General features: G+C 52.7%; 38 protein-coding genes and 3 pseudogenes. 19 read left to right on the forward strand and 22 right to left on the reverse strand.

Annotated elements, in window-relative coordinates; genetic code table 11:
- The 9 genes and pseudogenes from ATJ93_RS22060 to ATJ93_RS22110 form a co-directional block, all read right to left on the reverse strand.
- Positions 1–300 (reverse strand): TFIIB-type zinc ribbon-containing protein (locus tag ATJ93_RS22060; protein WP_394338805.1); only part of this gene is annotated, 300 nt, incomplete at its 3' end.
- Between the two features lie 640 nt (positions 301–940).
- Entirely contained in the window at positions 941–1,444 is a 504-nt protein-coding gene (locus tag ATJ93_RS24235; protein ID WP_245977805.1) for a winged helix-turn-helix domain-containing protein, read from the reverse strand.
- Positions 1,445–1,632: 188 nt separating this feature from the next.
- Positions 1,633–2,196: a hypothetical protein gene (locus ATJ93_RS22075; protein ID WP_120246825.1), complete on the reverse strand. Its 564-nt coding sequence runs from the start codon at positions 2,194–2,196 to the stop codon at positions 1,633–1,635.
- A gap of 255 nt (positions 2,197–2,451) precedes the next feature.
- Entirely contained in the window at positions 2,452–2,745 is a 294-nt protein-coding gene (locus ATJ93_RS22080; RefSeq protein ID WP_120246826.1) for a type II toxin-antitoxin system RelE family toxin, read from the reverse strand.
- The gene (locus ATJ93_RS22085; protein ID WP_120246854.1) at positions 2,735–2,932 is read right to left on the reverse strand and encodes a hypothetical protein; all 198 of its coding nucleotides are present in this window, start codon (positions 2,930–2,932) and stop codon (positions 2,735–2,737) included. Before ATJ93_RS22085 ends, ATJ93_RS22080 begins: the two co-directional genes overlap by 11 nt.
- 222 nt (positions 2,933–3,154) lie before the next feature.
- Positions 3,155–3,487 (reverse strand): annotated as a pseudogene (locus tag ATJ93_RS24240) (hypothetical protein); the annotation flags it as partial.
- Positions 3,488–4,537: 1,050 nt separating this feature from the next.
- Positions 4,538–5,071, reverse strand: coding sequence for a GIY-YIG nuclease family protein (locus ATJ93_RS22100; RefSeq protein ID WP_211334124.1), 534 nt, complete (start codon positions 5,069–5,071; stop codon positions 4,538–4,540).
- A 91-nt stretch (positions 5,072–5,162) separates the two neighbouring features.
- Entirely contained in the window at positions 5,163–5,507 is a 345-nt protein-coding gene (locus tag ATJ93_RS22105) for a hypothetical protein (RefSeq protein WP_147376677.1), read from the reverse strand.
- Between the two features lie 170 nt (positions 5,508–5,677).
- The gene (locus ATJ93_RS22110; protein ID WP_120246828.1) at positions 5,678–5,950 is read right to left on the reverse strand and encodes an ArsR family transcriptional regulator; all 273 of its coding nucleotides are present in this window, start codon (positions 5,948–5,950) and stop codon (positions 5,678–5,680) included.
- Positions 5,951–6,551: 601 nt separating this feature from the next.
- On the opposite strand from ATJ93_RS22110, the gene ATJ93_RS22115 reads away from it, so the two are divergent.
- The 4 genes from ATJ93_RS22115 to ATJ93_RS22125 all read left to right on the forward strand — a co-directional run bounded on the left by ATJ93_RS22115 (position 6,552) and on the right by ATJ93_RS22125 (position 9,857).
- On the forward strand, positions 6,552–7,172 hold the full coding sequence (locus ATJ93_RS22115; protein ID WP_120246829.1) for a hypothetical protein: 621 nt from the start codon (positions 6,552–6,554) through the stop codon (positions 7,170–7,172).
- A gap of 286 nt (positions 7,173–7,458) precedes the next feature.
- Positions 7,459–9,033: a hypothetical protein gene (locus tag ATJ93_RS23310; protein WP_147376678.1), complete on the forward strand. Its 1,575-nt coding sequence runs from the start codon at positions 7,459–7,461 to the stop codon at positions 9,031–9,033.
- A 314-nt stretch (positions 9,034–9,347) separates the two neighbouring features.
- Positions 9,348–9,497 carry a hypothetical protein gene (locus ATJ93_RS23860; protein WP_170155633.1) on the forward strand — a complete coding sequence of 50 codons (150 nt, stop codon included), beginning with the start codon at positions 9,348–9,350 and terminating at the stop codon, positions 9,495–9,497.
- A gap of 93 nt (positions 9,498–9,590) precedes the next feature.
- Entirely contained in the window at positions 9,591–9,857 is a 267-nt protein-coding gene (locus ATJ93_RS22125) for a hypothetical protein (protein ID WP_120246830.1), read from the forward strand.
- A gap of 88 nt (positions 9,858–9,945) precedes the next feature.
- Here the strand turns inward: ATJ93_RS22125 and ATJ93_RS22130 are convergent, their stop codons facing one another.
- Positions 9,946–10,359, reverse strand: coding sequence for a hypothetical protein (locus ATJ93_RS22130; RefSeq protein ID WP_245977807.1), 414 nt, complete (start codon positions 10,357–10,359; stop codon positions 9,946–9,948).
- Positions 10,360–10,852: 493 nt separating this feature from the next.
- On the opposite strand from ATJ93_RS22130, the gene ATJ93_RS22135 reads away from it, so the two are divergent.
- Positions 10,853–11,239: a DUF1428 domain-containing protein gene (locus ATJ93_RS22135; protein WP_120246856.1), complete on the forward strand. Its 387-nt coding sequence runs from the start codon at positions 10,853–10,855 to the stop codon at positions 11,237–11,239.
- Positions 11,240–11,371: 132 nt separating this feature from the next.
- On the opposite strand, the gene ATJ93_RS22140 is transcribed toward ATJ93_RS22135, so the two are convergent.
- Both ATJ93_RS22140 and ATJ93_RS22145 read right to left on the reverse strand, forming a co-directional pair.
- Positions 11,372–11,680, reverse strand: a complete 309-nt coding sequence (locus ATJ93_RS22140; protein WP_120246832.1) for a hypothetical protein — start codon at positions 11,678–11,680, stop codon at positions 11,372–11,374.
- Between the two features lie 579 nt (positions 11,681–12,259).
- A pseudogene (locus ATJ93_RS22145) lies at positions 12,260–12,569 on the reverse strand (IS6 family transposase); the annotation flags it as partial.
- Positions 12,570–12,718: 149 nt separating this feature from the next.
- On the opposite strand from ATJ93_RS22145, the gene ATJ93_RS22150 reads away from it, so the two are divergent.
- Complete coding sequence (locus tag ATJ93_RS22150; RefSeq protein WP_120246833.1) at positions 12,719–13,465, forward strand: ParB/RepB/Spo0J family partition protein; 747 nt, start codon at positions 12,719–12,721, stop codon at positions 13,463–13,465.
- Between the two features lie 312 nt (positions 13,466–13,777).
- Here ATJ93_RS22150 and ATJ93_RS22155 read toward each other — a convergent pair whose 3' ends face one another.
- From ATJ93_RS22155 to ATJ93_RS22175, 4 genes are all read right to left on the reverse strand, one after another.
- Entirely contained in the window at positions 13,778–14,167 is a 390-nt protein-coding gene (locus ATJ93_RS22155) for a hypothetical protein (RefSeq protein WP_120246834.1), read from the reverse strand.
- A 1,153-nt stretch (positions 14,168–15,320) separates the two neighbouring features.
- A complete protein-coding gene (locus ATJ93_RS22165) occupies positions 15,321–17,030 on the reverse strand; it encodes a sensor histidine kinase (protein ID WP_120246857.1) in 1,710 nt (569 codons plus the stop codon).
- Positions 17,031–17,116: 86 nt separating this feature from the next.
- Positions 17,117–18,364, reverse strand: coding sequence for an McrC family protein (locus ATJ93_RS22170; RefSeq protein ID WP_170155634.1), 1,248 nt, complete (start codon positions 18,362–18,364; stop codon positions 17,117–17,119).
- Positions 18,357–21,038, reverse strand: coding sequence for an MrcB family domain-containing protein (locus ATJ93_RS22175; protein ID WP_120246836.1), 2,682 nt, complete (start codon positions 21,036–21,038; stop codon positions 18,357–18,359). The genes ATJ93_RS22170 and ATJ93_RS22175 overlap by 8 nt, the downstream gene beginning before the upstream one ends.
- A 447-nt stretch (positions 21,039–21,485) precedes the next feature.
- On the opposite strand from ATJ93_RS22175, the gene ATJ93_RS22180 reads away from it, so the two are divergent.
- On the forward strand, positions 21,486–23,132 hold the full coding sequence (locus ATJ93_RS22180) for a hypothetical protein (RefSeq protein ID WP_120246837.1): 1,647 nt from the start codon (positions 21,486–21,488) through the stop codon (positions 23,130–23,132).
- 23 nt (positions 23,133–23,155) lie between these two features.
- Here ATJ93_RS22180 and ATJ93_RS22185 read toward each other — a convergent pair whose 3' ends face one another.
- Positions 23,156–23,974 (reverse strand): potassium channel family protein, encoded by an 819-nt coding sequence (locus ATJ93_RS22185; RefSeq protein WP_120246838.1) that lies wholly within the window; start codon positions 23,972–23,974, stop codon positions 23,156–23,158.
- 329 nt (positions 23,975–24,303) lie between these two features.
- Between ATJ93_RS22185 and ATJ93_RS22190 the strand changes: the two genes are divergently transcribed.
- Genes ATJ93_RS22190 through ATJ93_RS22205 form a run of 4 tightly spaced genes read left to right on the forward strand, consistent with a single transcriptional unit; the run spans position 24,304 to position 33,243 of the window.
- Positions 24,304–25,146: a BrxA family protein gene (locus ATJ93_RS22190; RefSeq protein ID WP_120246839.1), complete on the forward strand. Its 843-nt coding sequence runs from the start codon at positions 24,304–24,306 to the stop codon at positions 25,144–25,146.
- Positions 25,143–28,826 carry a hypothetical protein gene (locus ATJ93_RS22195; protein WP_120246840.1) on the forward strand — a complete coding sequence of 1,228 codons (3,684 nt, stop codon included), beginning with the start codon at positions 25,143–25,145 and terminating at the stop codon, positions 28,824–28,826. Before ATJ93_RS22190 ends, ATJ93_RS22195 begins: the two co-directional genes overlap by 4 nt.
- On the forward strand, positions 28,823–29,404 hold the full coding sequence (locus ATJ93_RS22200; RefSeq protein WP_120246841.1) for a BREX protein BrxB domain-containing protein: 582 nt from the start codon (positions 28,823–28,825) through the stop codon (positions 29,402–29,404). The genes ATJ93_RS22195 and ATJ93_RS22200 overlap by 4 nt, the downstream gene beginning before the upstream one ends.
- A complete protein-coding gene (locus ATJ93_RS22205; protein ID WP_120246842.1) occupies positions 29,401–33,243 on the forward strand; it encodes a hypothetical protein in 3,843 nt (1,280 codons plus the stop codon). The genes ATJ93_RS22200 and ATJ93_RS22205 overlap by 4 nt, the downstream gene beginning before the upstream one ends.
- Positions 33,244–33,430: 187 nt before the next feature.
- Here ATJ93_RS22205 and ATJ93_RS22210 read toward each other — a convergent pair whose 3' ends face one another.
- Complete coding sequence (locus ATJ93_RS22210; protein WP_120246843.1) at positions 33,431–33,976, reverse strand: TATA-box-binding protein; 546 nt, start codon at positions 33,974–33,976, stop codon at positions 33,431–33,433.
- A gap of 131 nt (positions 33,977–34,107) precedes the next feature.
- On the opposite strand from ATJ93_RS22210, the gene pglX reads away from it, so the two are divergent.
- Positions 34,108–38,451 carry a BREX-5 system adenine-specific DNA-methyltransferase PglX gene (pglX, locus tag ATJ93_RS22215; protein ID WP_120246844.1) on the forward strand — a complete coding sequence of 1,448 codons (4,344 nt, stop codon included), beginning with the start codon at positions 34,108–34,110 and terminating at the stop codon, positions 38,449–38,451.
- Between the two features lie 9 nt (positions 38,452–38,460).
- Here the strand turns inward: pglX and ATJ93_RS23320 are convergent, their stop codons facing one another.
- Both ATJ93_RS23320 and ATJ93_RS22225 read right to left on the reverse strand, forming a co-directional pair.
- Positions 38,461–39,687 (reverse strand): helix-hairpin-helix domain-containing protein, encoded by a 1,227-nt coding sequence (locus ATJ93_RS23320; protein ID WP_147376680.1) that lies wholly within the window; start codon positions 39,685–39,687, stop codon positions 38,461–38,463.
- Between the two features lie 64 nt (positions 39,688–39,751).
- Entirely contained in the window at positions 39,752–42,223 is a 2,472-nt protein-coding gene (locus ATJ93_RS22225; RefSeq protein ID WP_120246846.1) for a hypothetical protein, read from the reverse strand.
- A gap of 155 nt (positions 42,224–42,378) precedes the next feature.
- Between ATJ93_RS22225 and pglZ the strand changes: the two genes are divergently transcribed.
- The 3 genes from pglZ (at position 42,379) to ATJ93_RS23325 (ending at position 49,081) form a co-directional block, all read left to right on the forward strand.
- The gene (gene pglZ, locus ATJ93_RS22230) at positions 42,379–44,571 is read left to right on the forward strand and encodes a BREX-5 system phosphatase PglZ (RefSeq protein WP_120246847.1); all 2,193 of its coding nucleotides are present in this window, start codon (positions 42,379–42,381) and stop codon (positions 44,569–44,571) included.
- Between the two features lie 242 nt (positions 44,572–44,813).
- A complete protein-coding gene (locus ATJ93_RS22235) occupies positions 44,814–47,732 on the forward strand; it encodes a helicase-related protein (protein ID WP_120246848.1) in 2,919 nt (972 codons plus the stop codon).
- A 536-nt stretch (positions 47,733–48,268) separates the two neighbouring features.
- A complete protein-coding gene (locus tag ATJ93_RS23325; RefSeq protein WP_147376681.1) occupies positions 48,269–49,081 on the forward strand; it encodes a hypothetical protein in 813 nt (270 codons plus the stop codon).
- Between the two features lie 216 nt (positions 49,082–49,297).
- Here ATJ93_RS23325 and ATJ93_RS22240 read toward each other — a convergent pair whose 3' ends face one another.
- On the reverse strand, positions 49,298–50,608 hold the full coding sequence (locus tag ATJ93_RS22240; protein WP_170155635.1) for a PD-(D/E)XK nuclease family protein: 1,311 nt from the start codon (positions 50,606–50,608) through the stop codon (positions 49,298–49,300).
- Positions 50,609–50,905: 297 nt separating this feature from the next.
- Here ATJ93_RS22240 and ATJ93_RS22245 point away from each other — a divergent pair, with 297 nt between their 5' ends.
- Positions 50,906–51,184, forward strand: a complete 279-nt coding sequence (locus ATJ93_RS22245; protein WP_120246850.1) for an ATP-binding protein — start codon at positions 50,906–50,908, stop codon at positions 51,182–51,184.
- Positions 51,185–51,423: 239 nt separating this feature from the next.
- Entirely contained in the window at positions 51,424–51,708 is a 285-nt protein-coding gene (locus ATJ93_RS23330) for a hypothetical protein (RefSeq protein ID WP_147376682.1), read from the forward strand.
- Positions 51,709–51,765: 57 nt separating this feature from the next.
- Here ATJ93_RS23330 and ATJ93_RS22250 read toward each other — a convergent pair whose 3' ends face one another.
- On the reverse strand, positions 51,766–52,254 hold the full coding sequence (locus ATJ93_RS22250; protein WP_147376683.1) for a hypothetical protein: 489 nt from the start codon (positions 52,252–52,254) through the stop codon (positions 51,766–51,768).
- A gap of 74 nt (positions 52,255–52,328) precedes the next feature.
- On the opposite strand from ATJ93_RS22250, the gene ATJ93_RS23335 reads away from it, so the two are divergent.
- Both ATJ93_RS23335 and ATJ93_RS22260 read left to right on the forward strand, forming a co-directional pair.
- Positions 52,329–52,724: a hypothetical protein gene (locus ATJ93_RS23335; protein ID WP_147376684.1), complete on the forward strand. Its 396-nt coding sequence runs from the start codon at positions 52,329–52,331 to the stop codon at positions 52,722–52,724.
- A gap of 43 nt (positions 52,725–52,767) precedes the next feature.
- Positions 52,768–53,051: pseudogene (locus ATJ93_RS22260) on the forward strand (IS6 family transposase); the annotation flags it as partial.

Raw genomic sequence — 53,051 nt, forward strand, 5'->3', positions numbered from 1 at the left:
GAGTGTGTTCCCCTGTCCATCTCTGTCTCTGCCGATCTCGGTCGACAGTCCGCGATCGTGTCGCCCTGCAGTGAGTGGGGCACCCGTTCGACGCTGGCTCGAGTCTTCATCCGAGGCGAACCATCCGGGGCCATGGTCGAGCTGGTTTTCGTCGACGATCAAGCCACACTCTCGACAGTGTGTTTCGCGGTTCGCTGTGATCAGTGTGCCACTGCACTCGGGACACGACAGTGTCGATTGCAACTGTTGCGATGCATCTCGAGTGGAGCAACTGCTGACGGTCTGATCTGTAGCCATCATTTCTCCGACGAGGCATCTGACTGGTCGCCCCGTCACCCCACCTCGGGGTAACAAACCGCCTCAAGGGTACTACTGATGTGACTGTTTGCGGAACCCACTTGAAGGCAAAACTCGGGCTGTAGCTGGTTCGTCTATCCAATAACGGAAGCAGATGAATCGAATCCAAGGGGGGTATTATCATTCCACTCGACAGCGTGGACGGCATTGGGGAACTCTCCTAATCGTTGTTCGATAACATCGAGTGGATGTGAGTCGATGAACCGGGCTGGCTGATGATCAATAGCTGAGGATCCCTTATTTACCTGTAAATGAACTTGTCCGAGATCGGTGTGCATATCGTCTTGGTGCCAGCCAACTAGTAGACTTCGTTCGGGCTCGATCCAGTTGAACCAGTAGTGCTCATATGGGTCACTTGTCTGGATCTGGAATCCGATTTCGATTCGAGCCGTCGTTGTAGGGTATGTCTCGTCGTCGAGGAATTGACGTGGGTCCACCTCTCCGACAACGCGATATGAACCTGCCTCGCGTGGCTCGGCCCGCCGCCGTCGAACGTTGTCGAGTTCGGCAGTGAGTCGATTTTGGATACGGTCATGCAGGCGCTTGTTCTGCAAGTTAGCCCGGTTAGCGAGAAAAACGACCATTAGGCGAATGTCGAGTGAGAGCTATTTTCGGGTGAGGAAAGGCCAACAACGTCATCGTATAACTGGAGAGCGTGCTTTACGAGCCTGAGTTCCGTGTTGATTGCTTCCCAGGTTTCGACGACGTTGCGACGCTCACGAAGCTCCGCAGCCGATAGATCTTCCCCAGCGAGTTGTTCCCGAAACTCTGTGAGTGAACTGACGTCGTATTCTGCAGCCAACTCCTCTTGTTCCGTCTTCAACTCTGTAAGCTGGCTCTCGAGCTCGTCGCGCGAATACTCATTGATCAGGTCAGTTACTTCGTCGAAGAGCATTCGAACAGGGTTCAAGTCGTACGCTTTCGTCCCATCAATCGTCGTTTCTCTGACCCAGTCGTCACTCTGCAGTCGCTGGAGTTCATCATCCGCTGTCGTGCGAGAGACATCTGCTCGGTCGGCAATCTCTTGGACTGGTGCTGGTTTGTCAAGTAACTCTACGACATGGCGGACGCGTTCACGTCCGCTCATGCTGTCTGTCCACGATCGCTGATCTGAGTCACCCATTCGTACTCGCTCTTGGATCTGCAATCTCAAATAATTTGGCTCGAGTCAATTATTCAAACCGCGATTTCCGGAGAATCGTATCCTACGATGGATCAATTAGTTGTGGTGGCGTAGTATCGTAGCTGAGTGCACCGTCAAAATCTTCGAGAGTCTCATCGTTGGAAGGTCCCATCTGGACTGGGAACGAGTCCAGTCCGAATTTCGAGGTCAACACGGCGCAGATGCTTACAGCCGCCGTCTGGCTGGCGCTGTTCGAAATCAGGGCAGGTACACGTCTCTTCCTCGATGTCGATCTTGTACGTGCTCTCGCTTTCGCTAATGACCTTGTAGATCGGCCCCGGCTGAGCGAAGTGGACGTCGATATCTTCGGTGAGTGCACGGCGGGTTCGTGGCTCGTCAATCGAGTAGCCGCCGGCCTCGAGTGGGGTTTGGGGCTGCGGTTCCTCACAGGCGATCGTGAACTCGTCACGATGGTTGCGCTCGTGGCCGCAGTTCTTGCAGCGCCAGTAACGGGTCCGATACTCGTAGCTGTCTGTAAGATCGATGTCGTAGGGTGATGGTGCTTTGCCGGGGAGCCACTCGTCGATCGCGACGAGTTCGTGTCCGTTTAGACGGGCGGTATCACCTGGGTAGTGCTGGGAACGGTCGTTTGTAAATTCGTCGTCAGTCGAACGCTCTCGATGCGTCTCACTCTGAATCGGTCGGTCAGTACTCATCGATGATCTCGAGGCGGACGAACTCGCGCCTCACGCCTCCTGGCGCCCAAAAACCCTCATTCGGGGTCGGCAGAGAATTAGAATTCAGATGTATTCTCGAGCGATCAGAGCGTAACGGGTACCTCCTGCAGTTATCATCCTCTCCGAGCTGTTGAAGGAGAACGGAGTACTCGTCCAAGAGGAATGTCGCATACCATCCCGCCGAAGAGGCTACTTGGCGTGCATGGAACGTAGATGAAGCGCCGAATACGGATATTAGAACCCGTATCTTTTGTGAGCGTCGTCGATGTCCATGATATCGACTATACGGACTTCCTGTTCGTCATCTAGGACATCGTAAAAAGCGGTATGGGTCCGACCGATGTGAAGGCGATAGATTTCCTCACCGTCAACCACAATCTTCTCTTTATCGCCAGACCCGGACCCAGGCCGGGGATACGGGTCGTCCTCTAACTTCTGTAAATTTTCTTTTACAATACGAGTACTCTTCTCGCTAAGTGCAGCGACGTACTCGCGGGCTTCGTCCGCGAGCAGAACATCATAGCTCATCAAGCGACGTCAGCTCCTCGCTGTCGGCTTCGCGGACCTCGCGCGTTCGTTCGGCAAGCTGCTGCCGCTGACGCTCTTGGATCAACTCTGCGAGAAGCTCGTCGTAGGTCTCGCCTGCGTCTTTGAGTTCGTTCAGTTCGTGCCATCGTTCTTCCGTAACTGGGATTCGTTTGTTTGCGTTCGACATGGCGTTGAGGTGCTTCTTGTGTCGGAGGTTCATCCCCGGTTTAGCAGACGTGAACCCATTATCCGGTGAGCCTGTTATCCGGGGAGAGGGACGGGCTCCTTTTCTGACGTCCGGTGCCACCCGCTCGCCATTATTCAGAGCGCGTGTGCAATATTTACAACGCTTACAACGTAAATGCTTCGCCTAGTCGAGGTAGCTCACGTCGCCTCATACTGACGGCCACGTTCGTGGCTCATCGATCGAGTAGCCGCCGGCCTCGAGGGGAGTTGCTGGTTGTGGTTCCTCACAATGGGTCGTGAACTCGTCGCGATGGTTACGCTCGTGGCCGCACTTCCTGCAGCGCCAGTACCGGGTCCGATACTCGTAGCTATCCGTGAGATCGATGTCGTAGGGTGACGGCGCTTTGCCAGGGAGCCACTCGTCGATCGCGACGAGTTCGTGTCCGTTCAGGCGGGCGGTATCACCTGGGTAGTGCTGGGAACGGTCGTTTGTGAATTCGTCGTCAGTCGAACGCCCTCGATGCGTCTCACTCTGAATCGGTCGGTCAGTACTCATCGATGATCTCGAGGCGGCCGGAGTCGCGCCTCACGCCTCTTGGCGCACAAAAAACGATTCGCGGAGTCTACAGGCGGGGTAGGCCGAGCGCCTCGAGGCGTGACCCCAAGACGGTTCACTCTTGAGGACCTAGAAGAAGACTTGCCGGCGGAACTCTGCTGTCACGTGTTACCGATCGGCGATAGCCACCATCACTCGTACTGTCTGCTGTCGCTCAGTTACGTCGACGTCAACGAGATGGTTTCTAAGAACGAGCGACGAAGTACGGACTCGAATACGAAATCGAAGCTCTGTTCCGGTACCTCGAGACACATGCCGAGAACGATGACGACTGTCTCTCCGAGTAAGACAAATTCTACAAGGTGGATCTTCCACAATGAGAATGACGGAGTAATCTAGCGACTTTTCTCCTACTTAATTAACCAGTAGACACGTGACTCTCGTCACACGAATTATAGATGCTGATCACAGACCGTTGACTATTTCGAGCTCTAACAAGATCATATATCCACGAGATCCGGGACTTTTCCAAACCTCGGGCAGTCTCGTCGTACAACTGGTCGGCAGCCGATCGAATCCACCACCGGAGCGATCGCGTACTCATGATCTCGACGAGCGACGAGTTGGTCGGTGCGTCGCGCACGCCGTCGACCGTCCGGATAGTCGTCACGAGATCGCGCGAGACGGGCGTCTCTCAGAACTTGGAACCTTCTCGTGCTAGACGCGGAGCATTGTCCCGGCGTCAGTATCGACGATGTCCTCCGGCGCAACGTCGAGGACTTCGTGTGAGCGGAGCCTGCATCGTGCTCCGAGCGCGAACGCGATCCGTTGTTTGGTGTCGTCGGCCGCTTCGAGCAACTGTCCTACTTCGTTCTGGCTGAGTCAGACCTTCATGTCGTCGCGGTTCTCGTGCTGTTGCAGATTCATGCGTCCGGATTGCCTGCATTCCGGACAAAAACCGCCAGCAATCTAGTTCTGTCGGTGGTCCTCGAGGGGGAAATCGGGCCGATTCTGTCCGACTCTGTCTGTGTTCTCGCACACACCAATAGGCTACCCAGGATAAGCAACAAAGTCGTTAGGAAACTTTTCCTGGAGCAGATCAGCAGTGATCTTTTCAGCTCGCTCTGCACGTCGATATGTACGGAACCATCCTACCTGGAGTAACCTTACTGGCGGGTATACAGCTGTGAAATATGCACCATCATCAGCTGGTGAGTTGAGGTGCTCGTCAAGCCGTCGGACCAGATTTGAAGTTACACCGACATAGAGTACACGGCGGTACTCATCGATTCCAGTATATTCAGCGAGACTGTTTGAGGAAACACCTTGGAGCAATGCTGTTCCTGGAGAGGTTGGGGTACTCGAGCATTCTAACACGTATACAGCATCTGTGCGGAAACTCCCGTCAGCGAATGGCAATGAAGTCATCACAAGGGTCGAAATCGATGTGTCATGCTTCAGAGGAAGAAATTGGTCAGTTCCCCAGTACGGATCACTCGGGACCTCGTCAACAATTTCCTCCCGGACTTGATCTAGAAAATATTCTTGAGTCCCTTTGGTAATTGTCGCCTCTATACTGGACATCCTCGGATAGTGCATTACCTCTAAATATAGTCTAATATCAGATACATATTATGTATTCTGACCGAGGGATCCACGACTACCTCTGACCGCACTATTCCACGTAGCCTTCGCGCATCTTTTTCTCGATACGCTCCTCCGAGTAGTCACAAGCGTAGTCGTGGACGTCATCCATCACATGCTCGAACTCCTCGTCGTCAGCGTAGGTCTCCTCCCGCTTGATAACCCATCCCTCACCGCGTTCTCGGGAAAGATACCGAACGTGATCATCGGTAATGATGATGAGGTCCTCAGTGAATTCTCCCTCTCCCTGAATCGGTGTCTGCCAAGTTGGCGAAATTGCTCTCTGTACGCCATTGGCAGCGTCAATAGCCTCAACAACAGAATGACTGAGCGGTTCATCTGGAATTGACGAGATGATATCGGATCTATCCGACATGTGATTCACATCGAACACCCAACCTATGAAGATTTCGTGTAGAAACCTAGAAAAGATCGCGGTGGACAAACATCGAAAGGGCCAGTCGTCGTCCTAGATGACACTGGACCCCGAAGCGGTAGTCTCGTCGCGCTTGACAGGAGAGTCTGACACCGGACAGTCAGTGTGGATCAGAGATGATCACTAACGATATCTCCTGTTTCTGTTAGTCCGTATATTCGATGATGAGGCTGATCTGGGGTTAAGCATTCTATTAGAGGGGGTTCTGTTGTTTTGAGATCTCTGAAATAGTTTGAAATAGTATCTCTTTGTATATCTAATTCCTCAGAAAGATCTGTAGCAGATGCTGGTTCTTCTTCCAGTAGTTCAATTATCTCAGATTTCCGGTCTGACCGGCGAACTCTTGATACTAGATCCCATGGCACATTAGAATCCACTGACATGAATTCGACTCCTTGCTGAAATCATAAAAATTCATCGAACCCCCGTTAAAGAGCAATAATAAGGCCAATTGGTAGCACCATAGGAACGCCAAGAGATTTCGCCATATCAGATAAACTTAGAAATCTTTAAGGGTGGAGGGTGTTGTAGATTGAATCGGTGAGACGCAGAGGTCCTGGCACTGGTTTTGCCAGGTCCTAATTAATCGGGTAATTAGAGGTTTTCATACCCCTCGAGGCCAATAGTTAGCCCCACAGTTAGCCCAATTGGAAGGGCAACTGAAGGCCGAACCATAAGATGGGATAGTAGGCCAATATTCTTGTTATAAAGAATATCTCCTTGATCCATTAGGCTGATTACTTGTCTACCGAACGTCAACTAATTGTTGATTGGTTTACTAGACTCTATTCTCTAAAATCTGGATGCAGCGCCATGCTCGACGAAATATCCTGATTCTAAATCGATTCCAAGTCACTGTTTCATAACAGATGGTCTGATTCACACCAAGGAAAATACTTATATGACGGCCGTGCATACCAGCCTACCGGATGCGCTGACGGACCTCTGCGTCTCACCAACCAGGGTCCTTGCATCCTGATCGCAATGTCCAGTCAGGACACAGAGAGACATGTGTACTCCCAGAAGCGGAGCACGAGAAGCGTCGCTGAGCAAGTAGAGATTGCCCATGCGATGTGGGTGAACGGAATCGGACCCGATCATGATGGTCTGAAAGCCAACGAGATCGAAGACGAACTCGAGCTGGACCTCGAGTACACCGCCAAGACGTCGCTCAAACACTTGGTGGACGTCAACATCGTCGAAGAGTTCACGCCATCTGGACCAAGCACACTGGTCATCGCGAGTTGGATGGACGGTGGGGACGGTGACGTCGTTAACGGTAACGTCACTGAGGCCGCCGAAGAGGGCTTGAGGGCCCTTGCAGATGAGGTTTCGACTGAGCCGTCGTCCGATGGAGAAGCCGCCGCGACAGACGGTGGAGGACTCTCGACTATCATCGCTGACGAGTTCGACCTCGTCATCGACAAGGTTGAGAACTTCCTCCGTACGACGGACCGGCCCGTCGACGTACTCAACCAGGCTGTTGAGGCTATCGAAGAGGCAGATGGCGTCGAGGTTGGTGAAGACTACGGTGAGATCGCCTTCATCAACATGCCTCATCGGTTCCGACTCACAGATCGAGCGGTCAGCCTCTACGAACAGTAGAGACTGTCCCCTCACCGCAGATTCATATTTATGGCTGAATAGTACGATCAGCGGTCTATACCACTAACAGTGCTGTCTTCGATTTCTATTTTTGAGTCTACAGAACATGAAAAACTGGGAAACAGGCATACGTACCAGCCGTATTCCAACTCAAAATGTCCTCGAGGACAGGCTTCGCGGACACATCTCGTCCGAATCTCATGCAATTCTTGAGCAGAAATACACTCCAGATTATATTGATCCCTGAACCTATAAGATACCTCAGCTGAAGAGGAGAATCTATAGAATGGACAAGAGAGGGGACTTACAACCAGGTGATCAAATTGACACCCTTTTAGATCACCAGACACAACGATTAGAGGATATTGCTAACAATGCTGTCGATATCATAAAAATAAACCTACTGATTCTTGGTGCATTTGCGCCGTTTCTTGGAACAGTATTCAGAAATGAGATATCGACTGAAGTTATATTCGAATCGCAGTTTCTACGATATGCGACTCTTTCGTGGGTGATATCAAGTATATTCTCTACCATTGTTTATCGGATTGCAAGAGGGAAATCTACCTCTCAATTCGATTTGCTTGAACAAGCGATTGTGAATGATTGGCGAGATCCTGATCTCCGAGATGAGATGCTAGATAATAGTGAAACATATGAAAAGAATGTAAATCGTTATACTGTTTTAATGGCAATGAGTGTCGGACTATCGTTAGCTACAGTCCTATTTTTTGCACTAACTATAGCAGACACAATTTTCGACCTATCTAGCACTTCTAAAAGGAACGCAGTTCTCGTGGTTCTTGGGTTCGGACTGATAACGGGCTTTGGAATTGAGATTATCCGCCTTCTTGGAAGAGGGCGATTTTGGCTCAGTTCAAAAGTTGACTGGCTTAGCTCAAAAATAGATTTTAACGTTAAGATAATAGGATTAAATACATTGGAGATAAAGGTAGGAAAAACAGAGATCACGGAGGTAGTAGAATTCTTCGTCGAGAAAGAGAATCTTTCTCCCATTCGTGCAAGACTTATAAAGTCTATACATGATCTTTTTGAATACGAACCATGGACATTTGATGACCTCTCATCAAAACTTCAGGACGAATATCCAGATATTGGTTTAACTAAAGAAATGATTGATCGACTTGTTGATGAGGGATACCTTCAGAAAATTGAATCTAGAGGACCAAGGACATATCTTGTTCATGAGAGAAGGGAGAAGATAGTAAATGACGAAGATATTGATAAAGTCGTTGGTGAGGAATTAGGTAGGGTAATTGGACATATGAAACAGGATAATGAAGTCAAAGAACTGATATCGCAATACCTTGGTACTAACCCAAGCAATGCAAAGGAAGTGTTGGTTTCTGGGACGACTCCAGAACGCATTGATAAGCTCAATACCATAATTGATTTGATTAGGAGGGAGTACCCACACAAGGAGCCGCCTGGAAAAGAATATGGGAAGATTCAATTTAGAAAATCGATGGAAAGGTACCAACTAACGCCAAAAGCATCACGGGCCTTTGCATTAGTCCTAGTTCAACAAGCGAAAGACGCACTTGCTGAAAAAGCACATATTCAGGCAACTGTTTTAGGATATAATGGATTAGAAGAGTTTATAAGGGCTCTAGTCCGTCACGAGACGCCCAGTAAAGAACTTGATATCCGAAGCCTTGGGCACCTGTTACAAACTAAAGAGATACAAGAAAAAATTAGTGATGATGATCTAGGACTGATCGGTCGATTTAGAGAAATTCGAAATAAAGCAGTACATGAGGATGCACGTCAAATTGACTCAAACGAAGTTCAGGAACTCCTATCTATAATAGAGAATATAATCTGGAAATATTCTAATTAACCGACTGATTTCATTCCATTCTACTCTTTGGATGAGTATCTGGATCTATGAGTGATATTTCCATGTCCCCTCGTCCGTTTTATTTACCTCAACTGGGTGATCATTCACGTTCCTGTTCTCATCGACCAATCCAAGCGCCCGAAGTTCGCTCTTCGGGAGCACGACACCGCCCGACGTACGATTAACTTGTGTCAACTGGTGGATTGGCATGACTACGTTGTTAACTAGTTCTGAATCTGATTAACATTGGTCTCACCAGTACAAGACTATGATATTCCAGACTGCTATCTGCTTTCTCGAGTCCGTTCTCAGGTATGGGCTCTCCTGACCCACCACATAATGATAAGAAAGACATCGACGAGGTGTATCACGACAGAAATCTACTCGCGATTAGATTCGCCACGATCGCGAACGTCACGTGGCCAGGATCAGCCGGCTACTACTGGGAGTCGACCGATGACTGAGCGGTTCGAGTTCGGATCGAAGGAGCAGCAGACGCCTTCCGCGAGGAGCACGAGCAGCACCTTTGCACCGACGACGACCGCCGGCTCAAGACCGTGGCGCTCTCGTCGGACGCTCCCAAGCGAGTCCTTGAGGAGGCGACTGTCCGAGCGGCGTCTGGTCGCGCCGACCAAGGCGCTCGAGGCGGCCAGGTCGAGCTGACCGAGCAGGAGAAAGAGCGGGTCGGCCCGTTCGAAGGCAGCAACAACTACCGGAAGGCGACGGCGGTCAAGGGCCTGATGACCGACACCGGCGTCGACGACTGGACCGCCTACTACGACCCCACTCTCAGCGTCGACGAACGCCGCGAGATCGCCAAGTGACTCCTCAAATAGTTGTTAGTGACTACCCGAGATTTCCTGCACCCTCTCTGTTCTTCCTCTGCAGGAACTCGATCGCCGATACAGCTGTTTACCTGGGACCGTGGCCGACGATGGTCACCGTATCAGCCCCTGACAATCCATGCTCGCCAGCCTCAGTTCGTTCCCATTCGAGTCGGCCTCCGGAAGTGTCTCCGTCGAATCCAGTCTCCGCTATTGGGAAGTGTAACACGAGATCGTCTCGCCCGTCACCGTTTACGTCTTCAACATGACCGTCATGTTTCGGACGTGCACCGCCACCTTCGCCAACAATATCAGGGGCACCAAACCGATACCTGACATCCTCACTTGTCGGATCGAACTCGTCTGTCTGCAGGACAGCAACTGGAATCACACCGTTGCTCTTCGGATTAATTGGATTCTTCTCACTTCCAGGCTTGATGTCGACTTCGAGGCTAGCAGGGAAGTGCGCGGCGACGTGTCCGCCGAACGTCGCAATACCCATGGTAGATGCCGCGAGTGCAGTGCTCCCTCTCAAAAAGCACCGCCGTTTGAGCAACGAGTCGTCTGTACTTTCCGTACTGGAGTGTGTGGAATTGTGGTCTGGTTGGGGTTGCATACGTCATTTGGAATTTTACCAGACATACGAATATTTACTCTGGTCCATCTGACGAATAATACCCAAAAGTCTACAGCGCCAGTGAGCCAGTCCTGATTCGTACCGGAACACGCCCATAGACGTGGCGGTGGCGTTTATCGACGATCCGTTAGTGGTCGGACGTTGTCAACGAGTTCAGATAACGTCTCGAGAGAGACCCCAGCCTGACCGAAGACGAGCGTCCGTGAGTACGACTTGCTCAAGGACCTACGACCGACCGCGAACGGCTATAGTCGGTGCCGGATATCAACGAGGCGCTCCAGCAGGGGAGTATCGCCAGATACGATAATCTTGGTAAGTGTGAACAAGATCCAATATGTGGCGCATCCAATCTATATGTATGGAACGATATGTTGATGGGTTTGTTCTTGCCGTTCCGAACGAGAACCTCGATGCGTACCGCGAAATGGCCTCCCAGGCCGGAGAACTCTGGATCGAACATGGCGCACTCGAATACGTCGAAGCAATCGGAGACGATATGGAACCCGATATGGATGGAATGCCAATGCGTCCCTTCCCTGAACTCGCTGAAGCAGGGGACGACGATACGGTAGTGTTCTCATTCATCGTGTTTGAGTCGCGGGAACACCGCGACGAAGTAAACGCGAAAGTGATGGAAGACCCCAAAATGGATCCAGAGAACTTCGACGAGGACGAGGGGATGCCGTTCGACGAAGCACGTATGACCTACGGTGGCTTCCGTTCCATCGTCAACTATGAGCGTTAATGTTTCGCAAGGATTCTCGAATCGAGATGGTCTCTTGACGCACAAAAACAATTCGCGGAGTCGACAGGCGGAGCAGGCCGAGTACCTTAGGGCTTGACTCGAGGCGATTCACTAACTTGTTCGACCGGACTCTCAGGACCTGTCTCGAGAGTCGGATCCAACCCGAGCGTAGGCATCTGCAGTCACGTCTAACTCGTTGATTGCCGTAGTAAGCGACAATGGCTCAGGGAGTTGCTCCTCGAGTTGCTGAAGTGTGTGTCTGATCTCGAGGAGCTCCTCGTGAAGGTCGTCGATGGGCGGAGTCCCGTCATCGACCGTACGTCGTTCTGGACGGCCTCCCTGATTGCCAGATTCTATATTTGGTACTGAGATATCAATCTCAACTGCTCTGTCGAAATCTGGGACATCGTGTGGACTGGGACCACCCTCGTTGCCAGTCATCGTTCGAGCACCTCGACATCGGGGTGCTTTCCAGCTAAGTTGGCGGCTGCTTTCAGAGACTCGAGATCATATAGCTCTCGCTGAACCTGGTGGTTGATTGCATCACCCGACCATCTGTGCTCACCGGGCGTATCAGCGTGAACCTCCAATCGATTCGAACAGAAGCGTCCAGCGTATCCTAACCGGTGTTGGACAGTATCTCGGCTGATGGGTACTCGAGGACGATACGACTGACGTGCGGGACGTTTATATCCCGTCAGAAGCAATCGAAACATGGCTTTCAGATCCCGGTTATGGGATGGAAGCCACGTCTCGGGTGGTGCGACACCCGGGACATTTCAACGCATGCCCCCGCGGCTACATGGGACGTAGCTTCCAACTTGATTGTAGGCTGCTAGTCACTTATAGTATAGGGATGATAACTCGAGAGAAACAAAATCGCTTTGCGCCATTTCTACCGAAATGGCAACGTCAGCTGCTCAAAATGCTTAACCTGGCCTCACCGTTTAGTTTACACCTCCGCTGGTTTCTATTCGTGGAGTGATTGGTGTGGTCGTTGTGTGGAACTATTTTTGCTGGGTTTCGTTCGACATAATCAGGCTGACCGCTCAACTTCAGCTGAGAGGGCAGTCAGATAGCCGTAGCCATTGACGAAAAACATGCTATCGGTGAAATCATGTTTTGCGGTCGACCGATGCAGAAACGCGGCAGCTGGATCATTGCCTCGTCGTCCAAAGAGTACGACATCAGGCACAAGCTCTACGTCTATTTCAGCGTACAGCCAAGACCAGTCGCTGTTAATCCTGACAGTCGTTTCACCAATAGTGACCTGCGACAACTTCGCCGTCGGCGGGTCTGGAACGCTGTCAGCCAGCCGACTACCTCCATGACTTGCTCACTTCTCAAACTGGCCTGACTAGACGGTGACCTGAAATTGAATAGGTCACTTATTAGATGAACATTCAGGGGACCGAATTAAGAAGTAATTCAATCCGTCATACTTATAATTTCAATTCAATAGTATTAGTTAAGTAGAGTATGCAAAGGAGGAATGTACAATTCACAGAAAATTCCGAGAAGCCGTTTTTTGAGTCTGGTGATATCGTCATTGACCGCGATGACGATTCGCCAAATGAGGCCATAGTCGTAAATACGCCACCAATTGAGGCCTCTGAATGGCATGTCCCAGGAAGAGGAACGCTCACAGAAGATAACCCAGACTATCCTAGCGATGACCAAGTCGTGATTGTGATCTATCGCGACACGATCGAAAAGACGTATCCGAACTATACGGGTGCAGGCGTAATCCGATCACGCCGATTAAATCAGGATAATGTGCAAACCTACGCGTTCCCATCGCTTCGTCTTCAGCAAGTCGGTGAATTAGAGCCGAAGGAGTTTTACCTTGATAGGCTTGAGCCTTCGCCATACCACGCACGAAACTTTGAGTTCACCGAAAATAAGGAGTACATCCAAGCAATTCGCGAACAAGGATATCCAGATCCACCGCCATACATACGTGATTGTGGAAATCGGTTTGAGATAATAAATGGACATAAGCGGGTCTGGGCTAGTCACATAGCTGGTCTCGAATCAATCCCATGTGAATGCATTTATGTTAGTGATGAAGTAGCTGCGAGGAAATGGATCTGGAGTCATCTTGACGACTATGAAGCTAAAGAGAAAGCAACTGCTCGTGAACGACTTCGATCTAAATTTGGTTCAAAAGCAGAACAACTTGAGACAGAGGTTCTACAACGAAAAGAAGCAGTTGTCGATGAGTAATAGCTCCACAGGATTGGCTATCCAGTCAAGTATTCACCCTTCAGACACGATATCGACGCGTCTTTGATCTCTGTCGTAATCGAATTCGAAACCGAGACACGGTCGAATCTTTGTGGGACAGTGGTTATTACAGATAACTGTTACAGACGTCTGTAACAGTATTTCATCGAACCAGTAAGGCACCTTGTCGGGGGTTGCACGCTTTGTTGAAACTGTATTTCACCCACAGTTCCGGGCGAGGATACTATCTAGAACAGGAACCTACCCTGTCCAAATCTCGAGATCGAGTTGTTCAGTGAATCCGTTTTGAGATCAAGTTTCCGGGAATCCGATATCGGAATTTTTGGTACTGGACTTACTTCTCAACCGATATTCTTGAACCACGCTTCGAAGCTGTCGGCAGGCATCAGTCGCTCGTTGTGCGAGCTTATCTTCGCTCGAAGGGTGGAGTACTCGAGTGTACCAGTCACAGGCATCAGCGGCTAGTTCGAGCCATGCGACTCGAGTGGTGACGTAGCCGTGGTGGCGGCCGGCCATCCAGATTGTTGCAATCGTCTCGAGCTGGTCTCCCGCTGTCTCACCACCACAGCTCGCAACCCATTCGCTGCGCAGTTCGCACGCTGATACGACTGTGTTGCAGAGTTCGGTATCCACCTCGAGGACGATGTGGTGATGTTGGATCTGCTGGATCTCGAGGATCATGCGTTAGTGTCGTCGATGGTGAGTCGAATCTGATCTTGATGCGATACCGTACAGGTTGTCGAGGAGTAGACTGTTGGCGTCTTGTTTTCACAGGTTAGGTTCAGACACGCGTCTCTCGATTCTTTGGATCGGTGGGATTGCTGCGTCATGATTTCCACGCAGGCACAGTATCAACGCGCCTGCACCCATCTCAGGCGTACAAAAACCGCAGAGAGATATGGTGTTACCCACCTGATCGTCACCACCGATATCGAAGCAGTTGCCTTCTGGGCGATCAACCAGCCCCGTTCGATCGATATGTCACCGATCTTGATGCAGTGGAGAAATTCGACTACGGAGAGGGGTTGTTACAGATCATCCTCATATACACGTAATGAGCAGTCTCAGATGGCGATTTAGGCGAGTGATCTCTCCCGAATGCACTGTGACGGTCAAATATAGTTGTTGATTGCACGGTCTTGAGTCGATATGTTCCAAAGTGGGTGATCCGTACTCGTCACTACGATCGAGGCGTATTGGTGAGCCTCTCCTCTCGTGGCGCATAAAAACTCCAAATGCCCCCTCTATCGATGTGTTTGGTTAGGCACGGAGTCGGTCTTGATCAGGGCGTCGTCCGACGTTCCACTCTTGTTTAGCAACTGCATCAGATATGCGTCGTAAGCGGCTCTGATGAGCAGCGTCTCGACTTCTGCGAGCGTTGGCGAAAACGAGAGGCGTGTTCGTAGGACAATTATCGACGATAGTTTGGAAATCATCGTTGTCTGACAATTCCTCAAGTGCTGCACGGACGTCCGAGACGTCAAGATCTCGAAGGTCTTCGGAGCGATAGGCAGCATCACCGACGTGAACAACAGGCCCCTCAATATCAAGAACGCGGTACTCACCTATTGGTCTAAGAGAAACTGACTCTGCCTCGATTGCAAAAGAGAGATCGAGATTTGAACCGGCAGTCACACGTTAGGAGATATATAGTACTACTCGACCTGGGCTTCGTACTCATCCCAGAGGGTATCAATATCAGTACCGGTTTCATCAGCGATGTGACGCAGTAATTGCGCCCGATTTTCGAATCGCCGAAGCTGCCCCTTAGCGCTCATATCTAACATTGGCTACACAGGGATTATAAATTGAGGGGCCACCTCTCAAATTTGACTCAAGATGACTCTACATCGTATTCCTGAAACACCGATTCAAACCCGCCAGCAACAACCTGTTGGACAAGATTGGCAAAGGCCTCACGATTCGCTGGATCTTCAACCAGTGATCGATAGGTGCTTTCGAAGTGATGGCCATGCGATGGCTGATCGGTACTCGCAGTTTCGTGGGCGGCTTCGTGCAGGAGTACCAGATACAGATCATGCATCCATACCTCTCGCTGACGACTCGAGACAGCAGAGTCAGTGATTGCGATATATGTCCGGCCGTCAGTCCAGGCATCGGCACTCGCCTCGCCATAGTAGATCTCACGATCGATCCCGAGTTCGGTAGCGAGAACACGGGCGAACAACAGATAGCGACGCTGATCAGCATTCAACTGTGACTCATCGTCGATGCAATTGTAGCCAGTCCACACGCCTTCTGCCTCCGCTCGTTCGCCGACGTCGAACGAAGACGGCAACTCGAGGTCCGCGTCATCGCGGTCAGTATACTCACGAAGCCGCTTGGTTGCTGGATCGCTTGTATCGAGAACGACATAGCCACGCTCGACGAGCTTATCCGCGCCTTTCTCGGCGCTCTCAATCCATCCGATTTCCGGGGCGGCTTGAATTCGAGTAAGACTAATCCGAGACTCATTCGCCAGCTGGAATAGCGACCGGTTAGTCCAGTCGGTGGAACTCGAGCCCGAGAACATCTGTTCGACCATCACCTCACGGCTTTCATCATCCAAGCGATCGTCTGGTACTTCGTCGTACAGTTCATCTCGAGTCTCCTCAAGCGTTTGTTCGATCCGTTCCCAGCGATCACAGCCGGACTGGATATCGTTTCGAGCGAAGTTCAGAGTGAGATTGCCCTTCGAGACAACTACTCCACTGACGCCGTACTCTCGACTCGTCGTGACGTAGAGCCCGTTGCTGTAGATCTCAAGACCCTCATGCGACGTATGCTCCAGGGCGATCACTGCATCATCCGTCTCGCGAGTAATCGAGGGTCCTGACGTCTCACTGATTGCCTCACGCGGATCGCCACGTGCTGCTGACTCCCCGTTGATGATAACATCGACGTCGGTCTGTGAGTGCACGTATGCGAACCGCTTGCGAAGGTCGCGCACATAGCGATGCCATCGGTAGCTCTCTGGATCAGGCACCTCTCCTTCGTAGTGATCGATTTCGACGAGAACGCCACCGAGGGAGTGCTCAGTCTCAACTACGTTTCCCTCTCGGCCACTGCTGTCTGCCCACGGCCCAGTCGTCCGCTGATCACGATAATCGAAATGAAGCGCTCGAGAATGACTCCAGATGCGAACGGCACCCTTTGCGATGATTGCGCCTTTCCCGATTCCCCACTCACCGATGGTCTCGTCATCGGCTCGCTGCTTCGTCCCGGCACCAAGCACTGACAAGTTGCGTTTCCCCTCGGTTGACTCGAGATCAACACCAGCACCATCGTCGACGATGATTGAGCGTTCGGGTGAGACACTAACCAGGACTCGAGTCGAGTTCGGACTGTCGATGCCGTTTTGTACGGCTTCACGAATCGCGTCAGTGAGGTCTGCCATCTGATCTTCGATGAGGTACGTCGCGACCTGCTTATCGGCAGTCATCGTGACTGTTTCATTGGATGCATTCGGATCCAGCATCTCAGTCTGCTCATCGGACTCGGACTGTTCGACTGCGAACTCCGCGAGCGTTGGCTGATCGGACATGGTGTCCACCCATCAGGCACCCGAAAAACCCCACAGCGCAACACCGAGATAGGCACCTGTATTGTAGATGGACCAGCGCCGAACAATCAGATTGCTGCTGTCGTTGATGTCAGCTCTCCTGGAAGCTGCTTCCGAAGTGTCGCTTCGACGGTTTCCTTAAATGTACTGTAGGCATCGATATCGCCCGTCTGTAGTTCAGTCGCTTGTAATTCGCCGCGACCAGCAGTAGTCCCATCCGGTGTCTCGTATGTGTATGTGTCCTTCATTTCACTATCTAAATCTGGATAGACTAGCATCCCTGGAGTTCCATATTTAGCCTGATACGCTGCAATCTGATAGAGATCATTTCGACTGGGATCTGTTCCTGTCTTCCATTTAGCGTCACCAACGAAGACGATGTCATTCGATTTGTTCACTACCCAGAAGTCAGGATACATCTGAAGGAGACCGCGGTCAGATTCAGTTTGAACTAGGTGGCCGATACTCCCGTCCTTGACCTCATAGGACTCCTTGCTGACGATGTTCCTAACAGCCCGATACACAAGTCGTTCGAAGATGGTCTCCATGTCGATTAACAGTGACTGAACACGGCGATCGTGGCCCCCTAAATCCGCTACGAATATCTGTTTGAAGATCAGTTTCGCCAGCTCTAGTGCATCTGCATAGTACTCATCGAGGCGGGTAAGCGAAACACTCTCGATATCACGAACCGACATCCGTTCATGCGAGACGTACTGTTGAAGGCGACTGTAGAAGCGATTCACATCGCTTCGAATTGCGCTCGTAGTGACGAGTGGACGCAATCGATGGAGACCGTCTAAGAGGATTTTGTTGAGTACCGTCTCAGTCGAGAGTTCATCGTATCGACACTCGAATTTCTTTGGTGCAACGCCTTGGCGCTGAAGTTGACGTTGAAGATCCAACTGCCCCCGAAGATGTTTTTCCGATGACTCCTGGACGAGATATTCTCGGTTCAGTCCTCGTTTCAGAATCGTATCAAGCTCATCGAGGTAGAGTCTGGCAACGAGATCGACAAAGGAATCTCCCATCGAAACAGCTGCATCCGTACCGCGAACGAGTTCATCGTTGATATCACCGACGTAGGCGAGATAGTGCAGTAGATTGCAGGATGCCTTCGGACGAATCTCGAGAATATTTCCAGACGGTAATCCGATGACGCCGACATGGTTAGAGACAGAGACTCGAGGCTGTCCATCACCGGCGTAAGAGACTGTAATCTCTTCAAATGACGCTAAGTGATGGAGATCTTTCTCTGGGAGATCGACCGCTTGATCGTCACGTTCGGTAATTGAAAGTCGACGACTACTACTCATCGGGGAGTGAATAGGGCTGGTCAGTGCGTTCCAACAGCTGCTTGAGTTCCTTGTTGAGCGTCTCCTCATTGAACTGCGCAATCTCTCTGTTTTGCATGTCAAAGAGCGCGCAGTGGTCCGTCTCGAACACAGACGACTGGAGCCGACCAAGCTCCTCGAAATAGTACTCTTCTAACAGCGGCAGGATATTGTAGTACCACGCATCGCGTACTTCTTTGACCGAATCCAATCCAAGTAGGTAGGAGTGGCCAACTCGCTTTCCCTTCCCGAGCTCACCTGAATCCAAAATATTTGCATTCATGACTTGGAGCGCTTGAATAGAGTTCTCGAGGATCTCCCTGAATGAGAGCTGTTCGTCGACGAAATCACTGAGTCCAGATTGGAGATCATACTCTGTAGCGAACACATCGTAATTGGGTGGGAACGACAGGAAACTAAACCGACGACGAAGCGCTGCATCGATTAGTGCGATCGAGCGATCGGCAGTATTCATCGTTCCAATGACGTAGAGATTTGGCGGAACACCGAACTCATCGCCCGAGTGTGCTAGTTCGACAGTCACCTCTTCTTCGGCACCAAGCCGCTTGTTTTGCTCTAACTGCGTGATGGTCTCGCCGAAGATCTTTGCAAGGTTCCCACGGTTGATCTCGTCGATAATAAGAATGTATGGTGGTGCGTCTGCTGGATCGTCGGCATCGTTGTAAGCTCGCTCTGCATCGCGACAGATCCGTTTGAAGATCCCATCTTCAATATCGTAGGTCACCGTCCCTGACTCGTCTTGTTTCGCAGTGAGTCCCTCGAGGAAGTCCTCATAGTTGAACGAGGGGTGGAACGTAACAATTCGGAGTTGGTCCTCCGTTGGCTGATCCAGTTTTTCGTTCAGCCACCAGTGGGCGAATTTTCGAGCAGTATGCGTTTTCCCTGTTCCTGGCGGACCATGGAGAATGACCTGTCCCGTCGACTCTAACTGGGAGGCTATCTCATCTGCTCGATTTGGCTGCGGTTCTGGACTCAGGACATCGATCTCGGACCGATCGTATTCTCGGGAAGTAACACGCGAAGAGAGGATCTGCAAAATCCAGTAGACCAGTTCACGGTTCTCGTCTTTTTCTACGTGGAGATTGACTAAGACACTGACGACGGGGAAATCCTTCTCGCGAAGCTGTTGTGACTTCTCTTTCAGCGTTTCATGAGGAATGCGATTCTGCTTGAGCGCCTTGATTTCAGATTCAATTGTACTCGTAGACTTCTCGTTGATCGACGTCTCGAGGTCAAGTTCATCGACGTCACCAGTGACGTATAGCTCGTCAAATTCTACGATATTTCGATACTCAATGTTCTGATGGAATTCGTTCCACCACCACGATTCGTTTTTTGTCCTCTTATTCGAAACAATGCCACAGCCAATCAATCCTTTCCCCGAAGTCTGGAGCTCGTCGTTTTTCGTCTCTTGAGTCACATAGAGGAGAATGAGATCGCCGCGATCGATTTTATTGAAGTCATCTTTCTGTGAGTCCGTAAATTGGATCGCGCCATGCTGAAGGATCGTGGGGTAATCATCGCTATGGGACGTGAACCGCCAGACAGTGATTTCTTCTTGCTGATTTTCGAGATACTCCGCGACCGGGAACGATTCGGACGTCTCTGGTGTGTCTTCACCTGCTTTACTAGTAGTGTCATCTTCAGCGGACTCAAAATCAGTCCGCTGCAAGTTGAGAAACTTCACATGGTTCATATTCACGGAGAGATCCAACGCAGACTGAAGATCGCGAACCAGGACCACGAACAGGGTCTCAACTGGTGACAGGTCTCCGACAGAGCCAGTTCCGAGCTCAGATTGAAGATCTTCAAGGTTCGATTTGATATCATCGTAGAGCGCTTCGATCTGATCAAACACAAACAGCTCCTCGGAGGTTGGCTCTGAGTTCGGGCCAAAGCCACGGAGTGCAGACGTCCATTGAGATACAATGCTGCGAGTGAGATGCGTCGTTAGCCAGTTCTCGTAGTCCTCTTGCTCTAGCTTTGCGAGGATAGCGTCTGTGGCTGCGCTAATACCATCGTACGTATCTGACTCCTCGCTTACCGGGTCGTCATCGGCTATGTACGCTTGATAGGCATCAACAAGCGTTTGGAGATCCCGAGCAGTCTGATTAGTGGGAGGTATCTCACCGAGCTCGTACCGCTTGTAGAAAATCGTCCCTGGTCCATATAGCCGATTGCGATTCGAAGCATGAGGAAACTCGAGTTCACCGGCAGTAAACCCATCAGGCTGAATCTCTTGTCGGATGTCCCTAGCAGTTTCTCTCAACTGCTGGCGAGCAGCTTTTGTCCCTACTTCGTTCTTGAGTTCGGTCACCCCTTGGTTTAATGTCAAGGTGACACGGTCTTCTTGAGGTTCAAACAAATAGACAATGTAGGTCCCTTCCTGGATGCGACTTGTCTCTCGCTGATCGAGCACAGCAATCCATGGGATTGACGTCCATCGTCCCTTGCCAGCTGAGGCTTTGACGACTAAATTCTCCATATCGAGTAGCTCCCGTATTTGCTGCGGAATTCGCTTTTCAATATCAGTCCGCGTTTCGTGGTCAGTGATGCCCTGGCCGATTAACTCAGTTGGATACTCGGCGACGACACGGTGAAGTAATTCTGAAAAATCTGGAGAGGGTGAAGACATAACCCCAGGTATCGATGGGACCAAGTTAAAAGTGATTGTACTGGAAATTTGAGATGAGAGATTAAGAGTGAGTTCAGTACGAGTAGTTGGGGGAAACTAGACGTCAGCTGCTCTTCGAATTCACCTATTCCAAAGATCGTGATTGTTTGTTTTGTAGTCTGTATTCGATTGTTCTTTGTATTTGTATGCTATCATTGATATTACTTAGCAGTCCCCTGGTTTCAGGTTTAACGCTTGTTATAATTGGTGTGCTGTACTTTTGGATGGGTAGATTCACTTCAATCGGTCTGTCGAGGGTTACATCAAGCAATCCTTGTTACAAAGGACCAAATGTAATGCGGAGGTCCAAGATCCATTTCACACAATAGGGTAAGGCAACAACTCAAGCGCTTTTCTGCTACTATAACAAATTATATGTGACTTCATGATACTGCATGGCATATTCATATGAAATTGAGAGATCTCGCTGACAAGAACTGGAACAGCTACGAGCAGAAACGGTTTCTCAAAGATGACCCGAAGGAGAAAACAGAATCATTCGACCCAGAGACGTTCAAACATGATGGATTTGAAGATCGGGAGAAATATCTCGAGACATACGTTCCAGCGCTGGCAGCCGACGAACGATTGGATGTAGAACTCAATAACTTCACGCCGCCACGGCTCAGCTCGATTAATGATTCTTCGTACCAAGCATTGGTAATTCGATATGGGATCCTCCGGACGCTGATTCAACAGTTAGACTATAGCATGGAAAAGGAGGAACTGCTTGAGGCTGTCCAATCCTGGCAACAACGGATCATCGATGACTTCTCCGAGGATGACTTTGCTGAGGATGACGAGTTGCTTCATCTTGCGAAGGCTGCTGTTGACTATGGTTCAGATGTCTACGATGCCGAACTTCACATGGTTTACAGCTACTTTGAACTCCACAATCGAGCCAGGAACAAGAAACACGAATATTATACCTGGTTAGACTTCTTCAAGCGGCTTTCTGCAATCGACCGGTTTCCCAAGGTGTCTCGATCTGAAAAACCAGAACATGCACTGGATACAATCGAAAAGGGCTTATGGTCGCTTCAAGAGCAAGCGATCGTCTATGAAGTCAATACAGAGGACGTAAATGAACTGGTCGGGATTCCAGAGGATTATGCTGATTTCATCCGTGATTGGCTGTACTACGAGATGTCAGAGGACAATTATCGCCAGATGCTCGAGGCGCTCGACTATTTTGACCGGCAACAAACGCTTGTCGATGCTCGAGATACCTTCGGCGTCGATACAAAGACACAAGGCCTGAACGAAAAACGTCGTGAGAGCCTTGTCAAGGCCGGTGTCTTCCCAAGTGAACTCCTCGCAGAAGCATTGACTAAAGAGGAATTGAAAGAGATTGTTGATGAATATGGGTTGGACGCCCACAAGCAGAAAACTGACGAGATGATCGAGAAGACCATCGAATATTTCGAACAATCACAAAAGCAAGTCAGCGATACTGAGGAGGCTAACGCTGAACTCTATCTGCAGTGCTACGAGGATATTTCCGATGGGAACGTTGAGCGAATTCCGCCGCAACTGCAACAAGTCATCGATGAAGATGATCCATCAACGAAGTTGGATATCCTCTTCGAAGAAGCGACTGCCGAAATCTTTACAGAGATCTTCAATATTGATGGGACGGAGCTGTTAGGCCAGCAAGCAACCGGGATCGTCGCAGACGGGGAGATTGTGCAGGATGGCAGATGGCTTCTCTGGGACAATAAGCGCCGAACAAACAAATTCAAGCTGGATAGTAATACACAGAGTAAGATTAAGAACTACATTGACACAAAAAGCCAACAACACGATGTCGAGTGGTTCTTGATTATAGCGCCGGATTTCACAGAGCGGGCTAAACAAAATGCAAAGAAACTCGAGATGCAGGTCGGCGGTATTGACATTCGATTAGTAAAAGCAGCTGACTTCAAGCAGCTCGCGGAGTACTGGCAAGAAACGTATGGCAGAGATGATCAAGAGCTTCCACTATCCGTTTTCTACGGGTCTGAGGTCTTAGAGCTCGAGATTGCAAAAGAGGCCCTCAATAGAGAGTTTTCATAATTCCACTCATCTAATCGGATCTGCTATTCGAGTTTCTCACCACAATGAGGGCAGTATGTAGGTCCATCATCGTCGCCTGCTGCTGCCGCTTGTTCGATAAACCCGGATGCAAGAATCGACGCTGGGAGCGCGAATAGTCCGATCCCGAGTACTGCAACAATGGCACCAACGAACTTCCCTAGTGGTGTGATCGGATGGACATCCCCGTAGCCGACAGTCGTCAACGTGGCAACTCCCCACCAGAACGCTGCTGGGATCGACGAAAACGCCTCTGGTTGGTGCTGGTGCTCAATGTAGTACATTACACTTGAGGCGATGACAAGCAGGAGGCCGTTTGCGAACACAGCGATTACCAGCTTCTCCTTCTTCTGTCGAATTACTGCGCCGAATGCTTGCATTGCCGACGAGTACCGCGCGAGCTTCAGTAATCGAAATAACCGGACGAGTCGCAGTGCACGGAGGAATCGAAGCTCCCCTTGGACACCACCGATCGTCAAGTAAAACGGTAAAATCGCTAGTAGGTCAATGATCAATAATGGCCGTGACGCAAATTTGAGACGGCCTGTGATCGGCCCCTGGTACTCGGAGTCATCAACAGCAGACCAAATACGAGCGATATACTCGATAGAAAAGACAACCACTGAAAACAGTTCAAACCAATAGAAAAAGTCCGCATAGGCCGTGCCAAGCGCATCAACTGTCTCGAGAATGACCGCCGCAACGTTCGCGGCGATAAGCGACATGATGAACCAGTCGATATAGTGGCCGATTCGGCCGCCAGTCTTGGGATTGAAGAGTTCGTTAGTCTGGCGTCGGAGCCGTCCATATGGTCGCGTCGACATTCACGTTTGTGTGCCTTACCAATACAATACAATATATCCACCGACAATTGAGCTGTTCATGATCAATTTCGGACTTGTGGAGTGAGGAAAATGGGGTGCTGAATAACACGAATAGAACAGGTAGCAGTGATACTACTGCAATCAATGAGATAGAGCAGATAGATCAAATACAAGCTTTGTATCTGACTCGAGTATCCCGTTGATTCGAGTTTCTGAAAATCCCTGATGTCTAACCTCGATTCTCGCTGACTCGATCTCCTGTAAGTAACAGATCACCTCGATTCGTTTTTCCCTATCAACTAAGTGGTATGGATGGTTCGAGATGATATATGACTCTCCGTACCGACGGGAGGGGTAGTTCTCTACCGTCGCTCAACTCGACATTTTCTCACGAAGAGGTGTCGATGGGTCTCACTAGATGCGGGCTTCTCGTGGATAGAGCAGAGACACTTGCTCGGCTGTACGCTCGACATCGGGACTGGACGGTTGTCGAAGAGGAGTGGATCGAAGAGCGATTCGACGAACGAAGTACACGTGAGAGCTCAAAGGGTATCTACCGGGCACTCAGTTCGCGGTTCAAGACTGCCGGTAGTGAGCTGCCGTCTATCGTTCAACTGCCCTCCGTGTTAGACTTGTGTGAAACGGTACGCGACAAAGCGCAGGTGTTGTACTTCTATTTACTGGAGGACGATCCTCTTGTGAAGTATGCCGTTCACCGATACGTTGATCGGCTTCAGGAGTCCGGTGTCGACGGATTGGATTTCGAGCAGGAGACTATTGAGCGTCTTCTAAACGAGTTCCACTACGACGATGGGGGCGAGTTCGACTATGCAGAATCGACGACGCGTCGATGGGGAGAAGGGTTCCGGTCGGTGATGAGAGAGATCGGTGTTCTTGACACACAACAGGCCCTTCAAGGACAAATCCCCAACCTCGGAACGACGCCTCTACTCGTCGCGTCAGGCTACTCATGGGAGACCCACGGGGATGACTGGCTCTCCCAGCCGACCGGCTGGCTCTATCTCTTTCAGCCGGAACAGTACTGGGACTCCTTGGCCGAACGAGTGAGCGACGATCCGAACTGGGAAGCGAGCGGGATTCACGGTGAACTGAGATTCCAGCCAGTCGACGACGCATACGACTGGGCCGAACCATGGGAGGGCGAAGTATGACCGACGAGAGCTGGTTCGCTGCCGATGTTGGGAGCGATTTCGAGGAGTCCGTCCGCATTGACCGCGAGGATGACGGTCGCGATCATCGATTGGAATCGATCGACACCTACCACGTGACAGAGGAGTCCGAGGACTTCATGTCTGACTTCTTCTCGCGCCTGCTCGGCCGTTCTGAGGATATGCGGTCGGGGGCGAACTACTGGCTCTACGGATACTACGGGAGCGGAAAGAGTCACCTCCTTAGCGTACTCCGCGGGCTTCTGGATAGCGAATGGCTTCGACAGCGAGACGATGTCTGGGAACAGCTAACCGACGGTCGTGAACTAGACACGCTCGAGTCCACGTGGTCATCGATCCATGATGAATACGAGGTCATCCCGATCTCGGTGAACCTCCTAAAGCATCAGGGTCAGAAGAAACTGAGCTTCAGCGAGATCGTCCTCCGAAGCGCTCACACGTCGGAACGACTCACTGGTACGGAGGGAGGGCTCTCGTCGCAACTCGACGTTGCATTCTTCGAGGACTGGTACCGGACGACCGACGCGTGGGATGACCGGACTGCCAACACCCAAACGGCACTCCAGAGTACGGTTGACAGCCCCGAGAAGTACGACTGGGAGGACGTTCAGCAGTACAACGCTCTCGCAGACGCCGTTCTTCCCACACTCTTCAAGCAGGAGACCGGCACGGAGGATGGTCTAGACGACTTGATGCCGTCCGATCTCGACCCTCAAGCGATGGTCGAGCGCCTCGAACAGTTACGGAGCGATCGCGAAGAGGAACTCGGTCATCCGGTCAAGCTCGTGCTGTTGCTCGACGAGGTCAGTCTCTTCATCGGGACGGATTTCGACCGACTCACCGAGTTGCAGACGCTCGCAGAGAGCGTCGACGAGACTGGTGACGGCGACATCCAGCTGGTGGCAACAGCACAGGCCAAAATCGAGGACGTCCAGCCGCAGTTTGCGGCTCGCGGGGCCGACTTCAGCATCGTCAAGGATCGGTTCCCGCACCGGTTTGGCCTTCCGAGCCGACACGTCGGTGAAATCTCGACCCAACGGTTACTCAAAAAGTCGGAAGCCGGAAGGGAGGACACGGAACGCGTCCTCGACCGAACCAGCAATGAGCCTGAGACACTGCTCGTATACTCGGGCATCGAACAGAACACCGAACCCCCGCTCGACGACATCGACCGCGAGCACCTCGTCGAGTTCTATCCGTTCCTCCCGTATCAGCCACCGCTGTTCCTCGAAATCCTCTCGAACCTCCGGCAGGAAGCACATGATCCGGCGAAGTCGATCTTCTCGGGAACTGCGCGGGCTATTCTGGCTCTCGTTCACGGACTTCTCCAAGAGTGGATAGAGGCCGGCGAAGAGGCCCACGTAATCTCGCTGGTCGACTTCTACGATCTCATCGAACCGGAGCTCGATGACATTACGCCACAGGACGTGGGTGTCATCGAGGAGATCGAGGAACAACACGAGGCAGGGGAACTGGAGGAGATCGACGTGGATGTCGCGAAGGCCGTGCTCCTCCTCCAACACATCCCGGACACCATTCCGATGTCTGAGCGGAACCTCGCAGTCGCCGTGTTGAGCGACCTCGACGGCCCGACTCAGTTCCAGATGGAGAACCGCGTCGAGGACTCGCTTCAACGGCTCCGGAAGTTCATCCGACCGACACACGACGAAACCGGGCCGAAGTACGCGTTCACTCATCCGGAAGAGCGCGAGATCATCGAAGCCTCTGAGCAAAACCTCGACAACCCGGACTGGCAGTCCATCATCGAAGCCGTAGACGGGTATCTCTGGGAGGACATCGTGCGCGACCTTTCACTTCCGACGTCGGCCGAGTATGGAGATACCGGCGAACAGTATCCTGTACGGTACGAATTCAGTATTGACGGAATCGAACTTGATACGACGGTTGATGAAGAGGACGCCCTCGATGTCGAGGTCGCTGTCGAAGGGATTTCTCCCGCTACAGCAGACATCGACTACGACGGCGATCCGCTCGAATGGACGATCGGACAGGACGGACTCGACGATCTCCGAGATAGCCTTATCGAGTGGTGGTCTCTCAGAGATCCAGTCGGAGACCACACGCTTCCACAGTCCGTCGAGCGTGATCTTTCAGATCGGGCAACTCGCGTCCAGAGCAAACTTGTCGAGGCGCTCAAGAGCGGGACGTTCGATGTCAAGGACCGCGGCGATCAGATCGGGGGCATGGTCTCGGGAGTCGAAGAGTATCTCGACGTCAACTACCCCGACGACTTCCACCCCGTAATGCTGCAGGTAAGCGACGAGCACTTACAGGAACTCCGAGGACTCTCCGCACAAGATCCGCTACCCACGTGGGCCCAGCAGATCGATGTTGCGACGGAAGACCCAGAAACGCACGGTGGTTCGATCCAGAACAACGTGCGCGCCTTCACTGGCCGACAGTTGAAGCAACGTGGCGGGAACCTCGCGATGGCCACGATCCTCGACGGAATCGTCAAAAAGAAGCCGATCTATGAGGACGCTCGCCCCGCACTGTGTGCGATTATCTGGGGCCTCTGCCGGAAGGGTGACTTCCTGCCCGTTGACGAGACGGGAGACTCCCTCGAACTCGACGCCGTCATCGATCTGAACAAACTGACGACGACGCGTCTCAAGATCGCGGGGAGTGGCGGTGTGCGAGGCATTCTTCGCGAGGGTGGGTTCATCGACTCGACGGAGACTATTCCGGACGGAATCGTCAGGCTCCAGTCCGCGAACGACACACTCGCGGGTCGACTCGGTAGTCTCGTGGAAGACGTCAGGCTGGTCGTCGAGAGTGACATCCAAACGCCAACCGTTCGCAACCTCCTCGAGTCGTTCGTGGAGGCGCTCGAAGCCGAGCAACAGAGCGCGATCGACCGAAGAGAGGCCGTTAAATCACGCGACACCGACTGGGAGGAAGTTGTTGAAGCAACCAACGAGGCCCGGGAATGGTATGACGATGCCGAGGAAGTGTGGAGCTTGCGACTTCCCGCGCTCACACGAATCGATGCGCAGCTAACTCTCGCCCAGCAGTCGTACGACTGGCTGACCGAGGAGTGCGAAACGGCCAGCCAGACGCTTCGCGAGAGCATCGACGGCTACGAGGGCGAATGGTGGACACACGATGGCTGGGATCGATTCAACGACGCCCAAACCACCTCACCGGCACTCGACGATGCGATTGAGACGGCGTGGGATTCGTTCCAAGAGGAAACCGAGATCAACGCATTCGTCGACGAGTTACAGGAGCATCCGTGGATCCTTCCCGCAAGCGAGTTTGGGTCGAACGTTCGGCCGGCCTTCGAGAGCAAATACATTACACCGCTCCGTCGCGCCGCATCGTGGTACGAGGACGTCTCAAATGCGGTGTCGACGGTGACTGGTGGAACGACCAACACCGAGGCTGACGACTTCATTCGAGCGACGAACACACTGCTAGACAGCGAACCCCTCGCTGTGGTTGCCGGTAGCGACATCGACGAATTACGAGATACGTTCGAGGAGCTACAGACACTCGTTGGAGATCAATCTCCCACAGACATCACGGCAATTGGAGTTCTCCCGTCGGATCGGGAATCACTGGACTCCGAACTGGAACGGCTCGTCGAACACCATGACATCAGTATCGAGCGGACTGAGACGGGGGTAATCATCCGATGACGACCAAACGTCCCTTCCACGACTTCACAGAACGGCTCGCACAGTTCGCCGACGGGCGACGCGGCATCCGAAACCCGTTCGTGATCGTTCCCGTCCAGCCAAAATACGAGCGACGGGTCGCCGAACGACTCACCGAGTGGGCAGCGAACCCGCATCGTACCGAGGACTTCCCGGATGACGGAACCGTTCAAGTCCTCCGGCTGGACGAGCTGTTCGTCGAAACCGATGTCTTCGAACTAGCGGTCGATCTTGGCGAGAACAATCAACCAGCGACGATCACCGAAACGATGCAAGACCGATTAGCGGAAGAACTCGTCGCGGTTATGGTCGAGAAAATCGAGGCGCCAGCTCAGCAGCGACACGTCGTCCTCCTCACGCATCTTGGGAGCCTCTACCCGTTCACGCGTGCCTCGGAACTCCTCGACGAACTCGATCGTCGCAACGTCCAGTCTACGATCGGCATTCCGTTCCCCGGAGACATCGTCGGTGGGAAACTGAGCTTCTTCGGCGAGGAATCACGCAACTACTACCCGGCCCACCAGATCGAGGGCCGAATTGAGGGGGTGCATCTCCAATGAGTGAAACACACATTCACGACATCTTCCAGCAGTCACCGACCCGCGAACTCGAGGAAGTTCAGAAGGTCAATGCCCGAGCGCAAGCTGAAAACGACGTCCGCGAGTTCTACGAGACTGATAGCGCACGCGACGTGCTCACTACACTCGGGAACCTTGTCGATAAGTATCCACACGAGGAACCGCGCTTCCTCTACATCTCCGCGACGTTTGGGTCAGGGAAGACACACCTTCTGAAACTCATCGGGTTCGCTGCCGACACCGAATCGGAGTTTGCCGATCTCGGCGAAGAGCTGGCGAACAGATGGCCGGGCTTCCAGTCATTCCGACAGAGCGTCGCGAACTCTCACGTCGACCGGCTGAAACCCGTCTTCCTGAACCTCCTCAACCGGGACGCATCACAGGAACCGCCGCTCCCGTACCTCATCTACGAGGCGATCGGCCGCGAACTCGGGTATCCGACCGATCCAAATTGGCTGCTCGAGTGGACGTGGCAGCTCGATATGAACCATGGGGACTGCTGGGAGCGACTACAGGAAGTCGAGTACGACGGACAGACGTTCGAGGATGTGTACGAAGAACGGGCGTCGCTACGGAGCTGGCTCTACGAAGCTGTTCCGACCCTCGAGGACTCACCGTTCTCGTCTCGGGAGGAGGTCAAGCAGTCGATCGACAACGCCATTGAGGAGGTCGACCCCGACGAGTTTGACCCGGACGAACTTGTCGACCGCGTCGAAGCGGCTCAAGAGTCGCTGAGCACGCCGGAGACCAAGACGGAGTTGCTGATCGGGCTCGACGAGGTGGCGCTGTTCATCGGCGATGGCCGCCATCGCTACAGAGAGTTCCAAGAGACGATGGAAGCGCTGACAGAGTTGGGTGTCGGGCCCAACCCGCCGGTCATCGGGACTGGACAGTATCCGATCGGGCGTATCCACGGCGAGTTCGACGATACGGAAGTTACGGAGCAACCGTGGTACGGTGCTCAAGAACCGCTCGAGGGAGCCGACACCGAGATCATCGTCCGGAAGCGGTGGCTGCAGAAGGACACCGAGGGTGGAGAGGCCGTCGAGTCCGTGCTTCGGGAGATGCCCGACCTGACGCTCGACGCATACTCCGATATTGCCGGGGCCGACCCGGACGCGGTCGAGTCGTACCCGTTCCGCGAGTACGATCTCGGGTTGCTCCGGACGGTGATTCAGCAACTGATGCCGCGTGGACGCGTGACCGAAGAAGAGTACGTGCAGGGTCGGGCGTTGCTCATCCTCGTCCGCTCGCTGTTCACGCGGTTCGAGTGGGGAGACAAGCAGGTCGGTGCCCTCGTCACATGGGACGAGTTGTACGATCTGCTGGTCGAAGAGACGACCTACATCCCGCTATGGGTACAGGAGATGGTCGAGAACAAACTCATCCCCTCGGCCGGGGGCGACGAGGATGTGTTCTCCGTCCGCGTTGCGAAGGCGCTATACCTGTTGAATCAAGTTCGTTCCGAGGTGCCGTCAACGCCGGCGAACCTCGCCCGACTGATGGTCAAGTCAACTGACGAGTCGTTCGAATCCACCAGGGGCGATGTCAAATCGGCGTTGTCTGACCTCCTCGAGGATCGGAAGGTACTGACGGAGACAAACGACCGCGGCGACGAGGAGTACCTGTTGGTCTCCGAGGAGCAGGAGGACATCCTGACGCGGGCGAAGACTCGCGCACAGCAGATCCCATCGCATCGACTTTCGGCCAAGTTAGAGAACTCCCTTCGGGAGGGAAGCGACCTCCTGCTCTCTGAGGGCAGTCGACACGAGGTCGATCTCGAGGGAGAGCGCAAAGTCCCACTCCGGTTCGGCTACTCTGTCCTCGACCCTATCGAACAAGCACCGACGCCGGAGTTTGACGCCGTTCGTGTGCGGTTGGTCGCTGGCCGAGGCGATGAGGTTAGTGATCAGGTTGATGCGTGGCAGTCGACGAACGAAGGGCGGGATGGGGGCGAACACGTCCTCGTCGCCGTCGATCTACAGGGATCGACGATCGATCGCCTGCGGGACGTGATGGGTATGCAGGAAGTTCTCTCAGAGGAGACGGAAACGTATCCGGACCTGGAGTCCGACCACCGCGACGAACAGCGGGCACTCGAGTCGACGATTCGTGAGCAACTCGAAGATGCGGATGTCTACATCCGAACAGGCGGGACGAGAGGACGATATGGGGACGTGTTCGAGCAGGTCGTGGAAACGCAAGTCAAGTCCGTGTTCAGCGAGACGCGCTTCGTCCTGACTAACGGAATCACGGAAGTTGAGGACGCCAAGCAGATGGCGCGGTTCTTCCGCGGCGTCGATGACTGGCCGCTCTCGAGCGAGGACGCTGTCACACTCGGTGTGGATACTGACCGGGCAGAACTCGCCGACGGCCGATGTCAGGAGTTTCTCGACGAGTACGAGGACACCCAGTCGCTTCGCGCCGAAGACCTTCTTACCCAGACCGTCCAGCGCGGGGGCACGTATCGCGGGACACCGCAGGAATCGATCTCGGCACTATTGATCACGCTCGCAACGGCCAACAAAATCGCGCTGCGCCGTGACGACGAGTACATTACCGAACCAGACGAGATCGGGCGAGCGGTCAGAAACAAGACGAACCTGACCGACGTACAGATTCGCTTCGAGTCGATCGGCGATACCGATCCAGAGCAGATTCGGGAAACCGTCGAGACGCTGATCGACAAGGAGACAGAGGGAACCGATCCCGACGCGTGGCTCTCTGAGTTAGCAGAATGGGTGGACGAGAACAGTGTGCTGGTGAAACGCATATTACGAGGCGTCAGCAGGGAGTTCGGCGAAGGCGCTTCGCTGGACGAACTCGAGACGGCTCTCCAGCCCGCACTCGGCGGCGAATCTCTCGAAACGGACGATTTCGCAGCCGACGAGATCGAACGGCAGTCCGAGCGCTTCGCTCGGGCAAGAGGGCTCTTCCGATCGGTCGAGGATGGCGACTCTCTCTGGGAGCAGTTCAGCCAGCGGACGACGGAGATGCAGCGACTCTACCCCGGTTCGGACATCACGGGGGAGATGCAAGCGATCGTCGGTGGGGACGAAGTGCCAGATGCCGACCGGCTTCGAGCGACGATCGACGAAGCCGACGCCCACAGACGAACCGTCGTCCGCGAGCAGTACGAACGCATCACGGGAGAGTCGCCGCCGGACGAGGAGCCCGAGAGCGTGGTTTCCAGTCTCGCGACGTGGCTCTACACTCACGATGGGAGCAGCAAGGAAACTGCCGACCACGTCGTCGTCGAATTCGACGGTGTAACCATCGACGATCTCTACGATCTCTTCGAGACGGCGTGGAACGGTGGCTCGTTCTCGGAGGAAGACCTCGTCGACCCGACGGTCGTTCAGCAAGCCAAGCGGTACGAACGGGCACGGCGCCTCCTCGAAGCATCCGGTAGCGAGGCCTCGCTCTGGTCGCAGCTTCGGGAGGCATCGGAACGGCTGGAAGAAGAATATCCGAACCACCCAGTCACGACCGATGTGAGCGAGATGCTCAGTTGGTCGCAGCCGCCGAGTGTCGGGGAGGTAGAACAGCTCCTCGATGACGCGGAGAACCCCTTCGAGGTAGACGAGCGACTCGAGGAACTCGCCAGCGAACTGCAGTCCGAGTATCCCGACCACGATCTCACCCAAGAGATCGTCGATGCAGTAGAGGGAACCAGCCCGCCGAGTGAGGAACACGTGGGTGAATTGATCGAAGATGCCGAGCAGTTGCTCGACGGTGTTGACGAGCAGCTGCGGCGGATTCGGGAGACCATGGATGAACTACCAGATGGGTCTGTTATGATGATCGAGCCGCTCGACTGACGCCCTACCGTTATATAAGGATGCCTAGAGAGACGATGGTCGATCTTGAAGATAACTCGGTCGTGTTGGTCAAGTCTCTCGATTGATACATGTGGCAATATTTTCCTTATTGGAAAAAATATCATGGACTTCGTCGACAGTTCGGCTGGCGTACCGTGTTCAATTGGGGCATGGGGTCTTAGAACAATTATTCTAATGCACTCTGCTTGATGCGCTCTTCTAACGCTGTGAATGCATCCTTATCCTCTTTCCGCGTCCGACCGCCTGTAATCACCACCTTACCACTTCCGAACACAAGTAACACACAGTTCGTCCCATCAGGGCGATACACCAGTCCTGGGAACTGCTCAGGTTCGTACTCCACATCTTCAATTCCAAGCTCAATCGTTAACGCGTTCAAATCCACCTCGTGTCCTAAATTGCCGACCGCAACCACATTCTTAATCTCTAACTCTGCTGCGTCCACTTCGACACCCATCTCCTCCAACAACCCCAAGAACCGCTCGTTCACCGCGTACATTATCTCAAACTCATCCCCACCACGCAGAATATACTTCCCAGACGTATAGAGAATCACCAGTTCCCCATCCTCTTCGAAGCGAAAGAACGATGCGTTGAACTTTGGGTCGTAGTTGGAAACGGGTAGGGGCGCGTCCGCAGCCAACACCTCGATGTCTACCTCACTCTGAAGATTCCCAAGACCAACGATATTCACAACCTTGATACCAGCCATTACTCATGCATTGAGGGGCATAACTGGTAGACTTTACTTCATCAAATTACAATCGCTTCTCTGTCACTTTTTCGATGGACAATCTTCAAAACACCTCCGTGGGTTTTGAATATACATCGGCTGACTCTCATATGGAAGGGAATTCTGCGACACAACGCAAGGCCCAGCTCGACAAGGAAGAACGTGAGCATCTCGAGGACGTCGTCACCGAGATGCGTGACCGCGTCGAGGCGAACGTTCGTTACCAACTTGAGGACGAGTACGCCCTCGACAAGAAGCCAAACGACGACGCGTCCCTGAGCGAGGAGCAAGAAGACCTCGTTGAGGCGATTGAACTCGAAGCCGTCGACGGCAACGACTGGGAAGACGGTTACGAGGAGTACATTACCGGTGTCGGGTACACCATCGTCAATCGGCTGGCTGCGCTCCGTTGTATGGAGGTTCGCGGATTCATTGACGACGAGGTTACTGCCTTCCGCGACGATGGACTCACGCCAGCAGCAGACCGGCTGGTCACGGAGGAGTTCATGCTCGAGGAGGAGGCTGTCCTCGAAGCCTACCGAAACGCGTGCGACGACCTCGCCGAGGAGATCGAGATTCTCTTCGACCGCTCGACCGCCTACAGCCTGATCGACCCCGATGACGACACGTTCGAAGACCTCTGTGGAATGCTCGACGAAGTATCCGACGAGGTCTGGCGGGCCGACGACGTGCTCGGCTGGGTCTATGAGTACTACAACGTCAAACTTCTCGACGATCTCCGCCGGAAGGGTGACCGGGAAGGTCTGGAGCCCGAGGACGTACCGGCGGCGAACCAGTTCTACACCCCGCATTGGGTTGTCCGGATGCTCACCGACAACTCGCTGGGCAAGCTCTATCTTGAAGACAGAGGCGACCTGCAGGAAACCGTCGAGAGACAGGACTCGCTGACACCTAACGAGCGCAAGAACCGTCCTCTCTCTCCTGATGACGCTCCAGACATCGCTGACTTCTGCACCTATCTCGTCCCATCCGAAGAGGAAGGCGAACCACCGGAGTTCGACGGCCCTGAGGACATCCGCGTCATCGACCCTGCCTGTGGCAGCGGTCACTTCCTGCTATACGCGTTCGACGTATTGGAGCGCATCTGGCGAGCAGAAACTAATCTCGACCCTGCAGAGATCCCTCACAAGATTCTCTGCAATAACCTCTATGGTGTCGACCTCGATATGCGGGCCTGTCAACTCGCTGCGTTCAATCTCTATCTAAAGGGCCGTACGCGTGCCGAAGCTGAAGGAGCTGATGGCTTCGATATGCCGGAGGTTGGCATCGTCTGTGCCGACGCGAAAATAGCCGATGTCGAAGGCGTCGAGGCGGTTTTCGAGGAAGTTATCTCGAGTAGTTCGAGTATTGAGGGTGCTCTGAGTGAGGACGAAGTTCGTGAAGCGTTAGAAAGTATTCTCGGAGCATTCGAAGATGTCCACGGGCTCGGTAGCCTCCTCGATGTTCGGGGAACCATCGGTGAGATGTTTAGCGATGATGAAGGTGGCTTGCAGTTAACCTTCGATGACGAGTTCTCTGCGGACTACACTCTGAGCAGTTTCCTTCGTACACTACAGGAGGCAATTTCGGAGCATCGTAACGAGGATTCGTTCTTGGCTCAGGACTTGCGGAGCTTTGTTCGGTTACTAGATGTTCTGGGACAGGATTATGACGTTGCGTTAATGAACCCTCCTTACGGTTCAAAAAAGCGAATGCCCGATCCGATTCAGGATTATATTGAGTCTCATTACGAATACTACCCGAACTTCTACATCAGCTTCTTTGAGGTATGCGACAATTTGACCAAAGAGGCCGGTCGTATCGGTATGCTCGTCCCTCGAACATTTTTGTTCCTAGATAGTTTTGAGAACTTCAGAGAAGACTTCGTTGGGGAAGAAGGAGGATTTGATTTCTTAGCAGAATTTGGGATCGGAATATTGGATAATGCAACAGTACGGACTGTCGGCACCGTTGTTAGATCGGAAACCAATAAAAGCAGGACTGGTGTATTCGTTCGACTCTACGATCAGGATAGCTCTATGAAAGAGGATACTTTCACACAAACTATCTCCAAAACTAATAACAATATTGACAGATACTTCGAGATAAATCTCGACGAATTTGCAGAGATTCCTCGAACCCCCATATGTTATTCTACACCATCGGAGGTGAGAAGTCTCTATGAGACGAAGACTCTCCTTGACGCCGAACAAGCAGATGTAGATGGTGATTCTGCTTTCTACGCTGTCACAGGCATTATTACGTCAGGAATTGACCGGTTCTTGAGAAAACACTGGGAAGTAAGAGACAAGCAAACTTTCAAGCCAATCGCAAAAGGAGGGGAAAATGCTTGGATTCTCCCACAAATAACCAAATCAGTAGAGTGGGGTGAGAGAGGGACTGTTCTAAAACGATCCAGTAACTCGATCCGCACTCCTAATGAAGAACTCTATGGCAACCCAGGCCTTACTTGGACATATATTAAAGATACCGGCCGTCGATTTGGCTACTACTTCGGAGGTCTTTTTAGTGTAACAGGTATGATGCTCTTCCCGCGTGAAGACGGATCTCTCTGGGAAATTATGGCGATACTGAATTCTGATTTATACCACAGTCTATTCCTATCCCAAACTATTGAAAGAAACTGGAATCCAGGAGAGATTGGCGCAGTTCCGTGGATTCGAGAACTGATGGAAGGAAACTCACTATCTAACCTCGCGAAGGAACAATACCAGATTATGCTACAACGTCAAATGAATGATGCTATAAGCCCATTTTATGCAGGGCCAGAACTATTACCGTCTGAATCTAATCAAAATTTCTTCTACGATCATCCCCACACCTCTGTTATTGAGGTGCAATTTGAAAGCGACAAAAATGGTGTCTCTGCAAGTACAAGCATTGAGGATGCAGCCCGTGAAAGACGGAAACAAAACCTTGAGAATCTAAACAAGCTAGAGAGTATATCGACTGAAATCAACGAACGTGTCTACAATAAACTTGGAATAACAGACGATACACGTGAGGCTATTGAAACAGAGATATTCCTACGTACTTCTGAAGATCCATCTGATCGTGAAGTTCCAGATCCAGATACCATTCCTGAAATACTTGACAATCTCGAAGAAAGGGTTAAAAATCTCGTACACCACTTCGCGATGGAGGCCGTCCGTGAGGAAGACGGTGGCATCATTCCACTGGAAGGCACGGACGAACAGGCAGACATACTTGACCGCATCATCGAGCAGTTTCACAACGCGTACGGCGAGCACGCCGAAGACCGTCTCGTCGAGGTCGATGACATCCTCGGTGCTGAATCGGCTGCCGACGAGGCGTATCCGAATTTGCGGGCGTTCATCGAAAACGACCTCTTCAACTACCACGTCGAGACGATGGAGAACACACCCATCTTCTGGAAACTCAGCACGGAGCGACTCCTCGCCGACTCGAAGGGCGAGGGCTTTGCCTGCTTCGTCGACTACCACCAGCTCGACGCCAGCCTCTTCGACCGCCTGAGCAACCACTACCTCGAGCCCCGAAAGGCTGAACTCCGCGAGCGCCGATCGGCTGCGAACCGTCGGCAGAACGACGAGTCGCTCTCGACCAGCGAGCGGGCCGAAGCCACTGACGAGTTCGAGTTCTGTTCGAGCGCCCTCGAGCAGATTGCCGAACTCGAAGAAGTGATTCAGGAACTCGGTAGCACAAGCGAGCGGGACTTTGACGAGGACGAACGCGAACTTGTGGAAGAACTCGCGCCGAAGGTGACCGCGTTCCGCGAGGTGACGGCCGAGCGAATCGAGACGCTCGCCGAACTTCGAGAGCGTAACGGCGAGGAGTGGTTCCAAGATACCTTCTCGGACAACTTCTGGGACGCAGTCGACAAATGGCGTGACGAGTGGCTGGACGCTCTCGACGAACTCGAACGTGCCTGCAAAGAGTACGCTAAGCCGAGTGACGAACCCGTTGAGGCCCATCTGGCAGACCTCTTCGACTACTTCAACTGGCGACTCAAGGGCTCGGATCACTACTCCAGTACGGGCATCCTCTTCATGACCTACTACTTCGAACGTGAGGGGAGCAAACTCCTCAATGACGAGGATAAACCATTCGACAACCTCACCGAAGACGAGGAGATGCTCGCCTCGCTCGCGATGGGCGTCGACGATGCGTCCATTCTCGACGAGCAATACCTTCAGCAGATTGCGGACGAGGAGGACATCGACGACGTGGACGACTTACCACCGCTAGCGGAGTTCAAGGCGCTCGCCGAAGAGATCGACGACCGCTGTCAGACGGTGGACAAACAAATACCCTCGGACTGGTCAGACCGGGCACTTTCGGAGATCACAACTGCCGGCTACCAGCCCAACCAGAAGCACGGCGTCGCTATTAATATCACGCCGCTTGCGGAGAAGAACATTGTTCCCGAGGTCGTCGAGGACAAGGTGTTGTAGACCTGCTTATCATCCCTCGTTCGCGAATTCTTCGAGACGTTTCAATCGGTAAGCGAGTACTGGCCCTACACCATCAATCTGTTCCAGTTCACCCAACGAGGTTTGCTCGAGATACTCGATCGAGGGTAACTCCTCACGGAGGGTTTTCTCCTTATTGTCCCCGATTCCGGGGACAATCGACCATCTGCCTTCTCTAAAGGCGTTCCGAACTTCTTGCTGATCGAATTCATCGAGATCAAGTCCTTGAGAACTGAGAGAGGTCTCGATCGAAGCGACCCGCTCGTTCATATCTCCGACTTCATCCAGTAATTGCTCAACCTGACGCTCAGTCGCTTTCGTTTCCTCAATTTCGGACAAACGAGACTCGAATTCGTCGGCGAATTCATGGAAGTTTGAACGAAGTCGCGATGTCTCATTCATCATTTCGTCTACTTCCGACAAGATCTCATCCCGAGTTCCCTGAAACTGCTCGTATGTTGTGTCAGAGACATACGATGAAACTTTCTCGGCGAAAGCTTCTGTGGACTCCATTCGTCCGGGTGCAACAACGAACGGCCCTTCTCTAGACTCATCAAATAAATTCTCTAATTGATCTCGGATGTCACCTAATCTGTTGAGGATTCTCTCTTGATTTGATGTAACTTCCTCGTCATCAACCTCGAATTCCAAGTCATTCGGTGAAAAATCGGTAGACGCTGAAGCATCTTCACGATCATATCTTTCCATCGCCTTCTGATACGCAGCCATGCCGATCGCATCCCCAAGATTACTACTGATAGCACCCACAACCACGATGAGAAACAGGGTATCAACTATATTAGCAGACAATGTGGCGAGGGGAATTGTCAAAGCACTCCCAAGGAAAATCCCCGAATATCTAGGTAGAGACAGGCGAGGCAAACTTCGAGTCCCGCCATCTGTTCTTACGACTACCCTTGCAGAAACTAGCAATTGTATTAGCTCTCGGAGACGGCTGATCTCTTCACGCAGGGAGTCTTCTGGCCTAATGTCGCCAATAGCGGGATACTGCAATGTGAACTGAACCCCGGTCAACACCGCAGCTACGAGCAGCACAGAAAAGATGTTTTCAGGATTGAAAAACGCCGGGAGAACAGCAGGAGCAGCACCAGCAGTATAAATTAGAACTTGGGTGATTAGATTCGCCGCGACTCCCTCAGAAGTGTTCTTGCCATATCGAGCGAGTTGAGCCCGTACATCGAGACCAATAACTCTCACACTTCCACCCCATTAGCCATTTTCTGGATGCGTATTGAAATCGCAAATCTATGATTGTACCTCTTCATTCTGGATAGTATTCGAGCTGGTCTCGGTCGTAGCGTTCGAGTCGACCAATGAGATTTTCCCGAACGTTAGCTACCGAGTCGCTATCAAAGTGAACGAAGGATTCACCATCTACCGTCTGTTCGTTGTTCAATTCGTCAATCACGTAGCTGTCGAACTTCCCACGGATTCGAGCGTCACGAAGTGCCCACCAGTACTCGTTCAGAAGCTCATAGAGTTCGACTACTGCTCTGAACTCCATGAACACCAATTTCTGATTGGGAGCCTCTCCATCAGTATAGGTTAAGATGTTCTCTTGGACGTGGCCAGCGATACGGGAGAAATCATCCTCGTCGAAGTTCTGTGAGATGAGGAGATGTGCCGACAGACCGTCATCACCCGTCTTGTTCTCGATTGCCTCTCGCTCATCTTCAGTAAGGATGTAACGCGTGGCCTGATCTTCTTCCTCTGAACCGAGGTCGTATCCGCCCTCACGGTGGGAGAGCTTTGCGTCGTAAGTGGCCACGTAGTAATCGCTCGGGTCTTCCTCCGGTACGATAAGCACTCCATCTGCTTCTCGCTCACCAATGCGCCCCCATCGTTCGGTCTGTGAGTAGAGCCTCTTCAGGAGGTAGAAGAGGTGCTTTTCAAAATAGCTGTCATTAGAGGGGTCGTAGATCTCCTCCAATTCGTCCTTGTTTTCGTGCATCGGCCCCAGTTCATCGACGAGCCCGTAGTATTCGCCTGTCTCTTCGTGGGCCTCGCTTGCCTTACTGATGAGCCGATCTTTGACACCGACAATGGCATTGTGGAGGGCATTCCCGATGAGTGCGTCGAGACTGTCTGCTGTGATAATGTCGTAGAGGGGAAGTCGACCATACCCCTCGTCATCTGCAGAGGCAGATTGTCCATAAGTTACGTAGACACACTGCAGGAGATAGTCGTTAACAGTACCCGGACGTGGATGGTTGCCGTGAGGTACCACATCGACCTCTTGATACGAGCTCGTCGTTCTCCGCCCTTCCGAATCAGTTAACGAAAACGAAGTCTCGACGATCTTTCGATCGCCCATCTTCCGATCTCCGACATTCCAGCCGGAGAAATCCCGTTTCGGGTGCGTTGGTGAGATCTCGTCCAGTCGGTTCTGGATGTACGTGGCGACACTCGTTTCGTTGACCTCGACCACGGTCTCCTCAACAGATTCCGAGAAGTCTTCTGCTCCGCACTCCTCACACTCTGACTCCGAAGCAGGGTTCTTCTCCGAACACTGTGAGCAAGTCTTGAATTCCTCGACTTCTGTACCAATAAGCGCGTTACCAGTTGTATCTACGTTGCCCTCTAGTACATCCTGAACCTCATCACTCAACTCCTCGTAGTAATTTTCGTACGCAGTTCCCCGTTCGGCGAGGATTCGATTGAACAGGTACTCCTCGTCTTGCGACCCATACTCGTAGATTTTCTCGAATTCGATACCCGTTACTGCAGTGAAACCCTGCTTGAACCGACTTCGCTGTTCGTCCAGTTTGTGATTCGTCTTGAGTTCGAACTCGACTCCGTCGACACCATGAGTGAGTTCAACACGGAACTTCCCACCGTGGCGGATGTCTTTGAGATATAACTTATTGACTTCGGAAATCCCATCGAAAGAAACGAGATTTTCGTTCCGCAACGAGTGGATGTCTCTGTAGATAGATCGTTCATTCTTCACCCGTAATCTGGAGTTCTCGGGGAGTTCAGATTCTGCAAAGTCAACCCCAACCACACGGAACTCCTCATTATCTTCGACGAGGAGGTTCTCTACCTTCCCAACGATTGGTTCTTCTGCTGGTTCTGGTTGCTGCTCTTGGAGATTGTCGTCTGAGCGTAACCGCGTCACGACTTTCTTCCGATCCGACTGTCGACCTCGAACCTCGAACGACTCTTCGTATTTCCGAACTACGACTGGTTTCGTCTGTAGATACCGGCGGGCAACGATTTCACCGTCATCTACCTCTTTACCGATCGTAGGCTGCCCCGGCCACAGAAGGTCGAACTCATCGTTGATCGTCTCTTGTACGAGGTTCTCTTCGTCATCAACTAAATCGAGTTCTGTTGGATCGTCATCGTCGCTCTCGAATACTTCACCTTCCTGATTCTGAATCCAGATATATTCCACATATACTTCGTTCAACAATCTTCTTGCGTCATCATCGTCGGCCGTTAAGACTCTCTGTTTGAATTCGTTGACGGAGCCGTATTTATCCTCGATGACACGTTTCTTTCGCCGGATAAAGACCTCGAGAAGCGCCCCTCCGAAAGATTCTGGCCCCTCCGAGTCTTCTGAATCTTCCTCGTCTGTATCTGTCTCGCTCTGGGAATCTTCTCCCAAAGTTGAATCGTCTTCGTCCTCTTCGGTCTGAACTAATCTCCGTGCTTCTTCGTAATCAACGTCAATTTTGTACCAAAATTCAGGGTCATCGAATACTGTCGGAATTGTAACCTGTTGGGGCATGAGAACCAGTTATTACCACCTTTCAACATGCCAGTTTCAAATAGATATTGGCTAGTGCACTTGTTCCCTCAGAGCGTAGCAGCAAAGTTAAGAAACTGATGTACGTCGCATCCATTTACAGATCGAACAACACATTCGCCTTTCTCTAATCACTCATGCAAGCAACTCAGACCCTACCCGACGCCGCGAAAGAGACTATCCAAAGAGAGTTCGACCGGGCCGAGTCGTCAGACCCGATCGTCCTCTGGTGGGACGACGGGAACTACCTCGAAGACATCATCCAGCAGGCCTGTGATGAACTTGGCATTCACCTGAAGGTCGCCGAGGAGACGCCGCTGGAACTCCGTGCAAATCCAGTCGATGGCGAACAGGTCTGGTACGTCCCACACGTCAAGGAGCCCGGAGACGTCGAGGGCGACTACGACTGGTTCCGCGACGTTGAGCACACGGGCGGCGAGGTCAAGATGAGTATCGAAGACCTCACCGTCCACGCGTTCGAGCGCGGCCAACTCGATGCGTGGGAACTGAAAACCGCGACTCAGGCGGACGATCCCGCAAAGCGTCGCGAGATTGCGCGGATTCTCCACGACCAGCTCACTGGCGGACAGCTCCCGACGCTCGAACAACTCCGCACGCAGATCGTCACCGGTGGCTACACCGATCCGGTCGCGTTCGTGCTGGAGAACGGCTGGGGCGACATCGACGACAGCCCCGACACTATCGAGCAGATGCAGGACTTGCTGACCAGCGAGGGCGTCGATGCGGTCGCCAGCGAGGACGAACCGGTCGGGATCGTCACGGTGACGCGTCGATGGGCCGTCGCTGAGTGGCTGATCCACGCCGGTGCCGACGCCAAACGCTTCCCGAGGGAGTTCCGCGCTGAGACGGCCGGCGATCACGACCTCCCCGAGCTCAAGTCGCTGTTGAACAACACCACCTCGGCCAGTCTCCTCGCCGATCGTTACCTCGGCGAGATGATCTGGCCCGACGTCGTTGCGGATGTGGACGACCCGTGGGAACTCGCGGACTGTATCGTCGACGCTGCGCTCGAGCGTCGCCTCTGGGAGGAGTGGCACGCGTCCTTCGACGCCGGCGACTACGTGACGTGTCTCGAGCGCGCCGAGGAGCGGTACGACGCCCTTCTCGGGAGCGAGGACTTCCGCGGCACCTACCGGGGAGCCTACGGCCCGGATAGCCCGTGGACGCGGACATGGGAGCAGGCTTCGGAGATCGCCCGCCTCGCGCACCAGCTCGAGACGTGGGACGAGAGTGCGCCTGACGACGTCATCTCGCTGTACGCCGACCCCGACGACGGCACGTGGCAGATCGACAACGCGGTGCTCAACCTCGTCGTCGCCGGCGAACCTGAGTCCGACCTCCCCGACGATCATCCCGCGACCGCCGCGCTCGACGACCTCCGTACCCAGCTCCAGTCGGAATACGTCGAGTACCTCGAAGACCTCGGTGATCTCGTCACCGAGACCGTCGAGGCTGGCGCTCCGTTCGTCGACGAGGATCACTCCTACCAGTTCTTCACCAAGGAGTCCGATGGCCTCGAAAGCGGCCAGACGGTCGCGTTATTCGTCATCGACGCCCTTCGGCTCGACCTCGCCCGCCGGCTCGCAGACGAGTTGCGTGATTATGTGGCGACGCTACCGTCCGACGCCCCCGAGTTCGCCGTCGATGAAGACGTCTGGCTCGGGACGCTTCCCTCGGAGACTGAGTTCGGGAAGGCTGCGCTCACGCCGGGAGAGATCCAGATGTTCGACGTCTCGCTGGTCGACGGCGAGTTACAGCCCCTCCGAAACAACCGTCGCGTGACGACCAATCGCCGCGAGTCGCTGTTGGGCGGCGACGGCTGGACGGTCACTCGCGAGGAGGACGACGGCTGGCAGTCGACGCGTGTCGCCTACTTCAAGAACGACATCGACGACATCGGCGAGAAGGAACTCAGCGACCTCGAGGCGATGCTGGCTCGACGCGTCGACTCGCTCGCGGAGTTCATCGGAACGAAACTCGAACAGGGGGAGTGGGATCAGGCCTACGTGCTGACCGACCACGGGTTCGTCCTCCTCCCGGACAATGCGTCGCCGGAGAAGATTTCGCGGCCGACGGAAGCGTCCGACTCCGGGCGCCGATGGATCGCCGGGAAGGATGTGGACGAGGATTCGCCCGGCGTACTACTCGACTCCAGCTCCCGACTGGGGTACCTCGACGCCAACGTCAGCGTCCTTGCGAGCCCACTCAAGCGGTTCAGAAAGCAGGGGCTCGGTGACGCGCGGTTCTACCACGGCGGACTGCTCCCACAGGAGTTCGTACTCGACTTCATCAGCATCACGCAAGGGTAACACCGCTAGCGCCGATAATCAGTACGCACTCAGTCCTCACGGACATTCTCTGTGGCCTCGGTGACGATCTCGGCGACGACATCCGCGAGAGATTGATGCTCCGCGAATGCTGTTGCGAGCGTCTCAAAGTACTAACTGTCAGCCGATGGCGTTGATGCACTACGGTTGGTCTCACTGGGAACTGCCGACCGCGACCCACCAACATTCAAGACGGCGTCAACCGTTGCAATCACTATCAGTTAATGACGGGGTCTCCACAATTTTCTCCCGGCCAGCGGGTGATTCTCAACGATACTCCTGCAGAGGTCATCCGGACTCGGACTGTCGGTGACATCGAGTACCTACGAGCCTATATTGAAGGGGAGGGTGCCAAAACCGTTTGTCTGGATGACGTCGAGATTCAGCCCTCTCAGAGTGGAATCGAGAGGATTTCCGATCACCAACTCGACGCCCTTCATCCTGATCACGATACGGTCTCGGCGCAGTGGTTCGACCTCCACACACAGGCGACGAAACTCAAGCTCGCCCACGAGCAGGGACAGCTCCTGAGCATCTCGAACTCGCTCGTTCGACTCGAGCCCTACCAGCTCGACGCCGTGAACTGGGTGATGCAGAAACTCCGACAGCGGGCGCTCATCGGCGACGACGTCGGGCTCGGGAAAACGATAGAGGCTGGGCTCATCCTCAAGGAACTCTCCGCCCGAAATCGCGCCGACCGTGTCCTGTTCGTCGTTCCCGCGCACCTGCAGAAGAAGTGGATCCGGGATATGGATCGCTTCTTCGACGTCGATCTCACCGTCGCAGACCGGGCCTGGGTCGAAGGTGAGCGGCGCCGGCTCGGCGAGGAGGCCAACATCTGGAACCAGGATCAGCAACAGCTCGTCACCAGCATGGCGTTCCTGCGACAGGACGAGTTCCGGCCTGCACTCCGGGACGCGTTCTGGGACGTCGTCGTGGTCGACGAGGCACACAAGGCCGCAAAGCGGGGGGACTCGCCGAGCAAGACGGCAAACATGGTTGATACCGTCACGGGAAACTCCGACTCGCTGCTGCTTCTCAGTGCGACGCCCCACGACGGGAAAGGCGAGGCGTTCCGCTCACTCGTCGAGTACATCGACCCGTTCCTCGTCGCCGAGAACCGAGAACTCTCACAGGAAACAGTCGATCGCGTGATGATCCGTCGCGGCAAGACCGACATCTACGACGAGGATGGTGAACGCGTCTTCCCAGACCGGGAGGTCAATTCGGTCTCGGTCTCAATGACGCACGACGAGCGTCAGTTCTACCGGGCGGTCACCGACTACGTCAAAAACGTCTACAACCGCTCGGAGAAGTTGAACGAACCCGCGGTCGGGTTTGCGATGGCACTCATGCAGAAACGGCTGGTGAGCAGCGTCGGCGCGATTCACGCGACGCTTCGTCGACGACTGGACGACCTCCTCGACGAAGAAGCGGAAACTGAAGGCCTTTCTGAGGAAGCGCGAGCCTACCTCGATGGCGAGGATCTAGACGAGGACGATAAGGAACGCGCGGAAGACGAGATCGCCGGTCTGACAGTCACCAGCACCGACGAACAGCTCCAAGAAGAGATCGACACACTCCGCGACCTCGTCTCGCTGGCGGAGGACTTACCGGTCGACTCCAAAGCACAGAAGGTCAGGCGATTTATCTCCCAACTCCTCGAGGAACAACCGGACGAGAAACTCCTGTTGTTTACCGAGTACCGAGACACGCTCGACTACCTCCTCGAGTTCGTACAAGATGAGCCGTGGGCCGACGAGATTCTCGTGATTCACGGCGACGTGGACAAGGAGGAACGAGCACGGATCGAAGACGAGTTCAATCACGGCCAGTCGCGACTCCTGTTCGCGACCGATGCAGCGAGCGAGGGGATCGACCTTCAGCACAGTTGCCACATTATGGCCAACTATGAGCTCCCATGGAACCCAAACCGGCTCGAGCAGCGGATCGGGCGCATCCATCGCTACGGACAGGAAGAGGAGGTCAAGGTCTGGAACTTCCTCTTCGACGATACCCGCGAGAGCGAGATCTTCGAGATGCTCCAAACCAAGGTCGAAGAGATTCGCTCCCAGCTCGGAAACACGGCGGACGTACTCGGCATCCTCGACGACATCGACGTGGACTCGCTCATCATGGAGTCCATCGAGAACGACGAACCGCCGAGTGCAACCAAAGAGGAACTTGAAGAGATGATCGAGGAGCGTCAGCGGACACTCGAGGAGTGGTACGAGCGGAGCCTCGTCGATACCAGCACATTCGACGCGGAGAGCCGCCGGCAGATTCAGGAGGTTGTCGACGAGTCAGAGGACGTCTACGGAAGCGAGGGGGACATTCGCGAGTTCTTTGAGCGAGCAGTCGAGGCCTTCGGGGGCGAATTCGAGAAGCGCGGCACCAACCTCTATCAAGCCGAATTGCCGGATGGAATCAATCAGCCCGGCCAAGACACGACATTCGGTCCGTTCACGTTCGACCGAGACTTCGCGATGGATCACGAGGACATCACCTATCTCGCTCCGGACACAGACGTCCTACAACGGCTTATGGCACGCGTGTTGGAGGACGAGCGCGGTGAGGTCGGACTCAAACTGCTTCCGTTCATCGACACGCCGGGAATCACCTACAACTATCGCGTGGCGTTCGAGGACGGTACTAGCGATGTGATTCGCGAGGAGACCATCCCCGTCTTCGTGGATGCTGCGCAAGAGGACGCTCAACAGGCGCTTGGTGAACGTGTTGTCGAGGGTGACTCGGTGACAGCAAAGCCCGACGTCGACGACCTTCGGACAGTACTCGACGCTCAAACCGACTTACGGACGGCTGCCGATCGCTATGTGAGCGTGCGGGTCAACGAGATCAAGAACCACCTTCAAGAGAAGCGCCACGAGGAGACCGCTCGGGAGCTAGAGAATCTCGACGAATACGCACAAGCGGAACGGGAACGGATCGAGGCGTTCATCGAGGAATACGAGCGCAAGGCGGACACTGGCTCGGATATGGACATCGCGATTCGTGGTCAACAAGAGCGTCTCGAGCAGCTTGAAGACAGAATCGAAACACGTCGCGAAGAACTCCGGCGTCGAGAGCAGATCATCTCCCTAGCGCCAGAGGTCGAGAACTACTGTCTCACGCTCCCCCTTTGAGTTCCGCCATATCTCACCGCTGACCGCAGTCTTCTCGGTATCTGCTTACGTTGGCGCCCCCGTCCTCATTAAGATCGATCACTCTTCAAATGGACTATCGACTACGAATAATTCTGACTCGAGTCGCGCACGATTCACTCATAGTGAACGATGATCGTATGTCATGAGTCTGGAGCCAGTCACTCGCGGGTCTCTTCGAACTCCTAAATTCTGAGTTCCTCGACGCTTCTATTCTACATCTCATTGTACACTGCTTCGATGTAGGGTCTATAAAAAGCATACGAGGAAGCTACAATCCGCGAGATTGGAAAAATCGCTCTTGTTGTCCTGACTGCAGTCAGTTTCTATTCGTTGTTGTATCCCTATTCGAACTCATGCGTTCATCACTTGAATTGGATTAGCATATCTGACTTCTGAATAGAAAGGGGACAAGTGAGTAGCTAATCCAAATGGGAACTTTGGCTTTTCAAGACGATTCAGGTTCTCTGAATAGAGTTTCTTGGCACTAGAGACCATAGCACATAGACTGTGCAGTCATGGTTGAACTTGAAGTCGAAAATACGTACTACGAACAAGTAACTGAAACAGAAACCGTACAGATATGTGATGCATGCGGCGAACCATGTGAAGAAAACGGAGGCTATAATCCAGTCACAGTTCACGGCGATTGGAACGAGAAGTACGATCTTTGTGAAAACTGTGTATGCACCCTTGACGACACAAGTCAAGTACTTCAGATAGCCCATTCTACCGAGAATAGCAGAAAGGCTCCTACTGATTCACCTATACGACCAATTATCGAATGGACAAAATATGCTCTTCAGTGGGCTCGAAGTAGCATATGGCGATTTATAGGTGTCTTTTTCGCATTGTGGCTGGGATCCGGATTACTCTCGTTCGTTGCTGAACCACTCGGTAGCTTACTCGGACTCATCCTTCTTGGGTGGATATCATATGAGGGGTACCGGAAATTCAGCAGTTTAGATCTCTCAGGACTACAGGAAATACCTCAGGTCAAGGATTCTCGAGTAGTCCGTCAAACAATGAACGAAATTCAGTCACATATATCGAATATAGGATCTAACAAAAATAGTATTATGTCTAATGTGAGTTCTGATATGAAATCGTCCAAAGACAGTGATGCACCGTTTGACTGGTACGGTGATACCGATGTTGACGTCGAGGAAGTATTGGATTACATTGATGCCGAAATTGATCAGGAGACTAGGGAACGCATCAAAGCTAGCGTCGAAAAACACAGAAATCGCGGTGATGCAGTTGACGCGGCAGACATCCGCTGGATAGCGGAGGCATCTGAACAACTAGATTTAGAAGGAGATCATTCGTAGCAGTGAATAGATAGTTCAGCTCGAAACGGGATTCTAGGACTGAATTTCTGAAAAACGTTATCTAAGTGACCTCTCATTCGGACAGTCTGTGAAAACTAGAGACGCGGATGACTGGGAATTCCGTTCGACGATAAGAAAGAAAAGTGCCGAACAGAATTAACCCGGCCACGAACAGCCAGTACCTTCAGCAAATCAGTTCGTAAAGCGGTCCCAGTTTTACTCCTCGACCTCCCGTATCGCAGTTGCCAGTATATCATTGATGACTGGCGCGATCTCCTGATGTTCCTTAACTGCCTGCGATAGTGTTTCGTAGTAGCTATCAGGGAGATCAGTTTTCACGACTGAGTAAACCTTCTCAGTGAATCGCGGGTTGTTATACGAATAATCAGCGCGTTTCTGGATGTCGTGCTTTCCCAACACCGGGTCAAGTTCATCCGCGAATCGATCACTGACGAACAGTTCCTTGAACCGCTCTCTATAAGGAGAGCTGCCCGGCCAACGTAATTGCACTGTCAGTTTCCCGTCTTTGAAAGACTTAATGTTCCGAATCAGATGCACAAAATGCATTCGAACATCGGCGTCCTCAATCGCTAATGAGTTGTCTTGCCGCCAGTTCGAGTGGTAAAACTGCCCGTTGTGATCGGGGTTACAGTGCCAATTTTCGGACCACGTCTCGGGGAGGTACCCTTCAACGAAGTTTCGCCGCCAATTCTCTCTTTCATGCTGATAGACGGCCTCTAGTCCGTCAATCGCTTCATTGATCGCGTCTTCATGGTTGAAGTACAGTTCCATCTTCTCGCGTTCCGTTTTGAGATGCTTGTCTTCGGTCATGTCTTGCTGGATCGTATCGAGAAAGTCACTCAGCTGCGCTGTGGTTCGAGTGGGATACCTCCCCTGATTTTCGGAGAGTAGAGGCCTAAGCCAGGAATGTACCTGTTTCCAGGTAATGTTCACAAAGCTATCTGACTCTGCATCCTTGTGTCCAGGGCGCTTAATGTACAAATAGTGGTGGCCACCTTCAGGGAACTCGCTCTTGCTTGTTTGGCCGAGCTGCGTGTCCTTAATGTATCGTCGTGTCTGGTTCTCACCCTCTTGTGAGTACAGTTTTAATTCGCAGCATATGAAGAACTGGCCGGACGATTGGATTACCAAATCAGGCTGATTCCCGCTTTCAGACCGCTGCTCAGCTACGACATCAATCGCCTCTGGTGCGTAGTCGGGAATATCACCATCTACGTACCCATCAACCCCTTGGAGAAATCGGTTAAGTGCGTCTGTACCGAGTCCATGAGGGAATTCCGGGTCGAGAAAATACTCGAGATAATTCTGCCATGCACCTTCACTCCCAGCACGCCCCTGTAACTGTAAGGTCGTTCGTGGTGGCGGTTCTGGAGACGGTATGCGCTCAATCGCCGTTTCAAAGTTGCTCAATCGTTCTTTCGTCCGAGTTACAGTCTTTTCATCGACTGATTCTTGGAGGTGACTGAGTTGAGTTCTCAGTCGGTCCGTCGATTTACGCTCTGCCACTACCAATTGAGTTGACTAGTGAAATCATGAACTTATCGGAAACTATCATTTGTTCGGCTGACGATCGCTACACTTCAAAAACATTATAATTGTGACTTAACTAGGGAAATATACATCCGATTCTCATAATCAGAACTCATCTCTGACATAGTTCAGGGATCCGCTTGCTACGCTTATCGTCATCACTGTTGATCACAACCGAGACACCCGTTCGTGCCTTAGTGAACACGAACTGCTTGCGAAGATAACGAACATATCGCCCCCAACGATAGCTGGATCGGGGACTTAGGATTCGTAGTGATCGATTTCGATGAGTACGCTCTTCTCGGAGCCACGAACAGAACCGACAGCGTGGACGAGGCAGTGAAGGGTAGTCACCGGGCACAGGAACTAATCGAAGTACCTCAACCGGATGTAGACACACGGAAGAACTTGTACCGGTACTTCCTCGAGAAACAGGACGTGAGGAGTACTGTTGATTTGGTCTGCTTGGTGGAGGAGAGCCAGTGTTTCCCCGCAGCAGATATTAAAATTATTTGTGAGAAAGCAGCCTGGTACGCAGCCGATGGGCACTAGAACAGGGGACAGTAATGGAAAAGATTGAAATTCGAAAAGAGGATTTAGGAAAGCGCTTGACTGTGTTTAGACCAGGTTGCGGTTGTATCAGTTATCTTCTTGTAATCAGTGGAGACCGCCGTTGGCTTCTCGAGTTCAAGATATAGCGGAAAACTGGTTTCCAGGACCAGATCAAGGTACCCAGAGCGACTATTATAGCACCGAAAACGATCGCTCCCATATCACCGGATTGTGGCTGTGTGAATAAGGAACTGGCACCAGCCCATTCGAAGAGGAAGCCGATAACTCCGAACGGTCCTGCTTTGATAGTCGCCGCAGCGAAGCCAGTCAGTGTCAGAATCATGGGAAGTAGAGCAAGTGAAAAAAGGATCAGGTATGCCTCGGTGCTGAAAACGTTCCCAGAAAGTGCCTCAGTATCTGCCAGTGCAGAAGCAAAAGTAGCGATAAATACGGAGAGTAGGCTGCTTGCAATAACATCAGCTATCCTCAAGCGAATACGTTCTATGAAATTCATCATTAGATAGTAATTGGTCAATATCCAAAAAACATTCTAGGCGATAATTGCCCTACTGGAAAGGTTGTTAATGTTGTTCTCTCTCAACCTCGTACATTCGGTACTCAAGGTCTTCAATGTCGTCAGAAAGGTGCTCAAGATTTCGCTCGATACTGTTAAAATTTGCTGGGAATTCATCGTGGACAGCAGATAATGGCGAGATTGTCTCATCGTCGGAATACGAGAAATATGTTCGTCTCCCGCCATCATCTTGTTCTACAATACGCCAGGTAATGCATTGCCGCCAATTTAATTCCTCCAACTTTGCTGCTACACGGGTTTTGACTAAATCGCGAGTCTTCTCCCCGACTTCACCTCCAATCTCTTCTAAAAGGAACAGAGAGTTGGCTTCGTTCTCGAGAACGTGGTCAACGATTTCATCGAGGAAAAATGCTTGCTCAGAGTTGTCAGCCAGAAACTTGCGGATATGCACCTCAAGTGGGTCAGGCCGTTGACCGTTTTCCCAGTTGTCGGAGTCAGTATTGATGGGCATGAGCTGTTGATTTTCCTGTGTCACATTAAAACATGTTGCTGCTGTGGATTATAACTAAGACCAGAAGTTTGACACACTATCTGTGAGAGACTCCTGGTATGATCGGGAAGCGACGTTCAGATCATATCCTATTGGTGGGTATTCCTGTTATTGGAGTCCTCGTTCTGGGAATGATTTTCCTGAACTATGGAGGATGGCTTGGAGATCAGTTCGCTACTCTGGTTATTAGTGGTGTCAGTGCTTTTGCGTCGGCTGCTCTGGCAGTAGCAACATACACTACTGTTTTGCAGAATCGGCGTACGGTGGAGGAGTTGCAGAAGGACCGGGAAAAACCGCTTGCTGAGGATAAGCTCCGTCAGTTGATCGTCCCGTTCATTGATGAAATAGACGATAAAGTAGAGACCATCGAAGAGGGAGATGATTCGTGGGTACGTGTTCGCAATGCGTATGGAAATCACGTTGGCATATCACCTTATCAGGCACCGTCTAGTTAGCGCAGTTTGAGAAGTGAGCAGGTCGTAGAGTTTGGTTGGAACTATGCTCGCAGACCTGCTCAGCGAGTGCTACGCGGCGGAATTTGATGAATCTTGGGAGCGTGAGCGGACGGCAACACCCGTCAGGGTGTTTGCCGTCCGTCTCCACGCGACCGGTTGTTCTCTCCGTGAGACACAAGCAATTCTTCGCTTGATTGGCGTAGAACGCTCTCATCAAGCAATCTGGAACTGGGTACATCGGCTGGCTGACAGCGTGCCAGACCCGCCGACGGCGCAGCCGTCGCGGGTCGCCATTGATGAAACCGCTGTCAAGATTAACGGTGACTG

Origin of the sequence: Halopiger aswanensis, assembly GCF_003610195.1 — an archaeon.
Taxonomy (GTDB): domain Archaea; phylum Halobacteriota; class Halobacteria; order Halobacteriales; family Natrialbaceae; genus Halopiger; species Halopiger aswanensis.

Excerpts from the sequence above, each read along its gene's own strand:
- ATJ93_RS24235 (WP_245977805.1), bottom strand. The coding sequence starts at position 1,444 with ATGAGCGGACGTGAACGCGTCCGCCATGTCGTAGAGTTACTTGACAAA.
- ATJ93_RS22075 (WP_120246825.1), bottom strand. The coding sequence starts at position 2,196 with ATGAGTACTGACCGACCGATTCAGAGTGAGACGCATCGAGAGCGTTCG.
- ATJ93_RS22080 (WP_120246826.1), bottom strand. The coding sequence starts at position 2,745 with ATGAGCTATGATGTTCTGCTCGCGGACGAAGCCCGCGAGTACGTCGCT.
- ATJ93_RS22085 (WP_120246854.1), bottom strand. The coding sequence starts at position 2,932 with ATGTCGAACGCAAACAAACGAATCCCAGTTACGGAAGAACGATGGCAC.
- ATJ93_RS22100 (WP_211334124.1), bottom strand. The coding sequence starts at position 5,071 with ATGTCCAGTATAGAGGCGACAATTACCAAAGGGACTCAAGAATATTTT.
- ATJ93_RS22105 (WP_147376677.1), bottom strand. The coding sequence starts at position 5,507 with ATGTCGGATAGATCCGATATCATCTCGTCAATTCCAGATGAACCGCTC.
- ATJ93_RS22110 (WP_120246828.1), bottom strand. The coding sequence starts at position 5,950 with ATGTCAGTGGATTCTAATGTGCCATGGGATCTAGTATCAAGAGTTCGC.
- ATJ93_RS22115 (WP_120246829.1), top strand. The coding sequence starts at position 6,552 with ATGTCCAGTCAGGACACAGAGAGACATGTGTACTCCCAGAAGCGGAGC.
- ATJ93_RS23310 (WP_147376678.1), top strand. The coding sequence starts at position 7,459 with ATGGACAAGAGAGGGGACTTACAACCAGGTGATCAAATTGACACCCTT.
- ATJ93_RS23860 (WP_170155633.1), top strand. The coding sequence starts at position 9,348 with ATGGGCTCTCCTGACCCACCACATAATGATAAGAAAGACATCGACGAG.
- ATJ93_RS22130 (WP_245977807.1), bottom strand. The coding sequence starts at position 10,359 with ATGGGTATTGCGACGTTCGGCGGACACGTCGCCGCGCACTTCCCTGCT.
- ATJ93_RS22135 (WP_120246856.1), top strand. The coding sequence starts at position 10,853 with ATGGAACGATATGTTGATGGGTTTGTTCTTGCCGTTCCGAACGAGAAC.
- ATJ93_RS22140 (WP_120246832.1), bottom strand. The coding sequence starts at position 11,680 with ATGACTGGCAACGAGGGTGGTCCCAGTCCACACGATGTCCCAGATTTC.
- ATJ93_RS22150 (WP_120246833.1), top strand. The coding sequence starts at position 12,719 with ATGCAAAGGAGGAATGTACAATTCACAGAAAATTCCGAGAAGCCGTTT.
- ATJ93_RS22155 (WP_120246834.1), bottom strand. The coding sequence starts at position 14,167 with ATGATCCTCGAGATCCAGCAGATCCAACATCACCACATCGTCCTCGAG.
- ATJ93_RS22165 (WP_120246857.1), bottom strand. The coding sequence starts at position 17,030 with ATGTCCGATCAGCCAACGCTCGCGGAGTTCGCAGTCGAACAGTCCGAG.
- ATJ93_RS22170 (WP_170155634.1), bottom strand. The coding sequence starts at position 18,364 with ATGAGTAGTAGTCGTCGACTTTCAATTACCGAACGTGACGATCAAGCG.
- ATJ93_RS22175 (WP_120246836.1), bottom strand. The coding sequence starts at position 21,038 with ATGTCTTCACCCTCTCCAGATTTTTCAGAATTACTTCACCGTGTCGTC.
- ATJ93_RS22180 (WP_120246837.1), top strand. The coding sequence starts at position 21,486 with ATGAAATTGAGAGATCTCGCTGACAAGAACTGGAACAGCTACGAGCAG.
- ATJ93_RS22185 (WP_120246838.1), bottom strand. The coding sequence starts at position 23,974 with ATGTCGACGCGACCATATGGACGGCTCCGACGCCAGACTAACGAACTC.
- ATJ93_RS22190 (WP_120246839.1), top strand. The coding sequence starts at position 24,304 with ATGACTCTCCGTACCGACGGGAGGGGTAGTTCTCTACCGTCGCTCAAC.
- ATJ93_RS22195 (WP_120246840.1), top strand. The coding sequence starts at position 25,143 with ATGACCGACGAGAGCTGGTTCGCTGCCGATGTTGGGAGCGATTTCGAG.
- ATJ93_RS22200 (WP_120246841.1), top strand. The coding sequence starts at position 28,823 with ATGACGACCAAACGTCCCTTCCACGACTTCACAGAACGGCTCGCACAG.
- ATJ93_RS22205 (WP_120246842.1), top strand. The coding sequence starts at position 29,401 with ATGAGTGAAACACACATTCACGACATCTTCCAGCAGTCACCGACCCGC.
- ATJ93_RS22210 (WP_120246843.1), bottom strand. The coding sequence starts at position 33,976 with ATGGCTGGTATCAAGGTTGTGAATATCGTTGGTCTTGGGAATCTTCAG.
- pglX (WP_120246844.1), top strand. The coding sequence starts at position 34,108 with ATGGAAGGGAATTCTGCGACACAACGCAAGGCCCAGCTCGACAAGGAA.
- ATJ93_RS22225 (WP_120246846.1), bottom strand. The coding sequence starts at position 42,223 with ATGCCCCAACAGGTTACAATTCCGACAGTATTCGATGACCCTGAATTT.
- pglZ (WP_120246847.1), top strand. The coding sequence starts at position 42,379 with ATGCAAGCAACTCAGACCCTACCCGACGCCGCGAAAGAGACTATCCAA.
- ATJ93_RS22235 (WP_120246848.1), top strand. The coding sequence starts at position 44,814 with ATGACGGGGTCTCCACAATTTTCTCCCGGCCAGCGGGTGATTCTCAAC.
- ATJ93_RS23325 (WP_147376681.1), top strand. The coding sequence starts at position 48,269 with ATGGTTGAACTTGAAGTCGAAAATACGTACTACGAACAAGTAACTGAA.
- ATJ93_RS23335 (WP_147376684.1), top strand. The coding sequence starts at position 52,329 with ATGATCGGGAAGCGACGTTCAGATCATATCCTATTGGTGGGTATTCCT.